The sequence below is a fragment of the Methylacidimicrobium tartarophylax genome (assembly GCF_902143375.2).
Classification (GTDB): domain Bacteria; phylum Verrucomicrobiota; class Verrucomicrobiia; order Methylacidiphilales; family Methylacidiphilaceae; genus Methylacidimicrobium; species Methylacidimicrobium tartarophylax.
The window spans coordinates 1-57270 of the sequence record NZ_CABFVA020000065.1 but is presented as its reverse complement, the minus strand read 5'-3'; the positions used below and the strand labels follow the sequence as shown (position 1 = coordinate 57270).

The following is a 57270-nucleotide window of genomic DNA, read 5'->3' as shown; positions in this document are numbered from 1 at the left end:
AGCAGGAACAGGAAAAAGAAGAGCCCGACGCTGCCGAAGAAGAGACCCCAATCCACCCAGGTTGGCAGATAGTGGCGCCAAGAGGCGGGCAGGAAATCCCGCTCAAGACTGACGACGATGATCGAGTACCGCTCAAACCACATGCCCACGTTGATGAGCACCGAGCTCGTCCAGAGAATCCACGGATGGGACCGGCAAAAGCGGAACCAGAAGATTTGGGGCAGGATCACGTTGAACCCGAACATGGCGAAGTAGGTGGACCGGTCCGGGCCCGTGATCCGATTCCAGAAAGTGTACCGCTCATAGGGGTTGGCCCCGTACCACGCCATGAAGAGCTCGATCAAATAGGAATAGCCGACGAGCGATCCGGTCGCCAAGAGCACCTTTGCCATGTTGTCCAGGTGCTTCCCCGTAATCATATCTTTTAGGCCAGGATAGGCCGCGCGCAACGGGACCATGAGCGTGACGATCATCGCAAAGCCGCTGAAGATGGCCCCCGTAATGAAATCCGGCGGAAAGATGGTCGTATGCCATCCCGGCAATACGGTCGTCGCGAAATCGGTCGAGACCACAGAGGCCACGGAGATCACGAGCACGCTGACCACGCCGGCGATGCAGAGATACCCCGCTTCGTAATGACGCCAAGCGCGAAGGGAACCCGTCCATCCCCAGCAGAGAACATGATAGAGCCGCTTCTTCCAAAGTTTGGTTGCCCGATCCCGAAGGGAGGCGATGTCCGGCAGCAGACCGAAATACCAGAATAGGCAAGAGACGGTAAAATAGGTTCCCACGGCAAACTCGTCCCAGAGCAGCGGAGCGCGAAAATTCTGCCAGATCGCATACGACTCCGGTACGGGCACCATGTACCAGAACATCCATTGCCGACCGATGTGAAAGAGCGGAAAGACCGCTGCACAAAGGACCGCGAAGATCGTCATCGCCTCGGCTGCCCGATTCACGGAGTTGCGCCACCGTTGGCGCGTGAAGAGCAAGATCGCCGAGATCAAGGTGCCGGCATGACCGATCTCGATCCAAAAGACGAAATTGAGAATTGCAACCCCCCAAAAGACGGGGCTCTGCAGTCCCCAGACCCCCAAGCCCGTACTGATGAAGTAGACCACGACCAGGGGAACCGCGGCCGCCAGGAGACCAAAAGCCCCCGCCGCCACCCACCACCAGAGCGGCGCCGGCTTTTCCACGACCGCGCAGACCGTATCGTTCACCCACGAGGCTTCTCTCTGGTTCAAGACGAGCTCCGGACGCGCCAAGAGCGCCCGTCCGCTCTCTGCCTTTTCGACGGTTTTCTCTGCGATCGGCATCCTAATTCCTTCTTTTGTCCTTCTACTCAGCCCGCATGCGGGCCCTTGCGCTGCGCTTCGCCCGACTCTCCCGACTCGTGGCGCGCTTCCCCTGTTACGAGAGCAGGATTCGGGTTGCGAACACGCGCCAGATAGGAGACCCGTGGACGAACATTGAGATATTCCAACACCCGGTAGGCGCGCGAGTCCGCCTTCCAGCGAGAAACTCGGCTTTCCGGATCGGCCAGATCCCCAAAAACGATTGCTCCCGCGGGACAAGCCTCCTGGCAAGCGGTCCGCACGCCATCCCGAGGGATGGGCTGTGGCACGCTGTCACGAGCCCGCACCAGGGTGGCGATCTTCGCTTCTTCCACGCGTTGCACGCAAAAGGTGCACTTTTCCATGACCCCGCGCATCCGAACGGTGACGTTCGGATTTCTCTGCATCTGGATCGTCAGCGGACTCCCAAGATCCCCAAACGGCCCTAGATAGAGATTCCCCACCGACCAGGGTCCGATCTTCTTGGTCTTCAAAACGTCTCGCTTGTTGTAATCAAAGAAATTGAAGCGACGCACCTTGTAGGGGCAGTTCGCGGCGCATGCCCGCGTCCCGATGCAGCGGTTGTAGGCCATTACGTTCAAGCCTTCATCGCTGTGCACGGTGGCGTTCACAGGACAGACGGTTTCGCAAGGAGCATTCTCACACTGCTGACAGAGCATCGGCTCGGGAGTCACCCGTAGGTCCGCTTCAGAGCCGGAGTAATAGCGATCGATACGAATCCACTGCATGATCCGTCCACGGCGCACCTGCCCTTTGCCGACGATCGGAACGCTGTTCTCACTCTGGCAGGCGATGACGCAGGCATTGCAGCCGACACAGCTTCCCAGATCGATGACCATCCCCCATTGGTAAGCGCCCTTACTGACTCCGTCCGTGTACGCGGGCCCGGACTGTTTGGCACCGTATGGGTTGGGATAAATCGAGACTTCCGGCACCGACCGCGCTTCTTCGTCCTCTCTCTTGGCAAAATCCGGCACCGCCCGGTACTCCGCGAGGTTCCCCTCCCGCACCAGGCCACGGTCGCCCGGATCTCCATGAAGTTGGGACTGCGCGATCGGATAACTCTTTCCGGTGCTGCTTACTGAAACCCCGGCGGCGAAATGCCGGGTTTTCAGAGAACGAACCGAGTAGGCGTTGAAGCCGTGGCCTTGCGCCACTCGTCCACCGAAGGATCGCCCATATCCCAAGGAGATCGAAAGCGCGTTCTCCGCATGACCGGGAACCACGATCGCCGCAGCTTCCAACCGCCGTCCGTCCACCTCCACGATCACCAGCTCCGCCTGCCGAGAATCTCCCCCGCCGGGCTGCAGTCCGAGCCTGCGAGCCGTCCCGGGCCCAAGAAGGAGCGCGTTGTCCCAAGTCAGCTTCGTGATGAAGTCCGGTAGCTCTTGCAGCCAGCCGTTGTTAGCATAGCGTCCATCCCCGATCTTCGGGCAGGGATAGAAGGAGAGATCGAGCCGGTCCGTTGCCGGACTGGACACAAGCCCTTTCAGAACCACCTGCTGCGCCCGATCCCAGTTCGGCTCCGAGGAGAGGGGACTGGGGCTGCTTCCCGGCCAGAAGCCATCGTGCAGGCATCGCCGCCAGGCCTCCGCCCGGTCCTTCTCCTCAACACGGCAAATCACGCCAAAGTTCTCTTGCACCCGTCTTGCGACCGCGGGCAGCGGCAACAAGGGCGGTCCTCCCGCCAGCGGCGGCTGCGCAAGCTGCATGGGGCTCGCCTCTTCCGGAAGGGCCAGGGCATCGGCTTCCCCGCACAGAGACGCGAAGACATCGAGCTCCGAGAGAGAGCCAAAAAGAGGAAAAATCATCGGCTGTGCGCTCAGATAGGTGCCGTCGGGAGCGAGCGCATCCCCCCAACTCTCCAGATAGTGAGCCAGGGGAGCATGCCAGTGGCTGACCAGTGCCGTCTCATCCGCCAACAATCCGAAATGAATCACCTCCGGCACGCTCCGCTGGAGCCGGAGCCAATCCAGCTCCACGGGTGCCGTATAGACGGGATTGGCTCCGAGAATGATAAGCGACCGGACATTCTCCTTGCGGATCTCTTCTGCGACCGACTCGATCGACCGTGCCTCGTCCTCCAGGGCGGGAATCAGGTCGAGAGCCGATCGCTTTTCGAACGCGGTGTTGATGGCCAGGACGAGCAGGTGAACAGGTAACGGATATTCCCGACCCACCACCACCAGGGGCCGCTTGGCTCCCGCCAAGTCCCGGGCTGCTTCTCTCGCCCACTTTCGAACCGGCTCACCCCAGGCGTCGCCCGCCGCCCGGCCAAACGGCTCCAGTTGGGATAGGCCCGTCGCTCCCAACTCCCGAGCGATCAGCGCGAGGACGGCGGGCTGATCCCCTGCCTTCAGAGCGAGTCGATGATCCGCGATCGCTCCTGTGGAAGTCAGCCGATCCTCCAGGACATAGATCCGGCTCATCTCGTCGCCGGGATTCTGCAGCCTGCGGCGTGCCGCGATGCCGTTCACGGCCCAAGGCCCTTCCGCGTCTGCCGAGGCGAAGTCGCACCCCACCGAAAGGATCACGTCCGCTTCCGCCCAGCGGGGAAGAAGAGTCAACCGCTTGTCGAAAAGCGACTGGGTGGCCGCGAAACGGTCTCCGTTTCCCACGGGGTCATAGGAACAGAGGAGCGCTTCCGGGAAGCACCGCTGAAATTCCGCCCGCAGCGAGGAGATGGTCGGAGAAACGGTCGGTTCAACCAAGACGGCGAGCCCGGCTCCCTTCCTTTCGCGCCAGGCAGCGCTTTCTTTGCTGAAAACGTCTACAAACCGCTCGCGGGTCGTGGGATAGGCGTTGTGCTGAAAGCCTGCCGCCCGATCCGGATCGTAGAGATCCAGGATCGAAGCTTGCATCTGCGGGGTCAGTCCCGCGTCGGAGAAGAGCCGGTTTGCCTGAAGATGCGTGGGCCGGCCCTCGTAGGTCGTCACAAAAAGCGGAACGCCCCCATAGGGAGCGGGGGCGACCGTCGCATAAAGCAGCGGCTTCCCGGGCACCACCCACTCGGGACTGGCCGTATACGGGACCAGATGGCCCTCCGGACGTCGACAGCCGGCCAAGCCGACTCCGCCAAGGGCGAAAGAAGCCCCCATGAGCCGGAGAAAGGTCCGGCGGTTGATCGGATCCCAGGCGAAATCCTGCGGCGGCTCGGTTGCATCGAGCTGAGATGCTCCCGTACCGGGAGGGAAGGCATCGCCCTTGTGCGCGCTCGGCCTGATTTTCCTCACATCCATCCGTTCCCCTTTTTCTTCGACCTGCTACCGGTGACAAGCCGAGCAGTTCTCCGACGGCTTGATTTTCTCCTGCTCGACCAGATGTATCCCCATCTCGATCTGCTGCTGCCCGGTCGGCGGTGTCCAAGCCAGATCAAATACCTTGTCCTCAGGGCGAAGGAAGTATTCCGGATTTCGATGACAATCCAGACACCAGCTCATGCTCAGGGGCGTCTTGTGATAAACCGTCCTCATCAAGTTCACCTCCCCATGGCAACTGAAGCAGCTCACGCTGCGGTTCACATGGGCGGAGTGGTCGAAATAGACGTAATCCGGCAGTTGATAGATCCGAGCCCATCGCACGGGCTCCCCACTCTCCCAGCTCTCCCGCAACTCGGCCAGCTTCGGACTGTCGGCTTTGACCATCCGGTGACAAGCCATGCAGGTCTGGGTCGTCGGGATGTTGGAAAAGCCGCTCTTTTCCACAAAGCTGTGACAGAAGCGGCAATCGAGTCCAAGACCGGTTACATGCAGGGAGTGATCGAAGGGGATCGGCTGCTTCGGCATGTAGCCCACCCGCGTGTACTTCGGAGTAAAGTAATACGCGATTCCGGCGACCGTCAGAACGCCGATGATGAGAATTCCGACGACGATCTTCGGTGGAAGCTCATTGGCCGCTTTCCCGAAGAGATTCGCCATTCTTTAACCTTATATCCCCGCGGTTCTACAAGGAAGCAACCCTCCCATCCGGTTCTCACCCGTTGCGAGAGGTCTCCTCTCCTAATAAAAGACCGGCTAACACAGCCCCTCCGAGCCAACAAGCCTTTTGGCGCGAAGGACGAACAAAACTGCGAATGCAGCCGTTGTCACCTTCCGCCCTTCCTCTGGCAGGGGAGAGAATCGAACTCTCGACCAAGGGCTTATGAAACCCCTGCTCTGCCGCTGAGCTACCCTGCCCTGGCAAATGTTTCCCCTGCTGCCGGTTTTCCGCAACGACCGCGGCTCTCTGCCGGCAGAGCCAAGCTCCTGCTATTCTTTTTAGAGCACGGGGAAGGTCAACATAAATTCTGGGACGATCCTCCGCGGAGAAAGAACTTTGCCTTTGCTGGAATCCCTCTACACTCTTTCCTAGCTCGGCGGGCTGTGGCGCAGTCTGGTAGCGCGCTTGGTTCGGGACCAAGAGGTCCAGGGTTCAAATCCCTGCAGCCCGAGCGGTTCACTCATGGTGCTCTTGGCAAGGCAATCATCCGCCTCGTTCGAACTCGATTCCGAGTCGTGGCAATTTTTCCCCGCCCTTACCGCGGCCGGACTTCCTCACGCCTTCTCCCTGCGGACGTGCGGCATCGACCGCCCTCCCCCTGTTCGCGAGCTGGGGCTTGACCCCGACCGCCTCGTCGGAGCCGAGCAGACCCACGGCAATGGGATCGCTTTCGTCGAAAGACCCACGCCTCTCTTCTACCCGAGCGTGGATGGTCTGCTCACGGCATGCCGAGACGTCGCTCTTAAAATTCGCGTGGCGGATTGTGCCGCTGTCTACCTCTTCGATCCGGAGATTCCTGCCGTCGGAATCGTGCATTCCGGACGCAACGGAAGTGAAGCGCAAATTGTCAAGAAGGCCATTGAGAGCTTCCGGAGCCGTTGGGGCTCGCCGCCCGAGCGCCTGATCGTCCAGGTCAGCCCGTGCATCCGTCCTCCCCACTATGAAGTCGACTTTGTGCAGCAGATTCGGGAACAGGCCTTAGGAATGGGAGTTCGCGATTTCTTTGACTGCGGCATTTGCACCGCATGCCATCTTGATCGCTATTTTTCCTTTCGGGCGGAGAAGGGAGTCACGGGGAGAATGTGGGCGGTCGCCATGCTTCCCGCTTGAGACCGACGGTGGCCTTCCCACTGGGAGATCGTAGCGGGATTTGAACCGGACGTGTCGGTCGGCCTACTTAATTTATAGAAGACCCTGGCGGCGCATGTCCGTGGCGATCTGTTCGGCTTCTTTTTGCCGCTCCCCATTCTTTTTGGCCTTCCAGGCCTCGAAGGATTTCCCGTCCGCCGCATCGGCTCCGCTAAAAACAATCTCCTGAATCTCCCGATAGGGGATACTCACCGAACCCTGGCCATCCGGGAGCATCACCTGAACAGAGGCATCTTCTCCGTTTCCGGACCGGTTAAAGAGATACCCGCTTAGGGAGCGTTCCCCGGAAAGGCGCAAGGTCACGTCTCCCCGATAATGAAACGCCTTCTCTATCTGTTCGGCCAACACTTCGGAGGGGGATAAAGCACCTTCCGATCGGTTCCGATTCTCTTCCATCGTGACAGCCTCTCTCTCCGCTCGTGCTTCGCCCTCCCCCTCAGACCATGACCGTTTCCTTCTCTTTCTCCGGATGCAGCGGTTGCTGCTTGTCTCCATCCGAAGGAGTCGAGCTTCGATCATTGCCCAAGCTGGCTCGAATCGTGCGCAGCAAGCCGGCGAAGGAACCAAAGGTATCGTTTACCGCACTAGGCTCGTATCCGGAATGAACCATGCAATCGGCACAGTGCGGATTTCCGCTGTGCCAGCCGTAGTCTTCCCAGCGAGTCGTCTCCAAGAGCTCCTGAAAGCTCTTTGCATAACCTTCCTGGAGGAGATAACAGGGGCGCTGCCAGCCGAAGATGTTGTAGGTCGGATTCCCCCAAGGGGTGCAATCGTAGTCGATCTTTCCCTGGAGGAACTCGAGAAAAAGAGGGGAGAGGTTGAACTTCCAGCTCTTCTTCCGATCGCGAAAGACCTCCCGGAAGAGCGCCTGCGTCTTTGCCCTCCTCAGGAAGTGTCCTTGGTCGGGAGCCTTCTCGTAGCTGTATCCGGGAGAAAACATGATTCCCTCGATGCCCAGTTTCATCGCCTCATCGAAGAACTTGCGAATCCGCTCCGGATCCGCACCGTCAAAGAAGGTCGAGTTGACCGTCACGCGAAATCCGCGACGAACGGCTTCCTGAATTCCGGCGACCGCTGTCTCGTAAACCCCATCCCGACAAACCGACTCGTCATGATCTTCCCGGAGCCCATCCAAATGAACGCTGAAGGTAAGAAATTTCGACGGACGAAAGAGATCGAGCTTCTTTTTCAAAAGAAGAGCATTCGTGCAGAGATAGATATATTTCTTGCGCGCAATCAGCCCTTCCACAATGCGGTCGATCTCCTTGTGAATCAGCGGCTCGCCGCCGGGAATGCTCACAATGGGCGCGCCGCACTCTTCGACTGCCGCCCAACACTGCTCCGGGCTGAGCCGACGGTTCAGGACATGATCGGGATACTGCACTTTGCCGCACCCCGCGCACGCGAGATTGCACCGAAAGAGCGGTTCGAGCATCAAAACGAGCGGATATCTCTTCCGACCGGTAAACCGTTGTTTGAGGATGTAGGATGAAACCGTCCAAATTTGGGAGAGCGGAACCATAAACCTTTGAGGGTACGACGCGGAGTCGCACTGTCAATCAGGAAAGCGCGCGGCGGCCTTCGATTTCCCCGCCTCGTTCAGGAAGGCTTCTTTTCCTCTCGAGGAATCACCCCATTGGGGGGAGGAGTCGCCGCCGAGGGAGGAGAAGAAGCCTGGTCCATGGACGAGGGGACACCTGCGCCGGGGTCGCGCAAGGAGTGGTGAATCTCCCGCTCAAAGTCTTCGCGAGCCTTATGGAACTCGCCAAGCGCTTTGCCGACTCCGCGAGCAAGCTCCGGGAGCTTCTTGGCGCCAAAGAGAAGGAAGACGACCACGAAGATCCAAAACCATTCCGAACCCGACGGCAGACCGAATGCCAACCAGAGCATGATCGACTCTACGCTCTCCTTGAGGTTTTGCAAACTCCCATGCGCCGGGTACCCCCGGCATGGGATTCCATATCGCACCTTGGGCCACGACGTCCTCAAAAAAAAGAGTAAGACGCCGAACCCTGGATCAGGTCGCGGGCGGAGGGGCCCATTTTCCCTCATCGCCGATCAACGCGATCAACGAATCGACCGCTTGCTCTTGCGGGATGTTGAAACGAACCGCCTTCTTCCCGACATAGAGATTTACCTTACCCGGAGCGCCGCCGACGTAGCCGAAATCCGCATCCGCCATCTCCCCGGGACCGTTGACGATGCACCCCATCACGGCAATCTTCACCCCTTTGAGATGTCCGGTAGCCGCCCGGATGCGCGCCGTAGTCTCTTGAAGATTGAAGAGAGTTCTGCCGCAGGAGGGGCAGGCGACAAAGTCGGCCTTGAAGCTACGATTGCCGGTGGCTTGAAGGATATTGTAGGAAAGCTGCAGCGCCTTCTTCGGATCGGGCTCGCCCCGAAGCAAGATGGCATCTCCGATGCCGTCGCAAAGGAGCCCTCCGAGTTGGAGGGCACTGTTGAGCAGGGATCGCAGGGGGTCGGTCTGCTCGCCGGGAAAGAAGGTGTCCTTGAGTAGGATCGGATGGTGTACCGGAATGCGGGCCGCAAGCATCCGGAAGGCAAAGAGCGGCGGATAGGGACACCTGTCCCGCACGGTAACCAGCCGGGGCGGTCCGCTCCGCAGAGCCGCCAACGCCTCGGAGTCTTCGGGATCCAGCTCTACGACGCGATCCGCCCGGTAGGCCAGCTCGGGAGCGATTTCCGTGTTCCGAGAGCTCTCGACCAGGGCGGCAAAGTGCTCCTCGGGCACGGCGACACGCACCGGCTCCGCTCCACCCACCTTCGGATTCCGTTCCCACGGCAAGGACGCACGGCGCTCGAACGCAAACGGGTCAAAAGGCGCTTGGATCTTCCCCTTAGGGTGCGGAGCCTCCGCAAATGGTGCAATGAGGGAGCGCAACGCGTAGGCCACGGGGATTTCCCGAATGCTGTCCTCGGTCAAGGAGACACGGATCGTATCGCCGATTCCGTCGGCCAAAAGAGCCCCGATGCCGATGGCACTCTTTACTCTTCCGTCTTCCCCGTCCCCCGCCTCCGTCACGCCGAGATGAACCGGATAATTCCAATCCGGCCCCAATTCCTGGAGGGTTGCGACCAGTCGCCGATAGGCCGAGATCATGATCCGAGGATTGGAGGCCTTCATCGAAAAGACGAGCCGGTGGAAACCCGCCTTCCGGCAAATCCGCGCATACTCCAGGGCACTCTCGACCATTCCCAAAGGCGTATCTCCGTACCGGTTGAGAATGCGGTCGGACAAGCTTCCGTGATTGGTTCCGATCCGCATGGCGATTCCCCGCTGCATACAGAGTTTTACGAGCGGCAGGAAGGCTGCTTCCAGCCGTTCGACGGCGGATGCATACTCGGGATCCGTATAACTCCGAACCAGAAACTTTTTTCGATCCGCATAGTTGCCCGGATTGATCCGAATCTTATCTACCCACCGGGCAGCCTCCAATGCCGCCTCGGGCTTGAAATGGATGTCTGCCACGAGCGGCACGGGACTGCCGCGGCGCTGAAGCGCCTCTCGAACCGCCCGAAGGTTAGCAGCATCCTTCACCGTAGGAGCCGTGATCCGCACGAGATGGCAGCCGGCATCGGCCAACTTAAGAGCTTCCCGCACGCACGCTTCGGCATCCATCGTGTCCGAGGTCAGCATCGACTGGATGACGACGGGCATCCCCCCTCCGATCACGATCGGGCCGACGGGCACTTCCCGCGAGCTGCGTTTCACATACCGAGTGACATCGGGAACATAGGAAGGAGGCAGGTGCGTCATGGCGATTGAGGCTCCGCAGGGGCTGCTGGATGAGTGCTTGCCGGAAACTGCATCTCCGGACCTTTCCCGCCACCTCTCCACGGCAGATCTTGAACGTCGAAAAAGGTGACGTAGAGGATGAAGCCTACGATGAGAGTCGCAAAAATAACCTGCAGCGCCTCCAGCACGCGGAGGTTGAGCGGTCGGCCGCGCACCCATTCCGCCAGAGAGAGGAGAATATGTCCTCCATCCAAAACAGGGATGGGCATGAGGTTGAGGAGGGCCACATTGACATTGAAAAGCACGCTGAACCAGAGTGCCAAGCGCCATCCGTATGGACTCTGAAACAGGAGATAGTACAAGCGCATGATGCCCACCGGTCCGGAAAGATGCTGCGGCTTGATGTCTGACCGGGGAGAGAGCATGGCCGCCACGGTGCTGGTCATGGCCCGTACGCTGGCGAGAATCTGTTCCAGCGGGTTCGGATGAACGATGCTCATCGTTCCGGCCAGGTCCCACTGAAGTCCGATTCGAGGTACGGTCTCCGACACCGGCACCTCAGGGACGATCTCCACCGACCGGCTTCGCCCTTCCCGGGCTACCTCGAGCGAGAGAGACTTGCCCGGATGCTTGATCATGTAGTCGTTGAGCGCGATCGGAGAAAGCAAGCGCTGTCCGTCGACGGAAAGAACCTGATCTCCTGGACGCAAACCCGCTCCCGCGGCAGGACTCTTTGGGAAAACCCGTGCGATCGTCGGCGTCTCTTCGGGTAGGATCAAGATTTGTCGCAATCCCTTTCTCTGCAGGAATCCGCGTTCCTCCCGAACGGGGGTCACAGATACCGAGAGAACCTTCCCTTCCCGTTCCAGCGTGATCGGGATCTCGGATCCCTCGCTTCGGACGATATTCCATGTGATGGCGGTGTCGTCCATTCCCTGGAAGCGATGTACCGGGTGGCCGTCCACTAGAAGAAGCCGATCTCCCGGCTTTAAGCCTGCCTTCTCCGCCGGAGAGTCGGGAAAGACGTAGCCGATCGTCGTGGTTGCCTCGCCCTGGCTTACCGGCCGGCCGACCACCCAGACAATCAGGGAAAAGACGACCGCCAACACGAGATTGGCCGCGGGACCGGCCACCGCCACCAGAATCTTATCCCACGGCTTGACGGGAGGAAGAACTTCGGCGTCCGATTCGCGCTTTCCTTCGAGCATTTCGGCTCCCGCCATCTGGGGAAGCGCCACGAACCCGCCCGCAGGGATCCAGCCCAACGCATAGACCACGCCGCCAATCTCTTTTTCCCAAATAGGCGCACCGAACCAGATCTGAAAGCGCTCCACGCGCAGGCCGCGGCGGCGAGCTGCCAGGAAGTGCCCCAACTCGTGGACGACAATCAAGACGTTGAAGAGAAAGAGAACCTCAGCGAAGGTCCCCACAAAACGCGCGATCTCGCCGAAGGGCAACATGTTTAAGAATAGCCTTTTTTGTGGATCCACTCAACTGCGGCGACGCGAGCCTCTTCGTCCACCCGCTGCAAGACCTCGAGATCCCTCGCCGCACTCGGCTTATGCCCGTCGATCGCAGCCTCTACGCACCGCGAGATGGCGGGAAAAGGAATCTTCTTCTCAAGAAACGCGGCAACCGCCACCTCGTTTGCAGCATTGAGGACGCAGGGAGCCGTGCCCCCCGCCTCCCCCGCCCGCCGAGCCAATCGAAGCGCGGGGAAGCGTTCGTGATCCGGCTCCTCGAAGCAGAGTCGACTCACGCTCGCAAGGTCGAGAAATCGCACCGGGCTTGGGAGCCGCTCGGGATAGGTAAAGGCATATTGAATCGGCAGACACATGTCGGAGTGGCTCAACTGGGCGAGCTGAGAACCGTCTACGAACTCGACGAGGGAGTGGACGATGCTCTGGGGATGGACGACGACATCGATCGCGGAAAACGGCGCGGAGAAGAGCCAATGCGCCTCGATCATCTCCAGCGCCTTATTAAACAAGGTTGCGGAATCAATCGTGATCTTCCTTCCCATTTTCCAGGTCGGATGATCCAAGGCATCCTCCACCGTCGCCGATGCGATCCGCTGAGCATCCCAGGTGCGGAACGGCCCTCCTGAGGCGGTCAGGACGATCCTGCGCACTTGATGAAACGCAGAGCCCCCTAAGCACTGGAAGACCGCGTTGTGCTCGCTGTCCACAGGCAAAATCGGGATCTTCCGCGCCCGTGCTTCGGCCATGACGATCTCTCCCGCCATGACGAGGACTTCCTTGCTGGCCAGCGCCAGGCTCTTCCCGGTTCGGATTGCAGCCAGAGAGGGGCCAAGTCCCGCGGTCCCGACGATCGCCACGAGAACCAGATCCGCCTCTGTCTCGGCGACCATCTCGGATAGGCCGAGGGCGCCCTGGTAAAGCTTCGTCTTCCCCGGAAACCCTTGCCGCCAGGAAACGCCTGCGGGTGGGCTAAAGAGACCGATCGCCCTTGGTCGAAACTCCTCGGCCTGTGCGCGCAACTCGTCGATCTGTCTGCCGGCGGCCAAACCGACCACCTCAAGGCGCTCGGAAAGTTTCCGGACGACGGCAAGCGCACTTCGACCGATCGAGCCGGTCGACCCGAGAATGAGGACGCGCTTTTTCATGCCGCCGGGACGGCGGGCGGACGAACCTTCTCCTTGGCGAGCGAAACGATTCGAGAAAACTGCGCCGGCGAACGGACCGCAAGATCGGCCATCACCTTCCGATCGATGGCGATTCCCGCTTTCATCAAACCCTCCCAGAGACGACTATAGGTCATTCCTTCGGCCCGTGCCGCTGCATTGATCCTAGCGATCCAAAGACTGCGAAATTCCCTCTTTCGTGTCTTGCGATCGCGATAAGACCAATACTTGGCCTTGAAGATCGCGTCTTTCGCGTACCGGTAGAGCTTGCTCCGTCTTCCGCGGAAACCGCTTGCCTGATCGACAACACGCCTGCGCCGCTCGCGCGAAGCCGGTGCGTTCGTTGCTCTCGCCATAATGTCTTCCTTTCTTCCGCCTTGCTCGCCCTAGCGCCCGTTCCTCATGTCAATTCTCCTCTGCAGACCCACGGAGAGCTCTCCTCGAAAGGCTTAGGGATGTTGCCGGCTCTTCGCTCGAAAGTCAAAAAGGAAAGGAAGGATAGCGCTAAATGGAAACATCAGTCAAGCCTGCCGAAACAGCCGCTCTAGGCAAACGGGAGGCTGTCGCGCACGTGGCCGACGTCTTCGCCGCGCACCACCTTCGCCTTGCCCAGTCGCCGCATCCGTTTTCGGTTTTTACTCGAGGCAAGATGACGCCTTCCTGCGCGGTGGGCGACCACCTTTCCGCGAGCGGTGACCTTGAACCGCTTGACCACCGACTTCTTCGTCTTTCTGCGAGCTATTGCTTTCGGCATGCACTCTCCTTCGCTTCTCCCGTCTTCGCTTCTCCTGTGAGCAGAGGTCAGACGGTCTCCCCTTCCCCCTCCTCTGTGTACTTGCGGGTTCTCTTTTGCGCGGGGAGCGGGAGAAGGATCAAGACAATACTGCGACCGATCGGTTTGATCTCCTGGTCTGCCGTCCCAACATGGCCCAGATCGTCGCGTACGCGCCGCATCAAGTCGACCGCCAATTCCTTGTGAATATTCTCGCGGCCTCGAAGAAGCAGATTGAAGCGCACCTTCATCCCCTTCCACAGAAAGTCTTCCGCACGCTTCAGCTTGATCTGGTAATCGTGCGCATCAATGCTCAGATGAAGCTGTAACTCCTTCAGCTTCGAGGTTCCCGAACTCCCCTTTTTGGAATCCTTCTCCTTTTTGGCCAGTTCGTACTTGTACTTGCCATAATCCAAGATCTTGCAGACCGGCGGCCTGGCGTTAGGGGCTACCTCCACGAGATCGAGCATTCGACCGCGAGCAACCGCCTGGGCCTCGCCCGCCGACATCACTCCAAGGGGCTTGCCATCGGAATCGATCAGAAAAACCTCCGGCACTCGGATCAACTGATTGATCCGTATACGGGGCTGCCGCTGAAAGGTACGAAAATGAGGACGCACGCTTACAGAGACCGCCTTGCCACCTCGTCAACCACCTGATCTGCAAATGCTGTCAGGATCATCGCACCGAGGTTCCCTCGCCTGCGGCTCCGCACCGAGAGGTTTCTTGTAGATTGCTCGTTCTTTCCAACAATAGCCATATACGGAATCTTTTGCTTTTCGGCAATCCGAATCTTCGCATTGAGCGTCTCGTTTTTTTCTTCGACGCTGACCCGCAACCGCCGCTGCCGCAACGCGGCGGCCGCTTCTCGCGCATAATCGAGTTGCTGGTCGCTGATCGGCAAGATCCGCACCTGCTCGGGAGCGAGCCAGGTGGGGAAGTCTCCGCCGAAATGCTCGATCAAGATCGCTAGGAACCGCTCCAGGGAGCCGAAAGGAGCGCGGTGGATCATCACCGGGCGATGCTCCCGATTGTCCGCGCCGATGAAGGTGAGCCCGAACCGCACGGGCAAGTTGTAGTCGAGTTGCACCGTACCCAGTTGCCATTCTCGTCCCAGGCAATCCCGCACCAGGAAATCGATTTTCGGTCCGTAGAAAGCGGCTTCCCCCGCCTCTTCGGAAAACGCTAAGCCGGCTTGCCGGATCGCGGAAGCCAGCGCTGCCTCCGCCTTCTCCCAGAGACTGGGCTCCCCAATGTATTTTGCCGAATCCGGCCCCCGCAAGCCCAACCGAATCCGACAGTCCTGCAAATTCAGTGCGGCAAGTACCGTCTGGACCAGCTCCAGGCAGCCACTTACCTCGGCCTCGATCTGGCTTTCGGAACAGAAGATGTGCGCATCGTCCTGGGTAAAGCCCCGCAAACGAGTCATGCCCCCCAGCTCTCCCGATTTTTCCCAGCGATAGACCGTGCCGAACTCGGCGAGCCGGACCGGAAGCTCGCGATACGAATGCGGGCGGCTCGCGAAAATCCGCGCGTGCATGGGGCAGTTCATCGGCTTGAGGAGATAGCCTCCCACCAGGCCCTTCTCGACCCGATCGGCATAATCCCCGCAACCGCATCCCTCCTGCACGAGGCTCGCCCATTCCGCAGGCTCGGGAAGCGGAGGGTACTGGGACTCCCGGTAGAACGGGAAATGGCCGGAAGTCCGATAGAGGCCTAATTCTCCGATATGCGGCGTGAAGACCGTCTCGTAGCCCTGTCGGGTCAAAAGCTCCCCTAAGAACGCCTGAAGCTCTTGCCGGATCGCGGCGCCCCGCGGAAGCCAGAGAGGAAGCCCAGCTCCTACCGCGTCGTCGAAACAGAAGAGTTCCAGTTCCCGACCAAGCTTCCGATGATCCCGTTTCTTGGCCTCCTCCAGTCGCGCCATATGCTCCTCGAGCTCGCGTTCGGTGGAGAAAGCCGTGCCATAAACCCGCTGAAGCTGGGGATTGTTTTCGTCCCCGCGGTAATAAGCGCTGGCGACGTGGGTGAGCCGGAGCGCTCCGACCTGGGCCGTGCTCTTCACGTGGGGGCCCGCACAAAGGTCGAGAAACTCTCCATTCTGGTAGAGCGTGATCGCTTCCTCTTCGGGAATGCCGCGCAAGATGTCTAGCTTGAACTCGCTGGGCACAGGGCGTTCGCTCAAGGCACCCAGCCGTCCGCGCAGGGCCAGCTTCTCCGCTTCCTGCCGGCTCGTCGGAACGCAGACGAACGGCTGCCCGGCGCGAACGATCTCGCGCATTTGTTCTTCGATCCGCGGGAAATCTTCCGGCGAAATCCGATGGGGAAGGGAGACATCGTAATAGAATCCATTCTCCACCGGCGGTCCTGCGGCCAATTGCGCTTCCGGCCAGATCTCCAGAAGCGCAGTCGCCAGGATGTGCGCGGCGGAATGACGTAGGGTTTCCAACTCGGTCACAATGCTTCTTTCCTTCTTTCTTCCCTTTTCCTCTCTACCAATCCTCGCATGGGTATGTCCCGTGCCGACGGTCGACAAGAAAAGGAGGGGACTTCCTACCCGGTTTGCCGCAGCCTTGCGAGAACCCAAGATCCGGAATCAACAAAGCAAACGGCCTTAAATTTGCAAGCCGCAAGAGAAAGTTTCCGACGGAGCGGGTCCGCCGTTCTGTCGAGTGCCAGCCAAACCCGCAGGAGGACGGGCGGGACGACAACAGAGAAACGCTCTTTCCCCAAAGGGCGCCTTGCCCCGGAATCCGCTCCGGCATAGCCTCGGGCCACCGTTGCTGATGCTCGCCTACTACGTCGACAATCTCAGCCCTTATCTCGTCCGCTTCCCAGGCGGCTGGGGAATCCGCTACTATGGGCTGGCTTATCTCCTCGGCTTCCTCTTTCTCTGGTGGGGACTTCACTACCAGCAGAAGAAGGGCTGGCTTCGCTTGTCCCACCGACAGATCGACGATCTGGTCTTCTGGCTCGCTCTCGGAGGGGTCATTGCGGGAGGAAGATTGGGCTACTGCCTCTTCTACGACCTTCCCCATATTCTCACCCATCCTCTTGAACTCTTCGCCCTCTGGCGGGGGGGGATGTCGAGCCACGGAGGGATTGCCGGCGTCCTGATCGTCCTCTTCCTGAGCGCCCGGCGGTGGAAGCTTCCTTTTTTCCACCTGGCCGATGCCGTCGTCTGGTGCACGCCGGTCGGGCTTGGGCTGGGCAGAATCGCCAACTTCATCAATGGAGAACTCTGGGGCCGACCATCCACCGTGCCCTGGGCCGTGGTCTTCCCCGAAGCCCCGCCCCTTCTCGGAGTGCCCATGCCGCGTCACCCCTCGCAACTCTACGAGGCGGCGCTCGAGGGGCTGTTTCTTTTCGCACTGGTCGCCTGGCTCCGGGCGCGCGGCTCCCGGGAAGGCACGGTCGCGCTCTCCTTCCTCGCCGGCTATAGCGTCGTTCGAATCCTCGCGGAATGTTTCCGCGAACCCGATGCCCAGATCGGCTTTTACTTTGGTTTTCTCACGCAAGGGCAGATCCTTTCGGGAATCACCCTCGTCCTTGCCGGCATGCTCTGGTGGCTGAGAAGACGACGATATCTTTAGCTTGTGGGGGATCGAGGGGCACCGGAGGATCTCTCCAAGCGCAGCAGCCAATATTCGATGCTGTCGACGAGCGCCTCCCAAGATGCTTCCACGATATTGGTCGACACGCCGACGGTGGTCCAGCTCGTCAAGCCATCGGAGGACTCCACCAACACTCGCGTCGCGGCTCCGCTGCCCCCCATCTGGCCCAAGATGCGAACCTTGTAATCGCGCAAGCCGACCCGAGCAAGCTCCGGATAAAACCGTTCGAGGCCGCCGCGCAGCGCCTGATCCAAGGCGTGGATCGGGCCATCACCCTCCGCTACGGTGTAGACAGTCCGTCCCTTTACTGATAGCTTCACGGTCGCCTCGGAAACCTCGTACTCCTTGCCAGGAAAGCTCCGGATGGAGACGTGATACTCCACCAGTTGGAAGAAGGAAGGGTACGGCAGCAAGAGCCTGCGCAGGAGCAGTTCGAACGAGGCATCCGCTGCCTCGAATTCATATCCCTTTCCTTCCATCGCTTTGATCTGCTGGAGCGCCTCCCGGGTGCGCGGGTCGTCCTCGCGGAGCACCAAGCCTAACTCCCGCGCCTTGAGCACGATATTGCTTCGTCCGGAAAGTTCACCGACAAGAACCCGGCGGCGGTTGCCCACGATTTCCGGCTCGATATGCTCGTAGCTGCGGAAGACCTTTCCGATGGCATTGACGTGAGTGCCTCCCTTGTGCGCAAACGCGCACCGACCGACGAAGGGCGCCCGGGGATTCGGAGCGAGGTTGGCGATCTCATCCACGAAATAGGAAAGCTCTTGGAGACGAGCAAGAGCCCCGGGAGGAAGAGCGCGCCGGTTGAGCTTGATTTCCAAATTGGCGATCGTCGAGATCAAGTTGCAGTTTCCCGTTCGCTCTCCATAGCCATTGATCGTACCCTGGACCTGGGTTGCCCCCGCTTGGACTGCGGCCAACGCGTTCGCTACCGCAAGATCGCCATCGTTGTGCGTATGAATGCCGACGCGGGACCGGACTTTCTGCCGAGTCAGCCTCGTCAGTTCCGCGACCCTCTCGGGCAGCGATCCGCCATTCGTATCGCAAAGCACCACCCAATCCGCGCCCGCCTCGGAAGCCACGGCAAGGCAATCCAAAGCATACTGCGGGTCGTCTTGATATCCGTCGAAGGCATGCTCGGCGTCATAGATCACCTCTTTTCCGCAGGCCTTCAGAAAGGCGACGGTGTCGCGAATCATCGCCAGATTTTCTTCTGGAGTCACACGAAGGACTTTTCGGACGTGAAGAAGCCACGTCTTGCCGAAGACCGCCACAGTCTCCGTCCCCGCATCCAAAAGCATCCGGATTTGAGGATCCTGCTCCACGGAAAGGCTCGCCCGCCGGGTGGAGCCAAACGCCACGATCCGGCTCATTCGGCCCGAGAGGCGTGAAACCTCCTGGAAGAACATCAGATCCTTCGGATTGCTCCCCGGCCATCCTCCCTCGATATAGGGAACTCCCACCTCGTCCAGCTTCTGCACGATCCGCAATTTCTCCGGAAGGGAAAAGTGGACATTCTCCCCTTGAGCGCCGTCGCGCAGCGTCGTGTCGTAGATCGTCACGGCTGCTTCGGAACCGTGATCCGCCTTTTGCCGGCTCGACATCGCTCTCACCTTACTCGAAGAAAACGCCTGGACAAAGCGAAAGCCGGGGAAGAGACTTCAGAATGATGCAGATCCAATGGAATCCGCAAGGAATTAAGCTGACCGCACCGCTGCACTCCTATATCGAAAAAAAATTACAAAAGCTCGAGCGTTACGAGGATAGAATTGTCGGAGCTCACGTCACCGTCCAGCACGACCCGCCGAAAGCTTCGGCCAACAAGCAGGCCTTCATCGTCAAAGTCCATCTTTCCCTTCCCGGACCGGATCTTCATGCCGAAGATCACGGACACGATCTCTACCAGGCCATCGATCTGATCTCCGACCGCCTCGAAGGCCAACTCCGGCGCCGGAAAACCGAATTGACCGAAAAGCGCCGGCACGAATCGCGCGAAGCGAAGGACGAACTCCACTCGGGTCCCTCGCCGGAATAGATGTGCGGATCCGCTCGGAATCGGTGCGCTACAGCGCGGGCTGATTCCGTCGCATTTAAGGAAAACGCGAGAGGCTCCCGTCCGACTGCGTCATCCCAAGGGAACAGAACCGTGTCGGCAGGCTATCTGAGGCGCTGAATCTCCTCGCGGACCGCTCTCACCAGGGTCTGCAGATTGTCCTGTCCGAAGGAAAAAGGGAGTCCGGCTGCCGCAAAGAGCTCAGGAAGCGGCTTCGATCCTCCCAGGGCGAGCGCGCGCCGATAGGCATCCAAGGCCCCGGCAGGGTCCGTGAGGGATCGCCTCCAGAGGCCTAAGGCACCCAGTTGGGCGATCCCATACTCGATGTAGTAAAAAGGGTATTCGAAAATATGGAGCTGCCGGTGCCAAAGGGAGCGCAGAACTCCTTCATAACCGCTCCAATCCTCTCTCCCGCCGAAACGCTGCACCAGCCCTTTCCAGGCAACGGCTCGTTCGTCCCGGCTATGGCCGGGATGGGTATAGAGCCAATGCTGGAAGCCATCGACGACGGCCATCCAGGGAAGGAAACGGAGGATTCCCTCGAGGTGGTTGCGTCGAGCCCGCCGCGCGTCTTCTTCTCCGTAAAAGGTTCCCAAGTAGGGTGCAGCTAAAAGCTCCATGGCCATCGACGCCACCTCGCAAAATTCCAAAGGAGCGGAGCGATAGGCATAAAGGGGTTGGGTGCGGGCAAGAAGGGTGTGGAAAGCATGACCGCTTTCATGCAGAAGAGTTTCCAGGTCTCGGTGCGTGCCGACCGCGTTCATGAAGACAAAAGGCAGTCGCGCTTCGGATAAAGTACTCTGGTAGCCTCCGGGTGCTTTGCCCTTTCGGTTCTCGAGATCGACCAACTCGCTTCGGCGCAACTGCCTGAAGAGATCTCCCAACGGCTGGTCCAGGGAGCAGATCACCTTTTCGGTCTTCTCCAAGAGTTCGGCGCAGGTGCGAAAAGGATGCAAAGGAGGCTTCCCCTCGGGGTCTACGACCAGATCCCAAGGGCGAAGCCGGTCGATTCCGAGCTGCTTCTCCCGCCGCGCGTCCATCTCCCGGCAAACGGGCACCACCAGTTCTTCGATCGCCCGACCAAACTCAAGGCAGTCTGCCGGGGTGTAATCAAATCGCTCCGCGCGGGCAAAGGCGTAGCCGCGATAGTCCGAAAAGCCTGCGCCGGTGGCAATCTCGCTCCGAAGAACCAGAAGGCGATCGAAGAGTTCCTCCAACGTTTCTACGTCTTGGCCCCTGCGCTCGGCAATCTGCTCCCACGCCCTCTGCCTTCTCTCCCGATCCGGCTCTTCCAGCACCCTTCCCACCTGGGCGAGCGTCTGCTCCTTCCCATCGAAGGAGACGGTCATCGCCCCGACGATCTTCTGATACTGCTGGGAAAGCCGCGCCTCCTCGGTCTCCCGGGCGATATTCTCCTCGCGGAAAAGGCGGACTTGCATTTCCACGCTCCGTCGCAGAACCCCATAAGACTCAGGCAGCGAGTCGAGGCATGGATGCTGGGAAAACGCGCGCAGGATTTCCATCTGCCGAGCTTTCCTCCACGGATCGACAACGGTCAGGATTTCCAAATAGGCTTTTTCGCGCTCCGGATCGTCCGTCTGGCAGGTCATCGCGATGTAGCGCCTGGCCCGCACCTCGTCCACCGCTGCCTGGACCTCATCGTAATGACCAAGCCAAGTCACCAGAGCACTTGCCGATCCGGCATCCCGAAGCTCTCGCTCGAGCCGTCCGAACTGCTCCTCGAGTTCCGGAAGGGAGCAGAGATCCACTGCGGCAGGAAGAAAGGTGCGAGCGGCAAAGGCTCTGAGGGGGGCAAGCGTGTTCATTTCCAGTTCTAAGCCTTGCCATCGGAAGCGGAGGAGGGCAAGCCCCAATGAGGCGAGCAACGAAGCAGACAGGTCCATTGCGCAAGCCGCAGGAGAAGGCTTGGAAGACAGGCACGCTTAGGCCAGAGAGCCGACCGACTCCCAAAATTGGGCGAAGGCCTGCTCCCAATTCCAAGCTCGCCGAACTGCTTCCGCCATTTTCTCCCGTTCCGCGAAGGACGGCGGACTCGTCAACAGAAGAGAAATCGCGGCGGCCCATTCTTCCCGAGAGCGGGCACGGCACACATGCCCTATCCCGAATTGGCCCAAGAGTTCCGGCGGGCCGCCTTCGTCGGACACCACCACAGGCAAGCCGGAGGCCATGGCTTCCAGCACTGCGTTGCCGAACGTATCGGTCGTGCTCGGAAAGACGAAAAGATCGGCCGAAGCATAGGCCTCGCTCAACTCCCTGCCGGTCAGAATGCCGGCAAAGAGAGCGTCGGGCAGGAGCCGGGTCAACTCCCGCCGATAGGGACCCTCCCCCACGAAGGCGAGAGTGAATTTCAATCCTCGACGGTGCAAGGTTTCGGCAACCGCGGGCAAAAACCCCAACTCCTTCTCCTTGGAGATCCGACCAACGTAGAGGAGCACCGGTCCCGTCGCTCCCCTCCGCTTCCAGAAATCGGCTTGCCGGAACGAAGGGTGAAAGGCCTGCACCTCGATGCCTCGCGGGAGGATCGCCAACTTTTCCGCGGGAAGTCCCCGATCGATCCAGGAGCGGAGATAGGCGGCTGAATTCACGTAGGTCTTCGCCATTTGGCCGTAAAACCAGTCCATGTAACTCCACGCCAGACCTTCCATCCACGGATCTTGGCTAAGAAAGCGCGTGTACTGCGGGAAATCGGTGTGGTAGATGCCCACCGTCCGTAGGCCGAGGATCTTTCCGATCGCGAGCGCGCACAGTCCCATCGGGCCCGGCGTACTGACGATCAGTTCCGTGAATCGCTCCTTATGGACAAATTCCAGAAGATCAAAAAAGGGAGGAAACGCGAGCTTCTGAAGCTCGTATTCGGGAATCGAAAACTCTCCGATCGGAGGAAAGTTCCGGAACCGGAGTCCGTCGACTTTCGGATGGGCGCGTGAGGTTACGACGGTCAAGTCGGCCCCGGCTTGCGCAGAGGCGCGAGCCATCGCCTGAATCGTTCGCGTCACCCCGTTGACCTCGTCGAGCGTGTCGGTGAACCATGCCCGTTTGCACGAGAGGATTTCCGCCGGAGGGGCGGGGAGATACCGACGACAGAGATCCCGCACAAAACGGCGATCAAACCCTTGACGCTGAAAGGCAAGAAGATGGGGAACCGCCGCCGCCGTCACGGGTAGGAGCCCGGCGAGGGATTGGAATGCCTCGAGAATGCTTCCTCGTCCGAGCTGAGCGGCGGCGCTGCTCACGAGACGATAAGCCAACTGATTCACCAGGTACGAGGCAACCCGAAACGATGCATCCACCGGACTCGAAGCCCGCCCGATAATGCGATCGATCTCCCCGCGAACCCCGGCGTTGGTGAAGAAGTCGGCGAAGGCCCGCACCAGCGTGCCTTCGCCGGGCTTGAGTAGTTCGAAGACTTGCCCGCTGCGGACGGCTTCCGCCAAGTGGCCGATTCGCTCCCCAAGAGAAAAAGCCGTCGGATTCTTCCCAGAGACAAAGCGCTCGGCGATCTTCTGCATCAGGGCGGCAGCCAGGGGCGCCGATTGCCGAAGCCGCTCTTGAGCGTATTGGAACCCCAGATTGTAAACCGCGATGGAGACGCGCGCCGGGTCCCCCGGCTCTCCTCCCCCCGTTCTTCCCTTCCCGGCAAAAAGGGCGCGGAAAAACCCCTCGGGGGTTCCCTCGTCGTCGGCTTCCGTCCACAAGCTGCCGAGGGCAAGCCCGCCATGATCGTTGGATCCTCCCACAAAGATTTTTCGATGGCATTCGCCGTCGAGAGGGGCAATCCCCTGTCGTTTCGACATCTCGACGATTCGCTCGGGCGTGAGGGAGAGCAGACAGAGACGGGCGATCTCCTGCGGCAATCCAGGCCGGTTGCCATCCGCCGTCTCGAAAGCACGAAAAAGCAAAATCAGCTTCTCGAAGTGATCCGGCGAAAGTTTCCCGTTGAGCTTTTCCAAAGGATGAGCCACCGCATGGGGGATCTTGTTTGCTCGAAGAAAGGCCGCCAGATCCTCGATATTGGGCGCGAGCTGCTGGATGCGTGCATGGTCCGACTCCCGAATGTTCCAAACCAGCAGGTGAATCTCGCATCCATCGGGAAAGAATGTGGTCACCTCCTCGCTCAGGAAGACATCGGGATGTCGCTCCCGCATCTCCAGGCAACCGTCGATCCGATCGTGATCGGTGATCGTCTTCCACCTCATGCCCGCGTCGGCAAGCTTCTGATAGAGCGTCTCCGGATCGGTGTAGCTCTGTCGGCAGCCGATCCGCCGCAAGATCCATTCCGAAGGTCGGTCGGAATAGCGAGAGTGAAGGTGGAGATCAACTCGAGACATAACGAAGATAGCTCAGCGGCCGGCTCTGCCGATCGAGCGCCTGTTTGACGATCCGTTCAATCTGGGTGCGAATCGGGCGATAGGAAAAATCCGACGGATGCAGGCTCACCCGGATCACCCTCCCGGAGGCACGCAGGGAAAGCAGGTGATTCCAAGCGAGTGAGGTGGCCCTGCGCCAGCCCGCCCGGGTGCTCCAGCAGTAGGTCCGCGCGCCGGTCCAGCGCTGCTCCGGGCGCAGGCTTAAGATCCCGTCGATGCGCGTCGTGTACCGGAACCCTTCTCTCGCCAGAAGCTGCGGCAGGCAAGGATCCATCAGCCAGCCCGGAGCCACAAATCCTTCGGTCGCCCATCCCTGTCCCGCAAAAAGCTCGCGGGCCAATCGGAGTCTCCCCTCGGCAACATCCTGCGGGAGATCGAAAAACTCAGCTTCTCGCCGGGTGTAGATCTCGGTCCAGAATCGGTTCCGCAACCCCTTTGCCCTCTCCTCGCGTGAATGGAAGTAGCCGTGAATGACCGTTTCGTCTCCCTCTTTCCTTTGGAGATCAATCCAGCGACAGAACTCCGAATCCTCGCAAAAGGACGGTCCGTGGTGATAAGCGGGGATGACGAGCAGGCTCGCCTCCTTCACTCCCCACCGGCGCAGTTGCTCCCGCTGGCGGGCTGCAAGCGAAAGAGACCCCGGGTGAAGATCGTGGAGCGAGACGATCAGGGCTTGCTCCCCTCTCTCTTTCATTCGTGCGAAGGCCTGCGGGAAGCGTAGAGCCGGGGATTTTCCCGAAGATCCTTGACCACTGTGCAGAGATAGACGGATCCCGGGAAGCGCCCGGCATACTTGGTCACTTCCACTCGATCCACGACCTGAAACCCGTAGTGCTCGAACATCTTTTCCCCCCGGCGACGATCGAAGACGACCACTTGCCCGTAAACGGCCTTTTCTCCGTTTTGGACGAGATAGTCCAAGAAAGAGTCGACCAGATGGCGGGTTCGCGAAACGCTGCGCCACGGGGCCAACATATTAAAGTGAAAGTGAGGGATCCCCGGAAGACTCCGGGGCTCTTCCCGCCGCCCCTTCCAAAGCAACCAGTGGAGATACCGGCGGCTGGCGGCACGATAGAAAGGATAGCGCACCAGCGTCCTCAGGAACAGGCGCACGTTATAAAATGCGTGGTACCAGAACTTCGCCCGCGAGTTCCGGCAGCCCATAAGATATCCGACGATGGTCCCTCCCGCCTCGCAAACCAAGGTCGATTCAGGCTCTTTGTCGGTGTAGTAGGAAGTCAGGTAGTCGGCGAATAGCTCGCGATCTTCGAAGATCTGATCGATGGGAGAGCCCAAAAAGCCGGTATCCGCGCAGACCTTGCGAACCCCCTCCCGATCGCTCGCACGAAAAAAACGAATGGTAACGTCTTTCGTTCCGGTCACTTTTCCCTCTGCAGCCGCTCCCATCTCTCCTCCTTCGCTCCGGCTATCCCTCCCGAGCGCCTTCCAGGGGAAGAGCCGCCGATAGATCCGGCGGGTTCGTCCCGCCGATGGCGGAACGATAATAGCGCCAAAGCTCGGCGAAGACATTGGGCCAATGGTAAATCTCCCTCGTCCGCTTCGAAGCGCAAAGGCCGATCTGCGGTAGGTCCTTGTCGGTAGACTCATCGATCGCTCTCGCCAATTCCTCGGCAGAGTTGCTCCTCGCCCACAAGTCGAGACCTGCGTGGATATGATCATCCATGTTCGTCCCCCGTATGCCGATGACCGGACAACCGCAGGCTTGGCTTTCGACAGCGACCAAGCCGAACGTTTCGACCACTCCGGGGTGAACGAAAAGATCCGCCGCTCGGTAGCATCTTCGCAGCTCGACCTTCTTCTCGATATACGGCCGCCAGATCACCGCATCCGTCTCCGCTTGTAACCGCTGCACCTGTTTTCTCAGCGGTCCATCGCCGACCACCAGGAGCCGGTAATCTAGGCGGCGCGAGGCGCGAAGAACTCGGAAAGCATGCAGCAAGACCGAAATATTTTTTTCGCGAGCGAGTCGCCCTACGTAGAGAAGCAAGAATGCCTGCTCGGGGATCGCCAGTTCTTCCCGCCATGCCCGATCGACGGGACCGGGGCAGAAGGTTTCCGCATCCACTCCGAGCCGAATCGGGATGGTGTTGGTCAGTCCCCAACCATTCAAAAGCTTCCGCAAGGTAATCGAAGGCACGAAGGTATATCGGAAACGAGAATAGAGGCGGACGATGTATCGTCGGGCCGAGGCAAGGACAAGCTCCTCGATGAAGGGCCCGCCGAAGCGGCAGGCGGTCCGCAAATAGGCGTCGGGAAAGTGAGAATGATAGAAACTGACGGCGGGAATCCCGAGCTCGCTGGCCCCTCGCAAGGCCGTCCACGCCAAATGGTAGGGATCCCCGGATTCGATGACGTCGGGCCGGATGTCGCGGAGCATGGAGCGAACCAGGGAAACATTGCAAAGAATGCGATAGCGGGAGGTTCGGTCGACTTTTGGGGAAGCGATCGCAAGGACGTGCGTCCTCCCTTCACTCCGGTACGACGTCTGCTCTCCGGGTACGATCAGATAATGTTCGTCCTCCGTCCGATCGCGGACGTACTCCTGCTTTTCGCCGAGGTAGCGCCTCACGCCCCCACTCCGCGGCGAATAAAATTGGGTCACGTCACAAATCTTCAAAGGCGTGCCCTTCCTCCTCTTTGCAGAACGAGACCACTCCATCTCCTGGATTGCCGCTCATTGAATACTTTTTTCCGGCCGAAACAAGGAAAGGATGGAGAAGGTTTTTCTTCCTGGTTGCTATCGCTCGGAAAGAACGGCCTTGCAATTGCCGCGAGGGCCAGGGCGGTGGGCGGAGTTTCTCTCCTAGGGACAAAGAGGTGGACAAGCAACCCCATTCTCTTGCAGTCATCCTCCGGAAGCTCCCTCATGGCGTCACGACCAGACGATTCCGCCTTCCTCTTCTCCCGCTCAGCACCCGCCTGCTCGCAACCTTGGCTCTGCTGGAGCTGTTCCCTTCCTTCCCGGTGGAGGCGGATTCCTCCGACCCGCTCGTCTCCGCTTCTGCCAGCGCATCCCCGGCGGCTGAGTTGGAAAAAGCCCTGGAGGAAGGGGGGATCGCCGTGCAGTCCACACCTCCCGGTCTCCGGTTGAGCGGCTACCTGGACAGCTCCTACCTCGATAATTTTCTTCCCCCCAACGCCCGAATCCCCACACGCATGGCCGACGACGGGATCGCCGGAGGAGGATTCAACCTCAACGCCGTCCGCTTGCTTTTGGAAAAACCGCTCGATGACCAGAATCGCTGGGAAACCGGCTTTCGGGCGGATGTTTTCGTCGGAGAGGATGCTGCCTCCATGGGGGGACCCGACAACCTGGCCGGACTGGGAGTCCCAACCGAGGCCGGTTACGCGCGGAACAGTTCAAGCTTCCTGCTGGCCGAAGCCTATGTCACCTTTCGGATCCCCGTCGGCAACGCCATCGACGTAAAGGTAGGCAAGTTCGTTCCTCCGTTGGGATTCGAGGTGATGGAGCGCCCGGCCAACCTCAACTTCACCTATGGAAACCTGTACACCAACATGATCCCGGAGATGGTCACGGGCATGGAGGCGGTCTATCGACCGCTCGATTGGGTGGAAACCACCCTCGGGATTCTCGACGGCTCCTTCAACGCGGCCCGGGCGGGCTTCCCCTTTTTCGGACAGAGCAACAATACCCTCGGGAATGCGGCCGCCTATCTCTTCCTCGCCTCTGCGGGAATCGACGCACCGGCGCGAAACGCGCGCCTGGTGGCCAGCGCCCTCTACGGACCCGACGGGGTAAACCCTCCCGGCTTTGGGCTCTCCCCGTCCACTCCCGGCACCGGAGTCTTTGTCGAGAGCCCGCTCAACCGGGCTGCCCCCTTTTTTCTAGGAGATGTTTGGGGCGAGTGGATTCCCAAGGCCGCACGGGACCGGCTGCTGCTTGCCTGGGAGACGACGGGCGGATTCTACGAAGGCGTCGGCACCCTCGGCAGCGGAGCGTTGCAATCGTCGAGCTGGCTCGGGGCAAGCCTCTGGGCGAAATATCAGGCGAACAGCCTCACGAGCCTTGCGCTGCGCACCGACTGGATTCACGGAAGCGCCAACGAGATCCTTTCCGACCACGTAGGGCCCGAGGACATCTGGAGTGTCACGGGGACCGTCAGCTTCGACATTTGGGAGAATCTGATGCTGCGAACCGAGTTTCGCATGGACTGGGGTGCCGCCGTCTATGGGACTCCCTTTTCCCCGTTGGGAACCCTTCTTTTCCCGATCTCGAGCGGCCCGGCGTTCCTCTGGGCGGTGGAAACCGTCTACTCCTTTTGAAGGACCGGCCCGATGGTCGCCTCCGGTCAATTGGCGATCGAGCCACCGCGCTACGGTCCGACCCGGGATCACGAGACCAACCCCCTCCACCGAAAGCCCGGCCACCTTCGCGAAGCAGAGTCCAACCAGCTTTCCGTCTAGATCCAGCACGGGAGCCCCGCTGTCCCCTTGATTTACTGCGGCATCTACTTGCAGGAGAGAGAGGTCTTCCCCTTCTTTCATGTCCACCCTCCTCGGACACGAACTCAGGATGCCTCGCGACACCGTGTTCCGATAGCCCATCCCGGACCCTAGCACGAGCACGGTCGTTCCTAGCTGCCCTTCGGACAGATTCCTATAGCGAAAGACGCCCGGTAGCGCCCCGCACTCCACGCGAAGCAGCGCGAGATCCGCACCTGGATCCGAATAGACCCAGTGCGCAAGCCGCACCCTCCCGTCAAAGAAAGTAACGAGCAGATCCCTTCGGGCGAATCTCTTGCCAAGCACATGCGCGCAGGTGATCACGTCACCCTGCTTCGAAACCACCAGGCCGGTTCCCATACCTTCGATTTTCCGCTTTGGTCCAAAAAACCCGCTGCTCCTTTTTTCGACGGATATGGAGACCACGGCGGGTAGCACGCTACGAATCACCTCGACCGTCGCCCGGTCGCACGCGGCTAGGGCTGCGGCGGGTTCCAGCCGACCGAACGCGGCGAGGGCACCCAACAAAACGGGAAGGAAGGAGAATGCTGGATCTCTCCTCCGTCGAGCTTCTCGCCGAGGGCCACGTAAGATGGCAACCATAAAGTCACTCTGATGGATGCCAAAGGAGATGACAATGCAGCACTCCATCGGAGAGATCCCGACTCACCCGTGTTGGTCCCAAGCTGTCTCCCACCGGCAAGGCCTCTCTTGAGCGAAAATCACGCTACAGCTTGACAACGCTCGGACACATTTCCAACCTGACAACCCGTGCGAATTGCCCAAATTGCTCCGCCGGTAGAGCGGGTTCCTCCCGAAGGCTACGGCGGGACGGAACGGGTGGTCTCCTTTTTGACAGAGGCGTTAATCGACCTCGGCCATGAAGTGACTCTTTTCGCGAGCGGGGATTCGGTCACCCGCGCACCGCTTCGATCCATCTGCCCCCAAAGTCTTCGCAAGATTCCCGGTTGCCGAGATTACCTCCCCTACTTTCTCCTTGAGGTCGATGCCGCTCTCCAGTCTGAAGCCGAGTTCGACCTTCTCCATTTTCACACCGAGTTTTTTCACTTCCCCTTTTTCCGCAGACGGGCCAACCGCTCGGTCACAACCCTCCACCTCCGGCTCGATACGCCGGATCTCATGCGCCTTTTCCAAGGCTTCCCGGAAATGCCGGTGGTGGCCATTTCGGAAGCGCAGCGTAAGTGTATTCCTCATGCGAATTGGGCCGGAACCGTTCCTCACGGCCTGCCCGAGAATCTCTATTCTCTGGGCAGCGGAAGCGGAGGATACCTCGTTTTCCTGGGCCGCATTTCTGTCGAGAAGCGTCCTGACTTGGCAATCGAGATCGCCCGGCGAGCAGGGCTGGATCTTCTCATCGCTGCCAAGATCGACCCCCGTCATGACGCCGAGTATATCGATGCGATTCGTCCGCTCCTTTCTCTCCCGCATGTCCATTACCTCGGGGAAGCGACCGAAGGCCAAAAGCAGTCCTTACTGGGAAACGCCGTAGCGATGCTCTTCCCGATTCAATGGCCGGAACCTTTCGGACTCTCCGCAATCGAGGCGCTGGCCTGCGGGACTCCTGTGATTGCTTTTCCCTACGGGGCAATTCCGGAAATTCTCGAATCCGGAACAACCGGCTTTATCGTTCCAAACGTGGAGGAAGCCGCCAAAGCCGTGCCGCTCGCGGCGCAGCTCTCCCGGAAACAGATTCGCCTCGCCTTCAAAAACCGGTTTACCGCGCAACGAATGGCCCGGGACTATTTAGCCATCTACGACAACCTTGTAGGACAAGGCGTGGTCGGTTAAAGTCCGCCGACTCGGCTCCCTTTTTCGCCGAAGGCGAAGTCGAAAAGAGCCACCGCATCGGCCCATTTGTTGGGGCTATCGAAAAGGATCAGGGCTACCTTGCGTTCTCCTCGCTGGCATAGGGCGGCATAAGTATGCCGGGCCTCCGGCGTCCATCCGGTCTTGGCAGGACCCATTCCCGGGTAGGGACCCAGGAGCCGATTCGTATTCATCAAATACTGCACGGGCTTTCCTTCGGCGGAGCGGAGGGAATAACTCTCGCTGGCGCAGATCCTGCGTAAGGGGGCCACAGCAAGCACGGCCTCGAAAATGCGCAAGAGGTCGCTGGCGCAACTCACATGCCCAGGCTCCGTCTCCCCGTTCGGATTGACGAAATGAGTCTTCGCGCAACCCAGCCCTTTTGCCCGGGCGTTCATCTCGGCAACGAACGCGCTCACCGATCCGGAAGCATGCCGGGCAAGCGCAAGCGCAGCCTCATTGCTCGAGCTGATGAGCAGGGCTCGGACGAGATCCGCCACCAGGAATCGATCTCCCGGCAGCAGGCGAACGGTCTGCACCTCGCCGGCGCTCGAGAGATCCTCGCGGGATACGACAATCTCTCCCGCAAGCCCGGTCTTTTCATAGACGAGGAGGGCCGTCATCAGCTTGGTCGTGCTCGCCGGCGGATGGGGTGCATAAATTTGGCGCCGAAATAGGGCTCTCTGGGAGCTCTCATCCCAAAGAAGCGCCGAACCGGCTTGTACTTGCGAATCGAGCGTGTTTTCCGCTTGCATCGCTGCCGCCTGTCCAAGGAAGAGGCTGCTGACCAGGAGAATGAGCCAACCCTCCGCTAAACTCTCTTTTTTCACGAATCGCATCGGTTGCCAACCATCCCTCCCGGACTTTCCAGAGATCGCAAGCGACTGCCCACGGTGGGATTCGAACCCACACGGGAGTTTCCCCCCACGGGATTTTAAGTCCCGTGTGTCTGCCGTTCCACCACGTGGGCCTTTGCAAACAGTTCCTTAAATCATTTTATCCGCCGCAGGGAACTCTGGGCGAGCCAATTGCGGCAAAAGATCGCCGACCCCCACGAAAAGCCGCAGCAACGGAGAAGGGACTCGTCCTCGGGAGTGCTGGGGGAAAGGCAAATGGTCACGGTACCCCGGGACCGACGATAACCCACCAGTAGCGAAATTCGCTGAAACGGGGGGTACCTAATTGACGACCCACCCACGCGGGCACATAGGGCTCCTCCTCGTGCCCCACCAAGAGGATGCCGTCGCCCCCGTTCTTCGCCGCGATCCGCGCGGCATGCTTCCGCCACCGGTTCGTCTCCAGAACGCCGATCCGCCGAAAGGGTTGGCTTGGAGCGGAACTCCAGACTGCGACCTTCTTCTTCGTTCCATCCACGGTGACGGTAATATAGTCATCGGGCGAGAGTTGTCCGGCTTTCCGACTGGGAGAAGAGAGGACCTTCTTTAGCGGATAATAATTTGTTTTTGCCCAAGCGGATGAGCTGATTGCGCCCGCGAGGAGAATGGCAAAAAAGAGTCTGAACCCACGCAATCTGCTTGATCCTTGCATGGGGATTTCCGCATAGGGCATTCTCAGGTGGACGTCAACTCTGTTTTTCTTCGCTGATTCTGCGAAAAGACAGAGATCGATTCTTTCGTTCGACAGGAGGCCGATCCCGTGGGCTGGACCATCGATTTGCTCTCCTTCTCCAGTCGAGCTCTGGCCGAGCTGGCAGGAAAAGAGCCGGCGGCGATGGCCGGTACTCTGGGGCTTGCTCTCGGTTGTGCCGCACTTTCCTGGATACTGCTCAGTCATTCGGCTCTCCTCTGGAATCGGGGCTTTGCGCCCAGGGCCGGCCGCCACCCGCTTTGCGCTCTCACCGCCCTCGCGACCCTCTTCGCCGTACCGTTGTTCGTGGGAGCGGCCCACACCCGTCCCCTCGTCCATCGTGCGATCGCGAACTGGGCCCGGAAGGCCTTGGAAGGCTCCTCGTGGCAAGAGGCTGCATTCGATCGGGCCAGGGAAAGGATTCGCCTCAGGCGGCTGGAGCCTCTTCTGCCCTCATCGGAAGCGCACTTTTTACCGCTGACGACGGCAGCGGCTCGGGAGGCCGCGGCGACTTCCTATGCCGCCGCCGCGCTCGCAAGCTTCTCCACCAGCTGTCCGCAGGTGGCTGCTCTCCTCGGTATTTGCCCCGCGGAGCCGGCACATGCTCTCTCGGCGGACATGAAGGCCTTCTTTGACTCCTCGACGGGATTCTACCCGGCGGAGCGAATCGAAACGGTCCTTGCCGACTCCTTGCGCCAAGCAGCCGACCAGCGCTGGGAAGATACCGTGAGACGGATGCAAATCTTCCTCCTGCTTCTTCTCCTGCTCCTCCATCTGACCGTGTTCGGGATCCTCGGATGGGCGGGCTATCGCGAAATTCGCACGGGCTGGGACGAGACGAACCGATAAGAGGAAGGAGCTCTCCATGCCTACCGTGCTCTCGCTGGGAAAGAAGATCATCGTCTTCTTCTGCTTCGCAAGCTGCCTTTTCTCAGTCCAGGCGCGTCCTCTTTCGGTCCGGCTTCTTTCCGACAGCGCCTATGCTCAGCTCGTTCCCGGGAAACCAGCCCCACTTTCCCCTCCTGCCGCCCCGTTCCTCCCGCGTGTGCTCTACCGAGAAGAGGTCGTTCTGCAGAATGGCGACCAGGTCACCAAACTTCGCTTTTACTCCGACGAGGATCCGGAGAATCCACCCCTCTGGTTTCACGTCTGGGAGAAGGAAAGGAGGGTCCAGGCTGTTCGGGAGGAGGCGTCCGAGGAGCTTGCTCGCCTGGGGGAAAAGAGTGGGCACCCGGTGCGCCATGCCTGGGCCGTTCCCATGGTTTTTGAACCGCGGGAAATCAAGCGCATCCGGATCCAGGCCGAGTATCCGGTTCTTTCCGTCTCCGGCCGAAGGAAGACCGATCGTTTCGAAATCTATTTTTCCCGCTGGGGCTGGCAACCGTCGGACCCGGAGCTTCTTTTTCGCTTCGACCTCGGGCCGATGATCTCCGCGATTCCCTGCCTTGGCCGCCCGCCGACTCCTGCACTGCTTCCCTGGCTCCTTTCCTCTTGGTTTACCATTGAGCCTGCGGGATACCGCTCCAGCGGCTTTACGGTCTGGTGGCCTTTCCGGCAGACAGGAGAGCCGGAGCGTTGCGAGAGGATCCGCGTCGACTGGTACGCTTGGTACCGATAGAGGCCGGACAATACAATTTTACATATCCTGGTCGAGCCGGAGAATCGCTTGAGCCCGTGCGTCAATCTCCCGGGCTTCCGCCATCGAAGAGGCGATCACGGAGTAGTGACCCATTTTCCGCTTCGCCAGCGGACGCTTTTTTCCGTAGAGGTGGAGACGCAAGCCCGGCAAGGAGAGAAGAGACGCCCAATCCGGCTCGCCACGCACCCACGACTCCCCCAGGATGTTGCGGAGAAGGAGAGGACCCCGTGAGGAGACATCGCCCAGGGGCAGTCCGGCAATGGCGCGCAGTTGCTGTTCGAACTGGCTCGTGATGCAGGCGTCCAGAGTAAAGTGGCCGGAGTTGTGTGGCCGCGGGGCGAGTTCGTTCACCAGCAGTCGCTCCCCGACGGCAAGGAAAAACTCCACGGCAAGAACGCCGACCAGTCCCAGCGCCGAAGCAATCTTCCCCGCGATCTCCCCTGCGGCCCTTTCCAACTTCCCGTCCAAACCGGAGGGAACCAGCGAGTAATCAAAAATGCCCTTGCGATGAAAGTTCCTGGGGATCGGGAAGACCGTAACGGCTCCGGTGGCGGACCGCCCCACGATTGCGGAAAGCTCCGCCTCCAGCGATACCTTCTCCTCCAAAATGGCCGGCACCTCTCCCAGTTGCCGCCAGGCGATTTCCAAGTCGGATGGGGCAGCGACTTCCGCCTGACCCTTCCCATCGTAGCCAAGCTGCGCGGTCTTCAACAAAGCGGGAGTCCCCACGATCTGGAGGGCTTTCTTGAGATCGCCTGCGCGCTCAATGGGATAAAAGGCGGCGACCGGACAGTGCTGCTGAACTAAAAAAGCCTTCTCACGAATGCGATCCTGGCAGATTCGAAGAATTTCAGGAGAAGGGGAAACGGAGATCTTCGAATCGAGAAAGGCCAAGCTCTCCGCCGGGATGTTCTCGAATTCGTAGGTGATGACGTCGGCAGCGTCCGCAAATTCCGCCAACGCCTTTGGATCGGAAAAGTCGGCGCACCAATGGCGGTCCGCCAGCGCGGCCGCCGGGCTCTCCCGATCGGGATCGAAAACAACGACCCGGTAGCCCATCCTTCTCGCTTCTCCCGCGAGCATGCGTCCAAGCTGGCCTCCTCCGATAATTCCGACGGACGCGCCGGGAAGCATTGGACTCATATCGTCTGATCAAGAACCCGCTGCGTCTGCGTACTGCGAAACTCGCGCAAGAGCTCGGCGAGTTCCGGATTCTCTAAGCTAAGGATCGAAACTGCGAGTAAGGCGGCATTTCGCGCGCCGGCCTCGCCAATTGCCAGGCAACCCACCGGAACGCCATAGGGCATCTGCACAATGGACAAGAGAGAATCCACGCCTCGCAAGGTCCGTGTTTCGACCGGGACTCCGAGCACCGGAAGCGGCGTGTAGGCGGCAAGCATTCCCGGCAGATGCGCGGCTCCGCCGGCGCCTGCGATCAGGACTTTGATCCCGCGCTCGGCTGCCGATAAAGCATAGTGGCGCAGCTTTTCCGGGGTGCGGTGGGCGGAGACGATCGCCTTCTCATGGGGCACGGAAAAGTGCTGCAAGACCTCCGCCGCACCCTGCAGAACCGGCCAATCGGACTGGCTCCCCATCAGGATCGCCACGACCGGAGTCTCCCCCATCCGAGTCCCCTCCTTCACGCTTTCGCTCCTTCGCTTGGGGACAAAGTCCCTCTCCGGCCCGTTGCGCGGAGCTTCACGCGGAACGGCCGTCTCCTCTCTTCCCTCGATCGGAGAGTCTTCCTATTTCTTCTTCGCGGCCGGCCCCTTCTTGCTGTTCTTTTCCGTTTTCCTGACCGCCGGCTTCTTTCCAGGCTTCTTTTTATCCGCCATTTCGTTCATCTCCTTGCTCTTGTCCCCCTCTTGGGGTAAAGAAGACGATCTTTGCCCGAGCGCGGCAAGCTCTTTCCCTTCCCGTTTTGGCGAGTCGGGGGGATGCGCTGCCATAGGGACAAGCTCCTGGATTTTGGCATACAGCTGATCCACAGGCCAGAGTCGTCCGGGACCCTCGGTTCCGCAAGAGAGGAGGCCGCTCTCCGGACCCACAAACCGCACCCCCCGCCTTTCCAGCAGGGCAACATTGTCACGAACCGCAGGATGCCCCCACATCCGGGTATTCATCGCGGGAGCCAGCAGAACCGGCGCTGCGGTCGCAAGGAGGAGAGAGCTCAGTAGATCCTGCGCGAGACCGCACGCATGCCCGCCGATCAGATCTGCGGTGGCAGGAGCAACGACCACGATCCCGGCCCGCTCCGCCAATTCGATATGAATGGCTCGACCCGCTAAGATCCCCGGGCTCTGGTCCGTGTAAGCGCATCGATGCGTAACGGCTTCGAACGAAAGAGGGCGAACGAACTGGAGAGCGCCGCACGTCAATACGACATCGACGAGATATCCTTCTTTGGTCAGTTGGCTCGCCAGGTCGATCGCGCGGAAGACGGCGACCGAGCCGGTCACGCCGAGAAGAACGGTGGGCCGGCTATTCTTCATGGAGAGTCAGTCTCCGGCTCAAATATCGCTCCGCCCGCATGATGGCGCGGAACTTCGTCAGGTCCTCCTCCATGGAGCCCGAGAGAATCGTATATTTGAACTCCTTCCATGCCTTCATCTCTTCCCGGCCGCGTTCCAGTCTTTGCTCGATCTCCCTCTCCTCTTCGGTTCCGCGCTTCCTTAGCCGGCGCTCCAATTCGGCAAAGGTGGGAGGCATGATAAACACGTCGACGAGAGCCGATTTCAGACGGGAGTCCTCCTGGAGTCGAATGTTTTTCGCTCCCTGAACGTCGATGTCCAGCAGGACATCCGTTCCTTCGGAGAGCGCTTCGAGCACCGTCTCTCGCAAGGTCCCGTACCAGCAGCCATGAACCCTCGCATATTCCAGAAACTCCCCTGCAGCGACCTTGGCAGAAAACTGCTGCTCGTCCAGGAAAAGGTAATCTTCCCCGTCCACTTCCCCACGCCGGGGCTGCCGGGTCGTGCAGGAGATCGAAAACACGAAATCCGGCGTCTGCCGCAAGTTTTCGCAAAGGGTGCTCTTCCCAGTCCCCGAAGGGGCGGAAATGACGAAGAGAATCCCTTCCCGACGAAATATGGCCGCTTCCTCTCTCTTCATCGATTGCATCCTCGATTCCACGCACGCGGCGTCCGCGTCCCTTCCAGGACGGGAAGTCAGAGAGGAGCCGCTTCCCTTGAAGGAAGCCCGCTGCCTCCGCCGACACTCCTCTGGGGCTGCATCCGGACCACTTGCTCGACATCTTTGTCGCCGCGGCCGGAAAGATTGACCAGCAGCACCGCCTCGGGAGGAAGCTCCTTCGCCAGCCGGATGGCGTGGGCGATGGCATGGGCACTCTCGAGGGCCGGAATGATGCCTTCCCTACCCGCCAGAAGATAGAAAGCATCCAGAGCTTCCCGATCGCTTACGGCCGTGTATTCGGCCCTTCCGACCTCCCGGAGGTAGGCATGCTCGGGGCCGACGGCGGCATAGTCCAACCCCGCCGAGATCGAGTGGGTCAAAGCAATCTGGCCATCGGCATCCTGTAACAAGTATGTCCGAGTTCCCTGCAGGACTCCCACTCCTCCGGCCGCAAACCGGGCGGCATGGTCTCCCAGTCGGCTGCCTCGTCCGCCGGCCTCGACCCCGACCAGGCGTACTTCCGGATCATCGAGGAATCCATGGAAGATGCCGATCGCATTGCTTCCCCCTCCGACACAAGCCACGACGGCATGGGGCAATGTTCCTGCACTCTCCAGGATTTGTTCTCGTGCCTCCCGACCGATCACCATCTGGAAGTCCCGAACCAGCATCGGATAGGGATGGGGGCCAAGCGCCGAGCCAAGGATGTAATGGGTGGAGCGCACGCTAGCGGCCCAGTCGCGCATCGCGGCGTTGACGGCTTCCTTGAGGGTGCGCTGCCCGCTCCGCACAGCCACAACCTGCGCGCCGAGAATCTCCATGCGGGCGACGTTGAGGGCCTGACGCTCCATGTCCACTTCGCCCATGTAAATCGTGCACGCGAGCCCGAATCGGGCGCAAACGGTCGCCGTGGCTACCCCATGCTGGCCGGCGCCAGTCTCCGCGATGACGCGTTTCTTCTTCATTCGCACGGCAAGGAGGGCTTGGCCCAACGTGTTGTTGATCTTATGAGCCCCGGTATGGAGGAGATCCTCCCGCTTGAGATAGATGCGCGCGCCGCCCAAGGCTTCGGTCAGGCGAGCGGCATAGGTCAGGGGAGTCGGTCTGCCGGCATAGGTCCGGAGCAGCTGCTCCAGCTCTTTTCGGAAATCGGGGTCTTCTTTCGCGACCCGGTAGGTTTCCTCGAGTTCCGTCAGGGCCGCCACGAGCGACTCGGGCGCAAACTTCCCTCCGTAAAGCCCGAAATGGCCGCCGGCATCCGGCAGGCTCGCTAAGTGCCCTTGCATCTTCGTACAAATTCCCATACACGCTTTGGATCCTTTTTGCCAGGAGCAAGCTCTACCCCGCTAGCTACGTCGACTCCGAAAGGATGGGTCTGCTCGATTGCCTCCGAGGCGTTCTCGGGAGTCAATCCTCCGGAGAGGATAAAGGGTTGGCGCAGCCTTTCCACAAAGGGACGCACAAGCGACCAGTCGAGCGTCTTGCCGCTCCCGCCCCAAGACGAGGACGGACTATCCAAGAGCAGCGCCGCCGAAGGAAAAGAGAATTCCTCCCTGTCCGGCCAGGGAGGGCGAATCGCCTTGATGACCCTGCGAGGCCGAAGCGAGGCGCAGAATGCAGCGCTTTCGGTTCCGTGCAGTTGCCAAGCGCTGAAGCCCGCCAGAGATTCGATCCGTTTGACTTCCTCGGCGGTCGGATTGACGAGAACGGCCACCCGCTCCACCAGAGGAGGAAGCGCCTCAAGAATCTCCGCGGCGGAGGAAGGTGACACGTAGCGGGGACTCCCGGGATAGAGAATGAATCCCAGAGCGTCCGCTCCCGCCTCGATCGCCATCCTCGCGTCGCAGAGCGAGGTGATCCCGCAAATCTTGACTCGAACCGACATGCGAAGAAAGCTTGGGCTACCCGCCCAGCGGCCGCCATCCCCCCTTCGTCCCGCCTTCTCTGTAGAACTCGGCCACCTTTTCCTTCGGATTGGGCGACTGCATCAAAGCTTGGCCGACAAGAATCGCGTCGACGCCCACGGACCGGAGATCAGCCGCTTGCCTCCCGGAGACGATCCCGCTTTCGCTCACGACCACACACCCTTCCGGGATCGAGCCGATCAGCTGCTCGGTGGTCGCCAGATCAATCGAAAAGGTGCGAAGATCGCGATTGTTGATCCCGATCAGCTTCGCGTCGATCGCCAAGGCTCGCTCGAGTTCGGCTCGGTTATGCACTTCGACCAGAGGCGCCAGATCGAGGTCGATCGCGAGGGAATGCAACTCGTAAAGCCTCTCCTTCGCCAAAGCCGCCACGATCAACAGCACGGCATCCGCACCCAAAATGACGCTCTGGTACAGCTGCGCTTCCGAGAGGATGAAGTCCTTGCGCAGGATCGGGAGATCGACCGCTTCCCGAATTTGGCGTAGATCTTCGCCCGATCCGGAAAAAAAAGGTCCGTCGGTGAGCACGCTGATCCCGTCCGCCCCAGCATCGACATAGAGGAGCGCCTGTTTTACGGGATCGCAGCCGGGCGCGATGGCCCCCGCCGAAGGGGAAGCCCGCTTGACCTCCGCGATGAGGGCAATCCGTTCCCGCTTTTTTAGCGCGACGACCAAGGAGCGTGAGCGACGGCCCAGGCCGCGCGCTTCCTGCCGCAACCGAACAAGCTCGCCGTCGAGTTCCCGGACCTCGGCTCTTTTTCGATGGAGAATCTGCTCCAATCGATCCTGCATGTTTTTCGTCCGTCCGGCTCCCAGATCTGCCATCCTGCTCACTACCCTCTACTTCCGCTTGCGCAGTATGCCCACTGGCTCCATGCCGGGCAAGACGTTCGTGAGAGAGAAAGGGCTGCCGAGAGCGCGACGCTAGGCCGCTCCACATTAGTCACCTGCAAACAAGCTCTTAAGAAAGCTTATTGACTTTTTACGCGTCCCAAAGACAATATCCGGTCCCAAATGCGCCTCTCTCTTCGAGGTAGCCTCGCTTGCCTGCTCTTGGCGATCGCTCAACCCGCCCAACCCGCCCATGCGGCGTATCCGCCACAGGACCAGTTCCTGCAGGCCTATCTAAGCCTGCAAGAGGCCGAACAGATGGAAAAAAAGGGGGAGGGAGCGGCCGCCCATCAAAAGTACTTGGATGTGGAGAGAAAGCTCGAACTCCTCAAGAGAAACCATCCGGATTGGGAGCCATCGATCGTCGCGTTCCGCCTCCGTTATGTCCGCGGCAAGATCGCCCTGTCCGAGGATGCCCGGAAGAAGGGCTCATCCTCACCCGAAGCTCCACAGCCGGACAAGAACGAGTTGGCTTCCTCGCCATCGGCCGGGGAGGGAACCAAGGACAATCCGCGGAGCCATTCGGTTCCTGCGACTCGCGGCGACGCCGAATCGACCGAAAGCAACGGCAACCGCCAACTTTTTCTCTTGCGTAGCCGCATCTCCCAGCTCGAAAGCGAGTTGACCTCCACGAAATCCCAACTGCAGGCAGCCGTCTCGGAGGCGGGCTCGCTCCGCGAGCGGCTCCAGAGTGTCCGCAAGGAGTTGGCAATCGCGCAGTCGTCCAATGTCGAAGAGAGGATCGCGACTGTGCTCCAGGAAAACAATGCGCTCAAGGCGCAGCTTGCGCAGACCGAAGGGAAGATCCGCGCTCTTCAGACCGGAAATAACGAAGCGGCCGTGGTGGGCATCCGGGATCAGCTCAAAGGAGTCCAGGAGCAACTGGCCGTCCTCGAGCGGGAAAATCAAATTTTCCGATCGACGGCGAGCTCCTTGCAGTCCCAGTTGGAAACGGCGCAGCAACGCTTGGCCGAGTCGGCACGTCACTTCTTCGCCTCCTCGGGGAACGAGCAACTCAAAAAGGAAAACGAGATCCTGCGAGGAATCGTCAACCGGCAGCTCCAGGAGCAGGCCCGCCGCGAGATGGCCAAGAAGCTTGTCACCGAAGAGCTTCAATCCCTCAAGGTCGATTCCCAGTTCGTGCAGAGGCAGCTCGAAATCCTCTCCTCGCCCCTCGTATCGCTTTCTCCCGAAGAGCTTGCTCTTTTGAAGGGCCCGGCCGTCGCTCCGCAGGACGGTGGGGACAAACAGGCTTTCGTGGCTGCCTTGAAGCAAAAAGCCCAACAGATGGGCTTATTCTCGCAAAGCTCCGCTCCGGACCGGACAAGCGCTTCCGAGTCTGGTCCTGCCAACCCGGCGAAGGCGGATCCCACCCCTTCGGCTCCGGAGACGACGGCGGCCTCCAGCGACACAGTCGCTTCGGAGAATCATCCCGCTGTGCAGTTCGCCTCGCAGATGCCCGCATCCTCCGGCGAGACCAGCTCGGAGCCCGCTTCGGCCCCCCAACAGAACGCCCCTCCTCCCGCCTCCGACAGTGGCGCCCAGGGCAACAACGCCGCCTCCCTCTCGCCCGAGATCCGCCGACTCGCGGAACAAGCGGCCGGCTACTTCAATGAACAGCGGCATGACGAGGCGGCCAAGGTCTACGATCAAATTCTTCAAAAGGATCCGGGGAACGTCTTTGCATGGGCGAACCTAGGAGTGGTTCGCTTCCAGCAGAGCCGCTATGACGAGGCGGAGAAAGCTCTGCAACAGGCCATCAAGCTGAATCCCAATGATGCTTTCTCCCACTCCGTTCTCGGGATCGTCTACTACCAGCAGGGTCGCTACGATAATTCCATCTCGATGCTCACCCGCTCCATCGTGCTCGATCCGAACGATCCTCGCACCCGCAACTATCTTGGAATCGCCTGTTCGAAAAAGGGATGGCAGGAGGCTGCGGAAAAGGAACTCCGCCGTGCGCTCGAGCTCAATCCCAACTACGCCGATGCCCATTTCAATCTCGCCGTCATTTACGCCACGCAAAAGCCTCCGGCCAAGGAGCTGGCCAAGCGCCACTACCAGGACGCTCTCAACCTGGGACTCCCCAAGGACGTCGGCCTCGAGAAGTTCTTGGAATAGCGCTTGACATAACAATGCAATTCCTGCTTAAAGCAGGAATTGCGTCCCCGTGTTAGGGGCCGTTCGCTATGACCTCACCGAACGGACGAATGCTTCTCTGCGTAGCGCTGGCTCTGCTTGCCTCCGGCCTCCCTCTTCCGGCGAGAGCCGAGATCGCGAGCTACGACCCCAATCCGCCTTTCCGTCTCGATCGGCTAGAGCCCGTCGCGATCAAGGACGAGGTCACGCACCTCACTCTCAAGGCATATCAGCCGAAAAATCCCTACAATATCCTCATCAACTACGAACTCGGGATGCACTGCGTGGGATTCGACATCTCCTACTGCTGTGTCATTCCGCCCTACAATTCCTTCCAGGCGCAGGCCGTCCAGTCCGGCAGGAATGGCAACCGGCCGAGGCTCTTGTCTCCGGCGGATCAGGTCAAGCTCTACTATTTCTTGCGGGATAACACCTATTCCGAAGGGAATAAGATGAAGTACTGGTCGGTCCTCAAGGACGTGAACGGCAACGGAACCATGTCCGACCCCGGGGACAACATGGCGAACTACGTCTGGGAGCATGTTTTCATCTACAAGGATCTCGAAGGCACGATTCCCAAGGACTGGTCGATCGAGAAGAGGATCCACATCGGCAAAGACCTCGAGATCCCCGTGGATGCCGGCCCCTCGGGGAAGCCGCTCGCGGGAGGATATCTCGATTATGCCGGAGACCAAGGCGGAGACATCGTCTTCACCGATTCGCTGATCCCGGACGTAAAGAATGTCCGGTTGACGTTAACGGCGGCGAATGTGTGGGACGCGTTGGGCCTTCCCTTGACCGCATTCTATGATTCCCGGAGGAAGGGAACGATCCGGACGGTAACCAACAAGGACTTCCAGCCCTACCAGTACTCGACCGTGCAGTTGCACGACAAAGAAGGTAAGCCGATCCTCGCAAACGGGAAGCCCGTCCAGTTCATCGGCACGAATCCTGTCGATATTCCGAACTGCGTGATCTGCCATTCCGCGAACGGCAAGGGGGCCAAGCTCGCCAAGGAAGCCGGCATGACCCTCTTCGAGAAGGAATACGACTACTGGAAAAAGAACTATCCGGATGAATCCGACTACATGGCGAGGCTCTCGTCCTCTTCCATCAACCTTCTCGAGATCCACGACAAGATGTTCCAGACGCAATTTCTCAAAGAATACAACCCGAACGCCTCGTCCAACCGACTAGGCAGCGTCGGGTCGGTCAACTGTGCCGACTGCCACGGCGACAATGTCTCCGGCAATCTGCAAGAACCGAGGCCGGGAGCAACGGGCTATCCCACCACGAAGGCAAAGCCGCTTGCGTCGTCGATCCACGCGGCACACGCGAGCTTTCTGGCCGACATGAACGACAAGGCGGGCAGAACGGTCTCCTGCCAGGCATGCCATCCCACTCACTGGCAGAATCCCAAGATGAACGATTTCGAGACCAACCCGTTTCAAATCACCGACTCCTACGGAAACAACAAATTTGCGGACTCCGATCAACGAATCGCCGGAGGCGGTTGCTATCTCAGAAGAGATGCCCATACCAACCCGGATGTTCAGCCTCCCTTTTTCCTCAATTCTCTGGGCAACTGGTACCTGGAAAATGTCAGCAAGCGGGATGAAAACGGCAAGCCCATCCCGCAGATGAGGGGCCTGACCTGCACCAACTGCCACAATCAGCTTTCGAACGAACTCTACAAGTGGGATGATCTCGACGACGTGGTCTCTCAAAAGGGCAAGACCTTGAGAGACAAGGGCGTGGAGGAGATCCGGAAAGCGGTCGCCGGCGGGGAGATCCAGCGTTTTCTGGAAATGGCCGACCCGAGGATCCAGAACGGGAACAACCCGGTCTACACCTATTACGCCGATCACAAGGGCGCGACGCTCGTCCACGCATCGAAGGATAAGGAAGGCAACCTGAAATTATTGCCGTGGAATGCGAGCGAAGGGAGCCCGGTTTCCTACGACAGCGCTTCCGGGGGAAGCGATTGGTGGCTTTCCGCTTCCGAGCCCAAATGTGCGACCTGCCACGCCGCGCCATTCGTGGAAAGCAAAGGTGGCAAATACTTTCCTATCGACCAGCCCAACAAATACGCGCTCTACCGCTACTCGAAAGCCCATGGCGCGCTCTCCTGCCAGTCCTGCCATGAATCGATTCACGGTCTCTATCCGGTCCGCTACGAAGGAGAAGCCAAAACGGTCGATTTGACCACCCATCAGGCCGCCTTGCAGTATTCTCCGGACGGCCGCTATGCGGGGCCCGTCAGCTGCGTCGCCTGTCATACGGTCAACCAGAAGGGGGTTCCCACCTTGTTAGCCGGGACGGACTATGCCAATGACTACTGGGCCTCGGTCGTTCTCCTGCATTACATGCGGGAAGGAGACGAGAAATTGCCGGTGAAAGAGCTTCTTCGGAAGTATCCCTATCCGGCATCGCGCAAGGTCGTTCTCCAAAGTTGGCAGTAACGGTGATCGCCTGATCTCGTCCTGGCCCTGCTTTTCTCGGCATCTCCCGGGTCGCCAGCGTGCTATGGTATCCTTCGCCTCATGGTGAGCTGGCTCAAAGTCCGCCGTCCACAACCGATCCCCGGCAAGACTTCATCCCCTTCGGAAGGAGATCCTTCTTCTCCACCGAGCAGTTCCGCCGGTTCACCGCCGGCAGGGAACTGGGAGCGACTCGCCTGGAGCTGCTTTGACATTGGCAGCTCGTCCTTCACGACCGTCATCGTCGATCTGGTGTTCGCCCTCTATTTCGTTCGCGTCATTTGCGCCCATCGAGTCGATGGCACCTGGCTGTGGACCCTGGTTCTCTTCGTCTCCCAGCTGGTTGTCGCCTTCTCTTCCCCGATGATCGGTGCGATGGCGGATGTCCTGGGCAGAAAAAAGCGAATGCTCTTCTTCGCCTATGCCGTCTGCATCCTCTCCGCCTTGAGCTTGGCGCGCATGGGGGAAGGAGATGTCTGGCCAAGCCTGATCGCCTTTGCCATCACCAATATTTCGTTCTCGTTTGCGGACAATCTTATGGCCGGCTTTTTGCCGGAGATCACCAGCTTCGATTCCCTCGGCCGCCTCTCCGGCTGGGCCCGTTCTTTGGGAAACTTGGGGAGCTTGGCCAACCTGCTGTTGGTTTCTCCTCTGCTTGCCTCGGGATTCACCGTCTCCAACGCAAACCGCATCCAGCTCGCCTTGGCCCTGACGATCGCCATCTACGCCCTGGCGGGACTTCCCGCTCTTTTTCTCTTGCGGGAACGAACCGAAGCCCTCACGGGCAATCTTTGGCAGGCTTGTCGACATGCTGCTCGACGCTTGGGAGACTCGGTGCCGGACGTAGTACGCCCCGGCGCATTGCGGACCTTTTTTCTCTCTTCACTTCTCTGCGGGGCCGGGGCAACCGTCGTGATGGTTGTGGTCGCGATCTACGCCCAGATGGCGATCGGGATGGCGGATACCGAACAGGTCTTGGTCCTGCTCGCTGTCCAGGGCGGAGCGTGCTTCGGAGCTCTTTTTCTCGGCAAAATCAAGGATTGGCTTGGGTCCGCCCGCGCCCTGCAACTGGTCGTGCTCGTCTGGACGATCGCCTCGATCGCTCTGGTGTGCGTTCACTCGAAACCGCTCTTCTGGGCAACGGCCTTCCTCGTTGGATTTGGCAACGGTTCCCTTTTCTCGGTCAGCCGTGCCGTCATGGGGCTCCTCTCTCCTTCCGAATCGCGGGCGCAATACTACGGACTCTGGTTCGTCACAGGAAGGGTCGCGGCCGCGATCGGGCCGCTGCTCTTCGGCGAGCTCTTCCAAGTAACCCACTCCTATCAAATTCCCATGGTCATCCCCTTGGTCTGCTTCGCGCTCGGCTTTTTGTTCCTGCTGGCGCTGCCGCCGGATGGCAGACCGAGAGCCGCTTCCCGCCCACCCGCGCTGCCTTGACAGGGTGCGCGGATCGCGGTTAGCTCTGGGGATGGCTTCTACTGTCTGGGAAGCACCGAGGCATATCCATCCATGACGAACCCGCTTTTTCCGGATCGTCTCTCTTTCCTGAAATCTCGGCCTTCCAACCACGGATCGCTGATCGAAGCGCCCCTTTCCACCGCCTTCGGGTCATCCCCTCAAAGGGCGGTCTCCTCTCTTCGAAAAACGGCTGCAGACGGCTCTCGGATCCATCGCGTCTCTGCCTGAAATAATCCTCCATGCCTCTTTCCGAGAAGGTCCTCTCTCCCCAACCGCACCCGACGTCTCCTAGAAAAAGTGAAAAGATCGCTTGGTCGTTCTTCGATTTCGCGAATACCGCCTTCAACACGCTGATCGTTGATCTGGTGTTCGGCACCTACTTCCTTCGCATCATTTGTGCGCACCGAACCGACGCAACATGGCTCTTTGGTTGCGCCCTGTTCTTTTGCCAGACCCTGGTCGGGGTCCTCTCTCCCCTTCTCGGCGCTCTCGTCGATGTTACCGGAAAAAAGAAACGGATCCTCTCGATCTCGTACATCGTCTGCATCGTCGCCACCGCCAGCCTTGCCGCCATGGGCGAAGGGGATGTCTGGATGAGCCTGGCGGCGTTCATGGCAGCATCGATCGGCTACGCGTTTGCCGAAAATCTCACCGCGAGCTTTCTTCCCGAACTCGCTTCGTCGCAGGAGATCGGGAGGCTTTCGGGACTGGCGAGGGCGCTCGGCAATGTCGGAGGCTTCTTGAGCGTGGCTGCGATCTATCCGCTCATGAGCCCCGGATTCACGCTTGCCAACTCCGGCGCCATTCGGCTGATTTTTCTCCTGACAGCCGCCATTTACGGCGCGGGCGGCCTTCCGACGCTTCTTTTCGTGCGAGAACGGGGCCATCCCACCCAGCAGGATTGGAAAGGCGCCATGGAAAGCTCTCTCGGTCGTCTTTCCCACACCTTTTCCAAGCTGCGCGACGAGCCTCGCCTCCGCCTCTTCTTCAGTGCGTTCCTCCTGTACAGCACCGGAGCATCGATGGTGCTGGCCATGGGCGCTCTGTATGGACAAATGCAGATCGGATTGGCCGGCCGGGAGCCGGTCTTCCTCCTTCTGGCCATTCAGACCGGGGGCTGCCTCGGTGCCATCCTCTTCGGCTTCATCGAAGATTGGCTCGGATCCAAGAAGACCTTGCAGCTGATTGTCTCGATCTGGTTCTTGGGGATGGGCGGCTTTTACTTCGTGCAGGAGAAGCTGGCGTTTTACGCGGTCTGCGCTGTCCTGGGAATGGGGGCCGGCTCCCTCCACGCGGTGAGCCGCGCCGTGGTGGGGATTCTGGCTCCCAAGAATGAGCATGCCGAATACTTTGGATTGTGGGGACTTTTCGGCCGCGTCGCCGCCGGATCGGGCCCCCTTCTCTTCGGCCTTCTTTCGCAGAGCCTCCATTCTTTCCATACGCCCATGCTCGCTGCGTTCGTCTTTTTTGCCGTAAGCCTCGGTCTGCTTTCCGCCTTGCCGAAATTGCTCCCGCAACGGATAGAGTAGGAAACGTCCGTCGACTCCATTCCCTGGCGCCGAGGACTCCTCGTCCCGTTCGCCGTCGGTCGGAAGTCGCACAAGGGATGCAGCGGGAAAGATTCCGATGATCCATACGATCATGGCCTGGATCGGCCGAGGGCTTTTCTGGATCATGGTTTCGTGGATCTTCCCGATCGAGCTTTTGACTTGCCGGAAACTCGGCGAGCGATACGCCGGCAGTCGGCGGGCACTCTTCTCCCTCATCCTGCTCCTTGCCCTGACCCTGGGAACGGCCCTCCGCCAATCTTGGCGGGAGGCCTTTCCCGTCTTTCTCTTTGCCGGTTTGGCCGGAGTCGCCTACGCACTTCACCGGATCCAGGCCGGAAGCCGCGGGCCCCAAGAGATTCCCCAAAACCCATGGAGTCTGGGCATTCCACCCTGGCCCTTCCGAAATTCTCCGCGGATGTTCTGGCTCGTGGTCCAACCCTCCTTGGCTCTGACGTTGGGCCTAGCCAGCTTGCGGATCTCCCGGACCCTCTGCCTCTACTTCGTCCTTGCTGCCCCGCTGCTCTGGATCTTCCGGAGGCTCTCTGGCCCCCTTCTCCCGCTCGAGGCGCAGCCGTTCCGATCCGTCGCCACGGATGCTTCGCCACCGGATTCCGAGAAAAGGGCAAAGCTCTTCTCCCCGTTTCCTCTTTGGCCGAGAGAAGAGCAAAAGCTCCCGCAGCCATCGTCTAGCCTAGGGCCCGCGGCACCCCCCCTCGAAGGGGGTAGCCGATCCCAGACGGCCTCGCGCTCGCGTTTCGGGCCAATCGACGTCCTGCTCCTTCTTGCCGCCGCGGGGACAGGCCTCCTCTCCGGTGTCCTCATCCTAAAATATCGGATGGGCTCTCCGGACGGCCCGTCGAGCGAGCTCTTTTCCTCCTGCGTCCGTACCGAGCAGGTACGCTTGGCAACCCTCATCCCCAGCGGCTGGCGTCTTCCTCTCCTCGGAGAAGAGAAAGAGCTCGCCTGGTCCGAGGAGACTCTTCGCCGCTTAAGCCGGCAAAACGACTCGGCCCTTCTTCCCGCAATGATCCGCTCTTGGACGGGAGACACGGTCTATTTGGTCTCGGGCGACTTCATTCCGCGCGCAGCCGTTGCCGTGCGCTTCCCCGTCCCGGGGATCGTCGTGGAATGGACTGCCTGGCCGCCCCACCGGACGAACACGGTCGTCTGCCTTTACGTTCAGACCCGACCGGAAGCGGCGGCAGAGCTGCAGCGAACTCTGGAGGGTCTGCGACAGCTCCCTCTCTTCCATTTCGAAAGGCAATCCAGGCTTGTTCCCTTCGATCTCACGCGCGCAGGAAAGCAGATCATCCTGCATTGCATCAGCCCTCGCTCCTTCGCCTTCCGCATCGGCGATTTTGAACTCTCCCAGGAGCTTTCCGACTCAGGAACGCCTCGCACGAAAAACGCCCGCAAGCCGAATGCCGCCGAACGCACAAGTCAGCCGGACCCGCTTCGGAAAGCAGTCCGTCCGGGAACGTGATCTTCCGGTGCCTCGGTGGGAGGCAGAGACGGAGCGTCGGGAGTGCGGACAGGGTGGGATTTGAACCCACGGTGGAGTTTCCCCCACGCTCGATTTCGAGTCGAGTGCCTTCAACCGCTCAGCCACCTGTCCGAAGGTCTCCGTTTATTTACACTTTCTGCTCTGCGGCCGCAATCAGGGAGACAAATTCGGCTGCGTCCTTTACGTGGAGAAGCTTCCCTCGGGAAGGCGCCTCTTGGACGATACGAGCAAGAGCTCCCACGGCAATCAGATATTCGGTATGAAACTGTTTGGGCACGCCGATGAGGAAAACGAGCTTCACCGGAGGCTGACCCTCCTGGGCGACGATTCCCTCCCTGCTTCTTCCCGCCGCAAGGACGAGACTGTTCACATGAGCGCTCCTCACGTGAGGAAACCCCACTTCGCCATCGAACCAGAACTGTCCGCTGCCCTGGACGAGGAGCAGCTCTTCGAGAAAGGCGGGAAAGTCAGCGATTTCCGGTGCTTCGCGCAAAAGCTCGGCAACCTCCCGGTTGGCCTCGGCCCAGGTTCGAGCGCGCAGATTCAGAGAGACTCTTTCGGGCTTGATCAATTCGCCTAGCTTCACGTTCGTCCTCCGTCCGCCTCGCTTCGCTTTTCCGATGTCGGCATGCTTGCTCCGCTCCAACGAAGCTTCTGCCGCAGAATTTGAAAGAAGTCTCGACCGGCAAGAAACGCCAGCGTCACCTGGTGCGCGGCGGCACGGATCTCGATCCAGTCGCCGCAGTGCAAAATCCCGCTCGACTCGCCGTCGAACTCCAATCGGACCGGAGCCGCTCGTTCCGGCACCGTCATCCGGACATGGGAGTCCGCGGAAAAGACGAGGCTGCGATTCGTCAGAGTATGAGGGCAAAGAGGGGTCAGCGTAAAGACTTGAGCCTCGGGAACAACGATCGGCCCGCCCGCCGAAAGCGCATAGGCGGTCGACCCTGTAGGGGTTGCCACCACGACGCCGTCGGCTTGAAACTCCGTGACGAGGAAATCCCCCGCATGAACATCGATCCGAGCCATCCGGGAAGAACTCCCCCGAAACAAGACCACATCGTTGAGCACGGAGGGAATTCGGATCTCCTTGCCCCGGAGCGATCCTCGCACTTCCAGCGCCAGTCGTGGACTGTGGCGCAATCGGCCGGAAGCCAAATCCGGCAACGCTTGGAGAATTTCCTCCCGAGTCACTGCCGTCAGAAATCCCAAGCCGCCAATGTTGACACCGAGGATCGGCACCGGATTCGGATACACCTCATGCACGACGCGCAGCAGGGAACCGTCCCCTCCCGCCACGATCAGGAGATCGACTTCGCCCACCAAGCCGGCCAGATCCCTACCCTCTGTCCCCGCCAGTCTCGCGGTCTGCTCTTCCCAAACAAAGGAGAACCCATGCTTTGCGGAAAAGAGCTGCATCTCCCGGACCAGGGTCCGAGCACCCGGCTTCCTCGTATTGGCGATTACACCGATCCGCAGCATCTGCTTCCTACCCGACTCGACTCCGGGATTTCGATGCACAGGTTCTCTTTTGCGCTGAGCGGCCCAAAAAGGCCTTCTTTCCCCCTCGCTCTCTGCCAGCTCTTGACTGCAGGAGAACCATCGTCAGCGTCTTCTTTTCCTTCCCGACGACCCCGTCGCAACCGAGATCGACCAGCGGAAACGAAGTCCTTCCGACTCGTCTCATCCTCCACGACTTCTGCGGCGACATGGGTTTTCGCGGCAGTTACGGGATTCAACGCAACCGTAAAGGAAACCCCAACGCGCTTGCAACCTCGCCCTGCTTTCCGAACGCCTGAGCATGGCTCATGCACCAGGGAAAGCAAGCCACTCTTCCTCCCCATGCACCATTTGCGCTCCGTATTGCGCGGTTGCTTGCTCGACGAAATCCGGCAGCAACTCCTTGACGGTCTTTCCTCAGCGTGGCGGCATTGACCCTGAGCTTGGTGCTCTGCTCGGCGCTCCAATCGAAGTCGCGGCTTTGTCTTTTCCGCCCTTCTCGTTGAGCCCCGTAATCACCTGCCCGCTGCGTGGTCTCGTATTACGAGCAATAAGTCAGCACAAGAGTTCTGCATCCTTTGGGGGGAATGGCGATTTACCTACGGGACTACGGCAACCTGCCCGAGGCCCAGGAGGGCGTAGACGACTACTTCTGATTCTCCATTAGGGAGCCGACTGTATCAGGGGCTTGATTCTCGGACACCCTTGGAGTTATGCAAAGACACCCCAAGAACGAGCCGGGAGGAGACTGGCAACGGCTGGTACTTCCAGCTCTTCTCGCCTCAAAGTAGGGAAAAAAGACACCCAAAATATCAGTCTAAAAACCGCTTCCATTGGTCGGACGCGTGGGGAGCGCCTCATCTTGATGCGGCCCGAATCGGCGCATCATTCGTTCCGACTGCACGACATGGAGATGGAACAGGCGAACGAACCATTCGTGCCCAAAGAGACCGGATGATCCAAAACCTCGTAAAGCGGCGCAAGGTCTCCGTCTTCCTGTGGCTGCTCGTTCTTACGGCGGTCGGGTCGGTTATCTCCGCGGTCGATCAGAATCTCGTCTGGTATTTGCTCCTCGGCGATGTCGGGGTGATCGCTTGGCGGCTGGCGACCATCCAGTCCAGGATCAACCCGATCCCGGAGGCCTCCGTGGATCCGCAGGACCCGGGAACGCCTCCCGCCTACCAGCCTCCGCCCTCGCCCAGGCCGCGATCGACATTCCGGCCACTACGCGTGGATCCGGTCGGATCCAGTTTGAGCGCCCAAGGCGCGCTGGATGAGCTCGACAGAATGGTCGGCCTGGCGGCGGTGAAACGGGAGCTCAACAAGATCATGGCGAGCGCCCAGGTCGAGCAGCGCCGGCGGGCCAGCGGCCTCTCGGTCTCGCCCGTGAGTAGGCACATGGTCTTCACCGGACCGCCCGGCGTCGGCAAGACGGTCGTCGCCCGGACCCTCGGAGCGATCTACCGGGATCTCGGGGTCTTGCCTCGCGGCCACGTGATCGAGACCGACCGGAGCGGTCTGGTCGCCGAGTATATCGGCCAGACCGCCCAGAAGACCAAGGACCGGATCAACGAAGCGATGGGCGGGATCCTCTTCATCGACGAGGCCTACACGCTGGCAGCGGGAAGGGCCGTTCAGGGAGACTTCGGCCAGGAGGCGATCGACACCCTTCTCAAGGCGATGGAGGACTATCGGGAACGGCTGGTCGTGATCGTGGCTGGCTATCCCGCCCAGATAGGTCAGTTCCTTTCGTCCAATCCGGGCTTAGCGTCCCGGTTCCCGAAGACGATCCCCTTTCCGGCCTACACGGCCGACGAGCTCCTGGAGATTCTCAAGAGGATGCTTAAGAAGGAGCAGCTACGCTTCGTCGGCGACCAGGCTCGGATGGACTCCATGATCCTAAACTGGCTAACGTCAAGGTCGCGCGATCCCGGCTTCGGGAACGCCAGAGAAGTCCGCACCCTCGTCGAGAGAATCCGCGAGGCGCAGGCCGTCCGCCTCGCCAACGATCCCTCAGGCGACCTGCAAGCCGTCACCGACAGCGATATCCAGGAAGCGCTCGAAATATGACGAAAGCACGGAAACATTTGGACGACCGTCGCCGCAACATTGCGCAACAATCCTGGCTCATGCTGTTTGTCGCTCTCTGTTCTCCCTCTGGATATGGCCTGGGCAACCTGCTTTTCCCGTTATCGGATTCGCCCTTCAATCCTGCGGTACATCTTCCGCCGTGGATGAGCGACATTCGACCAGCGACGCCTTCGCCAGGAGACTTGTCGCCAAGGAGGACCTATGTCGAACGGATCCAGGACCTCGAGGAGATCGCCACATGAACCAAGGTATCATGCAATGGCTGCTCGGCCTTCATCGCGCCGCCTGGGCCGCCGACGGACTGTACCGTTTGGCGATCCTGGCGTTTCCGGTCCTCGTCGGAGTCGCCCTCGCATCGACGCACCACCCGGTCCACGTAGGGACTTCCACCTCGCCGACGGTCGGCTCGCAGGCCTCCACGCCACCCGCACCCGCGCCTCCTGCCAAGTCGATCAAGATCCGCCCGGAGCAGCCACTGCCGCCGAGCGTGCCAAAGGAGGATCGGGGCTACCATTCGCCTTTCGACTAAATCACCGAAATGCACGCCGTTAAAACAATGCTCTTATGCGCCGCCGCCATAATCACCGTGTGTCCGTCGGCCGCCCAGGCGGAGGATCCCCAGGAGGCGGCCTTGTGGCAATCGGCCTCCCAGGGAGCCGTCTCCCAACTCCAGATTTACCTCCGGCAGTATCCGGGCGGCGCACACGCCACCGCGGCCCGGAGCGCGCTCGTGCCACTCCAGGCGTCCCAATCCTCCGCGACGCCGCAAGCCTCTACTCCGATGCAAGCGAGACAACCGGCACGGCAGGCGGGCTGGATGATCGAAGTCCGCGCATACCACCAACAGCAGCAGGACCCCCTTACTCCCGCTCCTTACGCGCCCTGGGTGGTGGATCCCGCCGCGCTCGCTCTCCGGCCGATGCCGGGTCCTCGATTCGATCTCAGAGCCATCGGGCGCTCCGTAAGAGGAGCCGGAGCCATGCCCGCCGTTGCAGGGTCGGCGAAATGGGCGGTCCGGCAGGCTGGTCGGTCAAGCATCGGTGCCCGCTGCCGCTGGAACCGGACATTCGTGGTGTCATTCTCGTTGCGCGTAAACGGCAACCGGATTCTCGACCGGAGCGTCGGTCAGGTGGGCTTGCCGAGCAGCGGAGAGGAGACTTTCGGGGCGACCGTCGAGCTCGAACCTGGCGTCTATGACGTAGCCTGGACTTTCGAAGCTCAACCTCCCTGGGCCACCTACGCCATCAGCGACGAGGACGCCTCCTTGGAGATTCTAACCGGAGCGCCGGGAGAGGCCCTGGCCGCTCCCACTCCCGGAGAGTTCTTCCACCAATAAAAAACGGCTCTTCGCTGTGCGGAGTGGGTGGAGGGGAAGATCGGCTGGCGCGCGGGCCTGGCGGACTTGCGTCAACATCTGCAGCAGACTGCTTGGCGGCTTGACTGCTGAAGCATGCCCTGGGCGCGCTCGGCGTTGGCCTTGGCTTGCTCGCGCAAGAACCGGCTGAATGAGTGGACGATCACCACGTCGAAGGAAGCGGGCTTCGACGTGCCCGCATCGATCATGCGCTGAAACTCGGGGCGACGGTCGTTGGTCGCCGCCGCCCCCGGCTCCACATAAGTTTCAACCAGCTCGTAGCCGCACGAGGCGCAATAGGTTTTGCCCTGGCGCTTCTGGTCTCGGATAGAGACATCGTGCTCGGCCTGCCGCGCTAGCGAGACGGGCAAGTAAAGGGCGGCGCGCAAGGGCGTGGTCATCGCTTGCTCATTCCTCGCTGAAGAAGTCTTCATCGAGTCGCTTAAATTCGATCACACGATTCGATCGAACGCCCACAGAGTGCTCGATCATTAGCTCGGTCAACCGTCTCCCGTCGATCAGGATCACACGTTGAGGTATGTGGGAAGCAAACTCTACCGCTTGGGCCGAGAACGTCGATGTTGTCACGAACACCCCCTTGCTGGCGCCAAGACCTACCAAGCTTCCTACGAACGCCTGCACCTCTGGCCGCCCGACGGACGAACCTTGTCCGTAGCGTTTGGCCTGGACATAGACGCGATCAAGACCGAGCAGGTCCTCGTTGACAACACCGTCGACCCCACCGTCGCCGCTCCTGCCAAGCTGTGTCGTCACATTGCGACGTGATCCGCCGTAGCCCATCGCAACCAATAGATCGACAATAAGGCTCTCGAAAAATGTAGGGCTGTTTTGAAGAATACGATCAAGAAGCTCAGCTCGAAGTGCGGCTTGAGTCGCCCTGTAAGCCGCTTCAACGACCTCATCTGGTGTTGAGGTGGGCTGAGCAGTCGGCAGCGTTATTTCCGTGGCTTCTTTTGCTTGATTGTTGTGGTAGAATTCACGGAAAGCCGGGACGGTAAGCAGGAACTGCTTATCAAGCCGCGCTGGCGGGTTCGAAAGAAGTTTTCGTCCGGTTACGGTTAAAACAAACCGGCCTCGGCGTGGGCTCTCAAGGAAACCGGCCTTAGTTAGATAGAATTGCGCCCAGTGCAAACGGTTGTGCAGGACGCGCTGCTTGCCACTCGGCAAAAGCTCCTCGCGTTCAGCTTGGCTCAGCCCAAATCGGGCCGAGATGTCGGCTTCAGCGAGTGGAACAGAGGTCTCGCCCTTGGCGACGACTTCAAGTAGCGGAAGCATCAGGGATTGGTAATCAGGTATTCCGCTCATGCCACCCCTGCATCAAAGATACTCCCATCGCGCGCCAGGCGCGCTCTCAAATTATCAGCACTGCCCAAACAGCTCATCGAACAGGTCATCGGAGCATTGCTCGAATACCTCAACCTCCGCGTCGGTGACGGGCACGTGCTCTGGCCAGTCGCCGGTGACGGTCCAAGTCGAGAGGTCAGGCTTGCATCCACCAAGCTCTCTCTCTCGCGTTCCGTGCCGTTCTTACCCCTGGCCGTGCATACGGTTTGCGTATGGACTTAAGCGGTACGAATAGAGATTACGGGAGAGCGTAAGAAAGGTGCAGGCATGGCGTGATAAGGCGAGTTACGCTGCGCTACCCAGAGGAATTTATTTCCGTAAGTCGCTTTGAATCTGGGAGCCGCTTAAGGGATTCGAACCCTTGACCCACGCTTTACGAAAGCGTTGCTCTACCTCTGAGCTAAAGCGGCAACGCCCGATGGAGGCAGAAAATACGACTATGCGGCAGAGAAGCCGTGTTTCGCAACTCGAATGTCTTCTCGGGTCAGCGGCCGGCCGGAAACTTCGCGCTTGTCAGGCGGAGTCCGGCCGGGCTTCATAGGCATCGCCATGCCAAATGAGCGACTTGCCTTTTCCCCGATGGATCCGGGCAATCGGGGGAGTGTCCTGCCCTTGGCCGCCCTTCTCCTGTTGATAGGGCTCATCGCCGCCGCAATCGGGACGTTCGCTTGGCAGAAACATGCGCGGCGGGTGCGGTGGGAGGAAGTGGCCTCAAGCTACGCCAGAACGTCGAACGCCTCCGAGCGTCTGACGTTGATTGAACGTCACCGCGACGTGCCGCAGAGCGCCCTTTGGCTTCTTCAAACCGCTTCCGGACAGTTTCAAGAAGGAGCCTACGGCGAAGCGACGAAGAGTTTTCTGCTTTTCGTTGACTACTTCCCGAAACATCCCCTTCGGCCTGCTGCTCTTTTGGGAGCGGCAGTAGCGGCGGAAGCGCAGGGGAAACAGGAAGATGCCGTCCGCTCCTACCGCGCGGTTATTGCCGAGCAGTCGGCCGATCCGTATCGACTCGTGGCGGAAATCAACCTCGCCCGGTTGGAGATCGGGCAGAAGCAGTACGCTCCCGCAAAAACGCTTTTGGAAGAGATCCATCGGCGGAGACCCGTCAACCGCTTTGAGGGAGAGGTTCAAGAGCTTCGCGACCGATTGCCGCCGTAATCGAACGACGTTCTTCGAGCTTTGCGACCCCCTAGTCCCAAACGCTCAACCGGCCTTTTTCGCCTCCGGCAGCGCCGCTCCCGCCAGGCCGAAGGCTTCGTGCACCGTGCGAACCGCTTTTTCCGCCGATTGTTCGTCGATTACGACGGAAATCTTGATCTCGCTCGTGGAGATCATCTGGACGTTCACCCCGGCATCGGCGAGAGCCTGAAAGAGGCGTGCCGCGACTCCGCTGTGGGATCGCATCCCGATTCCGACGACGGAAAGCTTGGCGACTCCCTCTTGCGCTCGAGGAGGAGCCGCCCGCAGTTCCTGCGCGGCCGGCTCGATGATGCGCAGGGCTCGAGAGAGGCTGTCCCGGTTCACCGTGAAGGTAATATCCGTCAGACCCCGGTCCGAAACGTTCTGCACAATCATGTCGACCGAAACGCCATGATCGGCGATCGACGAAAAGATCTTGGCGGCCACCCCGGGGTGGTCCGGTACCGCCGGAATGGTCAGTTTTGCTTGATTCCGTTCGAGGCTGATCCCTCGAACGACGACATCTTCCATCGATTTTGTTTCTGCTTTCACAATCGTTCCCTGGGCGTCGGAAAAACTCGATCGCACTTCGAAGACGACCCGGAACTTCTTCGCGAATTCGACCGAGCGGCTCTGCATGACCTTGGATCCCGATGCCGCCATTTCGAGCATCTCGTCATAGCTGATCTCGTCCAGCTTCGCGGCATTCGGAACCATACGGGGATCCGCCGTGTAGACCCCGTCGACATCGGTGTAGATCTCGCAGAGATCGGCTTTGAGCACGGCTGCCAAAGCGATCGCCGTCAAGTCGGATCCTCCCCGTCCCAGAGTCGTAATGCTCCCCTGAAGATCCTGCCCTTGGAAACCCGCCACGACGACGACGGCTCCCTCGTCGAGAAAGCGGTGGATCTTTTTGGGACCGATATTGAGAATGCGGGCGCGCGTGTGCGATCCGTCCGTGACGATCCCCGCTTGCGCTCCTGTCAGGGGCACGGCGCGGGTCTTCTTCGCATGGAGGGCCATTGCAAGAAGAGCGGTCGTCGTCTGTTCCCCCGTAGCCAGGAGGAGATCGAGCTCGCGTCCCATCGGGTCGGGATGGACTTGACGCGCCAATCGTAAAAGGGAATCCGTTACTCCGGACATCGCCGAGACGACGACGACGAGTTGGTCTCCTCGCTCATGGCGACGAGCAATGCGCCTGGCTACCCGATCGATGCATGGGACGTCCCCGACCGACGTCCCGCCATACTTCTGGACCACGAGTGCCATATTGACGCGTCAGTGCGCTCGCCGGGTCCGGCAAGCCGAAGGAGAATATTTATAGGTCACCGATCGCGACTCTTCCCTTGCGTCAAGGGAGGATACGCGGAATCCGGCCGATAGGCAATGCGAAGGAGAGCTCGCCTGCAAGGGCATAGGAGGAAAAAAGAAGCGGCACGGAATTCCGT

Annotated in this window: 49 protein-coding genes, 5 tRNA genes and 2 pseudogenes (1 of these 56 only partly in view); 18 read left to right on the top strand and 38 right to left on the bottom strand. The window is 60.2% G+C overall.

Features of this window, described 5'->3' with window-relative positions; genetic code table 11:
• The 4 genes from MAMT_RS05470 to MAMT_RS05455 form a co-directional block, all read right to left on the bottom strand.
• Positions 1-1319, bottom strand: partial view of a quinol:electron acceptor oxidoreductase subunit ActD gene (locus tag MAMT_RS05470; protein WP_142659978.1) — the 5' portion only. 694 nt of this gene lie to the left of the window's left edge; 1319 of the gene's 2013 nt are visible here — the first part of the coding sequence; the start codon lies at positions 1317-1319; the stop codon falls past the left edge of the window.
• Positions 1320-1345: 26 nt separating this feature from the next.
• Entirely contained in the window at positions 1346-4597 is a 3252-nt protein-coding gene (locus tag MAMT_RS05465; RefSeq protein WP_142659977.1) for a 4Fe-4S dicluster domain-containing protein, read from the bottom strand.
• Between the two features lie 24 nt (positions 4598-4621).
• Positions 4622-5275, bottom strand: coding sequence for a cytochrome c3 family protein (locus MAMT_RS05460; protein WP_142659976.1), 654 nt, complete (start codon positions 5273-5275; stop codon positions 4622-4624).
• Between the two features lie 186 nt (positions 5276-5461).
• Positions 5462-5533 (bottom strand) — tRNA-Met (locus MAMT_RS05455).
• Positions 5534-5713: 180 nt separating this feature from the next.
• Between MAMT_RS05455 and MAMT_RS05450 the strand changes: the two genes are divergently transcribed.
• Positions 5714-5787: transfer RNA gene (locus MAMT_RS05450), tRNA-Pro, on the top strand.
• 11 nt (positions 5788-5798) lie between these two features.
• Positions 5799-6446: a purine nucleoside phosphorylase YfiH/LACC1 family protein gene (locus MAMT_RS05445; protein WP_142659975.1), complete on the top strand. Its 648-nt coding sequence runs from the start codon at positions 5799-5801 to the stop codon at positions 6444-6446.
• A gap of 72 nt (positions 6447-6518) precedes the next feature.
• On the opposite strand, the gene MAMT_RS05440 is transcribed toward MAMT_RS05445, so the two are convergent.
• The 10 genes from MAMT_RS05440 to thrS all read right to left on the bottom strand — a co-directional run bounded on the left by MAMT_RS05440 (position 6519) and on the right by thrS (position 16116).
• Positions 6519-6881 (bottom strand): hypothetical protein, encoded by a 363-nt coding sequence (locus MAMT_RS05440; protein WP_142659974.1) that lies wholly within the window; start codon positions 6879-6881, stop codon positions 6519-6521.
• A 40-nt stretch (positions 6882-6921) separates the two neighbouring features.
• Positions 6922-8007, bottom strand: coding sequence for an adenosyl-hopene transferase HpnH (hpnH, locus tag MAMT_RS05435; RefSeq protein WP_142659973.1), 1086 nt, complete (start codon positions 8005-8007; stop codon positions 6922-6924).
• A 77-nt stretch (positions 8008-8084) separates the two neighbouring features.
• Positions 8085-8375 (bottom strand): Sec-independent protein translocase subunit TatA/TatB, encoded by a 291-nt coding sequence (locus MAMT_RS05430; protein ID WP_142659972.1) that lies wholly within the window; start codon positions 8373-8375, stop codon positions 8085-8087.
• Between the two features lie 127 nt (positions 8376-8502).
• Positions 8503-10263, bottom strand: coding sequence for a (E)-4-hydroxy-3-methylbut-2-enyl-diphosphate synthase (ispG, locus tag MAMT_RS05425; RefSeq protein ID WP_142659971.1), 1761 nt, complete (start codon positions 10261-10263; stop codon positions 8503-8505).
• Positions 10260-11702: an RIP metalloprotease RseP gene (rseP, locus tag MAMT_RS05420; RefSeq protein ID WP_142659970.1), complete on the bottom strand. Its 1443-nt coding sequence runs from the start codon at positions 11700-11702 to the stop codon at positions 10260-10262. The genes ispG and rseP overlap by 4 nt, the downstream gene beginning before the upstream one ends.
• Positions 11703-11704: 2 nt before the next feature.
• The gene (locus MAMT_RS05415) at positions 11705-12868 is read right to left on the bottom strand and encodes a 1-deoxy-D-xylulose-5-phosphate reductoisomerase (protein WP_142659969.1); all 1164 of its coding nucleotides are present in this window, start codon (positions 12866-12868) and stop codon (positions 11705-11707) included.
• Positions 12865-13242, bottom strand: a complete 378-nt coding sequence (gene rplT / locus MAMT_RS05410; protein WP_142659968.1) for a 50S ribosomal protein L20 — start codon at positions 13240-13242, stop codon at positions 12865-12867. Before rplT ends, MAMT_RS05415 begins: the two co-directional genes overlap by 4 nt.
• 188 nt (positions 13243-13430) lie before the next feature.
• Positions 13431-13640 carry a 50S ribosomal protein L35 gene (gene rpmI, locus MAMT_RS05405; RefSeq protein WP_142659967.1) on the bottom strand — a complete coding sequence of 70 codons (210 nt, stop codon included), beginning with the start codon at positions 13638-13640 and terminating at the stop codon, positions 13431-13433.
• A gap of 47 nt (positions 13641-13687) precedes the next feature.
• A complete protein-coding gene (gene infC, locus MAMT_RS05400) occupies positions 13688-14278 on the bottom strand; it encodes a translation initiation factor IF-3 (RefSeq protein ID WP_246186544.1) in 591 nt (196 codons plus the stop codon).
• 2 nt (positions 14279-14280) lie between these two features.
• On the bottom strand, positions 14281-16116 hold the full coding sequence (thrS, locus tag MAMT_RS05395; protein ID WP_218579736.1) for a threonine--tRNA ligase: 1836 nt from the start codon (positions 16114-16116) through the stop codon (positions 14281-14283).
• 328 nt (positions 16117-16444) lie between these two features.
• On the opposite strand from thrS, the gene lgt reads away from it, so the two are divergent.
• A complete protein-coding gene (lgt, locus tag MAMT_RS05390) occupies positions 16445-17251 on the top strand; it encodes a prolipoprotein diacylglyceryl transferase (protein WP_142660054.1) in 807 nt (268 codons plus the stop codon).
• Here lgt and cimA read toward each other — a convergent pair.
• Complete coding sequence (gene cimA, locus MAMT_RS05385; protein ID WP_142659966.1) at positions 17248-18879, bottom strand: citramalate synthase; 1632 nt, start codon at positions 18877-18879, stop codon at positions 17248-17250. The genes lgt and cimA overlap by 4 nt on opposite strands.
• 62 nt (positions 18880-18941) lie before the next feature.
• On the opposite strand from cimA, the gene hpf reads away from it, so the two are divergent.
• Entirely contained in the window at positions 18942-19310 is a 369-nt protein-coding gene (gene hpf, locus MAMT_RS05380) for a ribosome hibernation-promoting factor, HPF/YfiA family (RefSeq protein ID WP_246186543.1), read from the top strand.
• Positions 19311-19432: 122 nt separating this feature from the next.
• On the opposite strand, the gene MAMT_RS05375 is transcribed toward hpf, so the two are convergent.
• The 5 genes from MAMT_RS05375 to MAMT_RS05355 form a co-directional block, all read right to left on the bottom strand.
• Positions 19433-21154 (bottom strand): M3 family oligoendopeptidase, encoded by a 1722-nt coding sequence (locus tag MAMT_RS05375; protein WP_142659965.1) that lies wholly within the window; start codon positions 21152-21154, stop codon positions 19433-19435.
• A 117-nt stretch (positions 21155-21271) separates the two neighbouring features.
• On the bottom strand, positions 21272-23677 hold the full coding sequence (locus tag MAMT_RS05370) for a glycosyltransferase (RefSeq protein WP_142659964.1): 2406 nt from the start codon (positions 23675-23677) through the stop codon (positions 21272-21274).
• Positions 23664-24410, bottom strand: coding sequence for a DUF2334 domain-containing protein (locus MAMT_RS05365; protein WP_142659963.1), 747 nt, complete (start codon positions 24408-24410; stop codon positions 23664-23666). Before MAMT_RS05365 ends, MAMT_RS05370 begins: the two co-directional genes overlap by 14 nt.
• Positions 24407-25123 carry a GNAT family acetyltransferase gene (locus MAMT_RS05360; protein ID WP_142659962.1) on the bottom strand — a complete coding sequence of 239 codons (717 nt, stop codon included), beginning with the start codon at positions 25121-25123 and terminating at the stop codon, positions 24407-24409. Before MAMT_RS05360 ends, MAMT_RS05365 begins: the two co-directional genes overlap by 4 nt.
• A gap of 19 nt (positions 25124-25142) precedes the next feature.
• A complete protein-coding gene (locus tag MAMT_RS05355) occupies positions 25143-26306 on the bottom strand; it encodes a glycosyltransferase (RefSeq protein ID WP_246186542.1) in 1164 nt (387 codons plus the stop codon).
• A 248-nt stretch (positions 26307-26554) separates the two neighbouring features.
• Between MAMT_RS05355 and MAMT_RS05350 the strand changes: the two genes are divergently transcribed.
• Positions 26555-28021 carry an outer membrane beta-barrel protein gene (locus MAMT_RS05350; RefSeq protein WP_142659960.1) on the top strand — a complete coding sequence of 489 codons (1467 nt, stop codon included), beginning with the start codon at positions 26555-26557 and terminating at the stop codon, positions 28019-28021.
• 54 nt (positions 28022-28075) lie between these two features.
• On the opposite strand, the pseudogene MAMT_RS11875 reads toward MAMT_RS05350, so the two are convergent.
• Positions 28076-28561: pseudogene (locus MAMT_RS11875) on the bottom strand (S1C family serine protease); the annotation flags it as partial.
• Between the two features lie 411 nt (positions 28562-28972).
• Between MAMT_RS11875 and MAMT_RS05340 the strand changes: the two are divergent.
• The gene (locus MAMT_RS05340) at positions 28973-30010 is read left to right on the top strand and encodes a glycosyltransferase family 4 protein (RefSeq protein ID WP_142659959.1); all 1038 of its coding nucleotides are present in this window, start codon (positions 28973-28975) and stop codon (positions 30008-30010) included.
• Here the strand turns inward: MAMT_RS05340 and MAMT_RS05335 are convergent.
• From MAMT_RS05335 to MAMT_RS05325, 3 genes are all read right to left on the bottom strand, one after another.
• Positions 30007-30867 (bottom strand): D-alanyl-D-alanine carboxypeptidase family protein, encoded by an 861-nt coding sequence (locus MAMT_RS05335; protein WP_142659958.1) that lies wholly within the window; start codon positions 30865-30867, stop codon positions 30007-30009. The genes MAMT_RS05340 and MAMT_RS05335 overlap by 4 nt on opposite strands.
• A 46-nt stretch (positions 30868-30913) precedes the next feature.
• Positions 30914-30998: transfer RNA gene (locus tag MAMT_RS05330), tRNA-Leu, on the bottom strand.
• 146 nt (positions 30999-31144) lie between these two features.
• Positions 31145-31558, bottom strand: a complete 414-nt coding sequence (locus MAMT_RS05325) for a hypothetical protein (RefSeq protein ID WP_246186541.1) — start codon at positions 31556-31558, stop codon at positions 31145-31147.
• A gap of 126 nt (positions 31559-31684) precedes the next feature.
• On the opposite strand from MAMT_RS05325, the gene MAMT_RS05320 reads away from it, so the two are divergent.
• Both MAMT_RS05320 and MAMT_RS05315 read left to right on the top strand, forming a co-directional pair.
• Positions 31685-32464: a hypothetical protein gene (locus MAMT_RS05320; protein WP_142659957.1), complete on the top strand. Its 780-nt coding sequence runs from the start codon at positions 31685-31687 to the stop codon at positions 32462-32464.
• Between the two features lie 16 nt (positions 32465-32480).
• Positions 32481-33233, top strand: coding sequence for a hypothetical protein (locus MAMT_RS05315; protein WP_142659956.1), 753 nt, complete (start codon positions 32481-32483; stop codon positions 33231-33233).
• Between the two features lie 18 nt (positions 33234-33251).
• On the opposite strand, the gene MAMT_RS05310 is transcribed toward MAMT_RS05315, so the two are convergent.
• The 7 genes from MAMT_RS05310 to trpC form a co-directional block, all read right to left on the bottom strand.
• Complete coding sequence (locus MAMT_RS05310) at positions 33252-34388, bottom strand: 5-(carboxyamino)imidazole ribonucleotide synthase (protein ID WP_281289101.1); 1137 nt, start codon at positions 34386-34388, stop codon at positions 33252-33254.
• A 5-nt stretch (positions 34389-34393) separates the two neighbouring features.
• Complete coding sequence (gene purE / locus MAMT_RS05305; protein WP_142660051.1) at positions 34394-34879, bottom strand: 5-(carboxyamino)imidazole ribonucleotide mutase; 486 nt, start codon at positions 34877-34879, stop codon at positions 34394-34396.
• A gap of 120 nt (positions 34880-34999) precedes the next feature.
• Entirely contained in the window at positions 35000-35746 is a 747-nt protein-coding gene (locus tag MAMT_RS05300; protein ID WP_142659954.1) for a flavoprotein, read from the bottom strand.
• A complete protein-coding gene (gene gmk / locus MAMT_RS05295) occupies positions 35736-36365 on the bottom strand; it encodes a guanylate kinase (protein WP_142659953.1) in 630 nt (209 codons plus the stop codon). Before gmk ends, MAMT_RS05300 begins: the two co-directional genes overlap by 11 nt.
• 56 nt (positions 36366-36421) lie before the next feature.
• Positions 36422-37672 (bottom strand): tryptophan synthase subunit beta, encoded by a 1251-nt coding sequence (gene trpB, locus MAMT_RS05290; protein ID WP_142659952.1) that lies wholly within the window; start codon positions 37670-37672, stop codon positions 36422-36424.
• Positions 37657-38271, bottom strand: coding sequence for a phosphoribosylanthranilate isomerase (locus MAMT_RS05285; RefSeq protein WP_142659951.1), 615 nt, complete (start codon positions 38269-38271; stop codon positions 37657-37659). The genes trpB and MAMT_RS05285 overlap by 16 nt, the downstream gene beginning before the upstream one ends.
• A gap of 16 nt (positions 38272-38287) precedes the next feature.
• Entirely contained in the window at positions 38288-39136 is an 849-nt protein-coding gene (trpC, locus tag MAMT_RS05280) for an indole-3-glycerol phosphate synthase TrpC (RefSeq protein WP_246186539.1), read from the bottom strand.
• A 189-nt stretch (positions 39137-39325) separates the two neighbouring features.
• On the opposite strand from trpC, the gene MAMT_RS05275 reads away from it, so the two are divergent.
• From MAMT_RS05275 to MAMT_RS05255, 5 genes are all read left to right on the top strand, one after another.
• On the top strand, positions 39326-41323 hold the full coding sequence (locus tag MAMT_RS05275; RefSeq protein ID WP_142659950.1) for a tetratricopeptide repeat protein: 1998 nt from the start codon (positions 39326-39328) through the stop codon (positions 41321-41323).
• 89 nt (positions 41324-41412) lie between these two features.
• Positions 41413-43803 (top strand): cytochrome c family protein, encoded by a 2391-nt coding sequence (locus tag MAMT_RS05270; protein ID WP_246186538.1) that lies wholly within the window; start codon positions 41413-41415, stop codon positions 43801-43803.
• An 81-nt stretch (positions 43804-43884) separates the two neighbouring features.
• Positions 43885-45258: an MFS transporter gene (locus tag MAMT_RS05265; protein WP_142659949.1), complete on the top strand. Its 1374-nt coding sequence runs from the start codon at positions 43885-43887 to the stop codon at positions 45256-45258.
• Positions 45259-45518: 260 nt separating this feature from the next.
• Positions 45519-46808: an MFS transporter gene (locus MAMT_RS05260; RefSeq protein ID WP_142659948.1), complete on the top strand. Its 1290-nt coding sequence runs from the start codon at positions 45519-45521 to the stop codon at positions 46806-46808.
• A gap of 97 nt (positions 46809-46905) precedes the next feature.
• A complete protein-coding gene (locus tag MAMT_RS05255; RefSeq protein WP_142659947.1) occupies positions 46906-48312 on the top strand; it encodes a hypothetical protein in 1407 nt (468 codons plus the stop codon).
• Between the two features lie 45 nt (positions 48313-48357).
• Here the strand turns inward: MAMT_RS05255 and MAMT_RS05250 are convergent.
• From MAMT_RS05250 to MAMT_RS05240, 3 genes are all read right to left on the bottom strand, one after another.
• Positions 48358-48444 (bottom strand) — tRNA-Ser (locus tag MAMT_RS05250).
• A gap of 16 nt (positions 48445-48460) precedes the next feature.
• Positions 48461-48919, bottom strand: a complete 459-nt coding sequence (locus MAMT_RS05245; RefSeq protein ID WP_178086930.1) for a PTS sugar transporter subunit IIA — start codon at positions 48917-48919, stop codon at positions 48461-48463.
• Complete coding sequence (locus MAMT_RS05240) at positions 48916-49854, bottom strand: NAD(+)/NADH kinase (RefSeq protein ID WP_246186537.1); 939 nt, start codon at positions 49852-49854, stop codon at positions 48916-48918. Before MAMT_RS05240 ends, MAMT_RS05245 begins: the two co-directional genes overlap by 4 nt.
• 933 nt (positions 49855-50787) lie before the next feature.
• Here MAMT_RS05240 and MAMT_RS05235 point away from each other — a divergent pair.
• From MAMT_RS05235 to MAMT_RS05220, 4 genes are read left to right on the top strand one after another with little or no spacing between them, the layout of a single operon-like run.
• Complete coding sequence (locus MAMT_RS05235; protein WP_142659945.1) at positions 50788-51903, top strand: AAA family ATPase; 1116 nt, start codon at positions 50788-50790, stop codon at positions 51901-51903.
• The gene (locus tag MAMT_RS05230) at positions 51900-52166 is read left to right on the top strand and encodes a hypothetical protein (RefSeq protein ID WP_142659944.1); all 267 of its coding nucleotides are present in this window, start codon (positions 51900-51902) and stop codon (positions 52164-52166) included. Before MAMT_RS05235 ends, MAMT_RS05230 begins: the two co-directional genes overlap by 4 nt.
• On the top strand, positions 52163-52453 hold the full coding sequence (locus tag MAMT_RS05225) for a hypothetical protein (protein ID WP_142659943.1): 291 nt from the start codon (positions 52163-52165) through the stop codon (positions 52451-52453). The genes MAMT_RS05230 and MAMT_RS05225 overlap by 4 nt, the downstream gene beginning before the upstream one ends.
• Before the next feature lie 57 nt (positions 52454-52510).
• Complete coding sequence (locus MAMT_RS05220; RefSeq protein ID WP_178086929.1) at positions 52511-53260, top strand: hypothetical protein; 750 nt, start codon at positions 52511-52513, stop codon at positions 53258-53260.
• 149 nt (positions 53261-53409) lie between these two features.
• Here the strand turns inward: MAMT_RS05220 and MAMT_RS05215 are convergent.
• The 3 genes and pseudogenes from MAMT_RS05215 to MAMT_RS05205 form a co-directional block, all read right to left on the bottom strand.
• Positions 53410-53679 (bottom strand): annotated as a pseudogene (locus MAMT_RS05215) (recombinase family protein); the annotation flags it as partial.
• A gap of 7 nt (positions 53680-53686) precedes the next feature.
• Positions 53687-54604 (bottom strand): restriction endonuclease, encoded by a 918-nt coding sequence (locus tag MAMT_RS05210; RefSeq protein WP_142659941.1) that lies wholly within the window; start codon positions 54602-54604, stop codon positions 53687-53689.
• Positions 54605-54981: 377 nt separating this feature from the next.
• Positions 54982-55053 (bottom strand) — tRNA-Thr (locus tag MAMT_RS05205).
• A gap of 139 nt (positions 55054-55192) precedes the next feature.
• Here MAMT_RS05205 and MAMT_RS05200 point away from each other — a divergent pair.
• Complete coding sequence (locus MAMT_RS05200; RefSeq protein WP_178086928.1) at positions 55193-55801, top strand: tetratricopeptide repeat protein; 609 nt, start codon at positions 55193-55195, stop codon at positions 55799-55801.
• Positions 55802-55846: 45 nt separating this feature from the next.
• Here MAMT_RS05200 and MAMT_RS05195 read toward each other — a convergent pair whose 3' ends face one another.
• A complete protein-coding gene (locus MAMT_RS05195) occupies positions 55847-57091 on the bottom strand; it encodes an aspartate kinase (protein WP_142659939.1) in 1245 nt (414 codons plus the stop codon).
• Positions 57092-57270 lie beyond the last annotated feature (179 nt).

Coding starts and splice junctions, on each gene's coding strand:
- MAMT_RS05465 (WP_142659977.1), bottom strand. CDS start 4,597: ATGGATGTGAGGAAAATCAGGCCGAGCGCGCACAAGGGCGATGCCTTC.
- MAMT_RS05460 (WP_142659976.1), bottom strand. CDS start 5,275: ATGGCGAATCTCTTCGGGAAAGCGGCCAATGAGCTTCCACCGAAGATC.
- MAMT_RS05445 (WP_142659975.1), top strand. CDS start 5,799: ATGGTGCTCTTGGCAAGGCAATCATCCGCCTCGTTCGAACTCGATTCC.
- MAMT_RS05440 (WP_142659974.1), bottom strand. CDS start 6,881: ATGGAAGAGAATCGGAACCGATCGGAAGGTGCTTTATCCCCCTCCGAA.
- hpnH (WP_142659973.1), bottom strand. CDS start 8,007: ATGGTTCCGCTCTCCCAAATTTGGACGGTTTCATCCTACATCCTCAAA.
- MAMT_RS05430 (WP_142659972.1), bottom strand. CDS start 8,375: ATGCTCTGGTTGGCATTCGGTCTGCCGTCGGGTTCGGAATGGTTTTGG.
- ispG (WP_142659971.1), bottom strand. CDS start 10,263: ATGACGCACCTGCCTCCTTCCTATGTTCCCGATGTCACTCGGTATGTG.
- rseP (WP_142659970.1), bottom strand. CDS start 11,702: ATGTTGCCCTTCGGCGAGATCGCGCGTTTTGTGGGGACCTTCGCTGAG.
- MAMT_RS05415 (WP_142659969.1), bottom strand. CDS start 12,868: ATGAAAAAGCGCGTCCTCATTCTCGGGTCGACCGGCTCGATCGGTCGA.
- rplT (WP_142659968.1), bottom strand. CDS start 13,242: ATGGCGAGAGCAACGAACGCACCGGCTTCGCGCGAGCGGCGCAGGCGT.
- rpmI (WP_142659967.1), bottom strand. CDS start 13,640: ATGCCGAAAGCAATAGCTCGCAGAAAGACGAAGAAGTCGGTGGTCAAG.
- lgt (WP_142660054.1), top strand. CDS start 16,445: ATGCTCGCCTACTACGTCGACAATCTCAGCCCTTATCTCGTCCGCTTC.
- cimA (WP_142659966.1), bottom strand. CDS start 18,879: ATGTCGAGCCGGCAAAAGGCGGATCACGGTTCCGAAGCAGCCGTGACG.
- hpf (WP_246186543.1), top strand. CDS start 18,942: ATGATGCAGATCCAATGGAATCCGCAAGGAATTAAGCTGACCGCACCG.
- MAMT_RS05375 (WP_142659965.1), bottom strand. CDS start 21,154: ATGAACACGCTTGCCCCCCTCAGAGCCTTTGCCGCTCGCACCTTTCTT.
- MAMT_RS05370 (WP_142659964.1), bottom strand. CDS start 23,677: ATGTCTCGAGTTGATCTCCACCTTCACTCTCGCTATTCCGACCGACCT.
- MAMT_RS05365 (WP_142659963.1), bottom strand. CDS start 24,410: ATGAAAGAGAGAGGGGAGCAAGCCCTGATCGTCTCGCTCCACGATCTT.
- MAMT_RS05360 (WP_142659962.1), bottom strand. CDS start 25,123: ATGGGAGCGGCTGCAGAGGGAAAAGTGACCGGAACGAAAGACGTTACC.
- MAMT_RS05335 (WP_142659958.1), bottom strand. CDS start 30,867: ATGCGATTCGTGAAAAAAGAGAGTTTAGCGGAGGGTTGGCTCATTCTC.
- MAMT_RS05315 (WP_142659956.1), top strand. CDS start 32,481: ATGCCTACCGTGCTCTCGCTGGGAAAGAAGATCATCGTCTTCTTCTGC.
- MAMT_RS05310 (WP_281289101.1), bottom strand. CDS start 34,388: ATGCTTCCCGGCGCGTCCGTCGGAATTATCGGAGGAGGCCAGCTTGGA.
- purE (WP_142660051.1), bottom strand. CDS start 34,879: ATGGGGGAGACTCCGGTCGTGGCGATCCTGATGGGGAGCCAGTCCGAT.
- MAMT_RS05300 (WP_142659954.1), bottom strand. CDS start 35,746: ATGAAGAATAGCCGGCCCACCGTTCTTCTCGGCGTGACCGGCTCGGTC.
- gmk (WP_142659953.1), bottom strand. CDS start 36,365: ATGAAGAGAGAGGAAGCGGCCATATTTCGTCGGGAAGGGATTCTCTTC.
- trpB (WP_142659952.1), bottom strand. CDS start 37,672: ATGCAAGGGCACTTAGCGAGCCTGCCGGATGCCGGCGGCCATTTCGGG.
- MAMT_RS05285 (WP_142659951.1), bottom strand. CDS start 38,271: ATGTCGGTTCGAGTCAAGATTTGCGGGATCACCTCGCTCTGCGACGCG.
- trpC (WP_246186539.1), bottom strand. CDS start 39,136: ATGGCAGATCTGGGAGCCGGACGGACGAAAAACATGCAGGATCGATTG.
- MAMT_RS05275 (WP_142659950.1), top strand. CDS start 39,326: ATGCGCCTCTCTCTTCGAGGTAGCCTCGCTTGCCTGCTCTTGGCGATC.
- MAMT_RS05270 (WP_246186538.1), top strand. CDS start 41,413: ATGCTTCTCTGCGTAGCGCTGGCTCTGCTTGCCTCCGGCCTCCCTCTT.
- MAMT_RS05265 (WP_142659949.1), top strand. CDS start 43,885: ATGGTGAGCTGGCTCAAAGTCCGCCGTCCACAACCGATCCCCGGCAAG.
- MAMT_RS05260 (WP_142659948.1), top strand. CDS start 45,519: ATGCCTCTTTCCGAGAAGGTCCTCTCTCCCCAACCGCACCCGACGTCT.
- MAMT_RS05255 (WP_142659947.1), top strand. CDS start 46,906: ATGATCCATACGATCATGGCCTGGATCGGCCGAGGGCTTTTCTGGATC.
- MAMT_RS05235 (WP_142659945.1), top strand. CDS start 50,788: ATGATCCAAAACCTCGTAAAGCGGCGCAAGGTCTCCGTCTTCCTGTGG.
- MAMT_RS05230 (WP_142659944.1), top strand. CDS start 51,900: ATGACGAAAGCACGGAAACATTTGGACGACCGTCGCCGCAACATTGCG.
- MAMT_RS05225 (WP_142659943.1), top strand. CDS start 52,163: ATGAACCAAGGTATCATGCAATGGCTGCTCGGCCTTCATCGCGCCGCC.
- MAMT_RS05210 (WP_142659941.1), bottom strand. CDS start 54,604: ATGAGCGGAATACCTGATTACCAATCCCTGATGCTTCCGCTACTTGAA.
- MAMT_RS05200 (WP_178086928.1), top strand. CDS start 55,193: ATGCCAAATGAGCGACTTGCCTTTTCCCCGATGGATCCGGGCAATCGG.
- MAMT_RS05195 (WP_142659939.1), bottom strand. CDS start 57,091: ATGGCACTCGTGGTCCAGAAGTATGGCGGGACGTCGGTCGGGGACGTC.